Here is a 55,905-nt window from a genome sequence, read left to right as displayed (position 1 = left end):
GCGATCGCCTTGGCGGGGTCGTGCCAGAGCCCACCGTCCGAGAAGGAGTCGGGCGTGACGTTGACCACGCCCATCACGGCGCAGCGTTCGAGCCGCGGCAGACCGGCCGGAAGGGAGAAGGACGGCGAATCGCTCATGCCCCCATTATCGAACGAGGCCCCCGCCGGGGATTCCCGGCGGGGGCCTCGTTCACGGCCTCGGCGCCTCGAGCGGCGCCGTGGTGCCTCAGGCGGCCTCGGTGACCTCGCGGGTCGACGGGACCGGCATCAGGCCCTCCCGCTGGCGCTTGCGGCCGAAGCGCGGCATGCCGAGGGTGATGAAGGCCTCCGCCTGCATCGCGGCGAAGCCGATCCGCGGCAGGTCCCGGGTGTTCGGGAAGACCAGGAAGCGCGGCTCCCACTCGGGCTGGAACTTGGCGTTGAACTTGTACAGCGACTCGATCTGGAACCAGCGCGACAGGAACACCAGCAGTCCGCGCCAGGCGCGCAGCACCGGGCCGGCGCCGATCCGCTCGCCGCGGGCCAGCGCCGAGCGGAACATCGCGAAGTTGAGCGACACCCGGCGGACGCCCAGCGCGGGCACCGCCTGCAGGGCGGCGACGATCAGCAGCTCGTTGAGGCCGGGGTCGGCGGCGCGGTCGCGGCGCATCAGCTCCAGCGAGATGCCGTCCGGCCCCCAGGGCACGAAGTGCAGCACGGCCTTCAGGTCGTCGCCGCTCTCGCCCTCCTCGGGGGCCTTGTGGGCGGTGACCACCACGCAGTCGTCGTCCAGCGGGTCGCCGAAGCGGCCCAGGGCCATCGAGAAGCCGCGCTCGGTGTCCGTGCCGCGCCAGCGGGCGGCGGCGTCGGCGATCCGGTACTTCTCCTCCGCGGTGAGCTCGGAGACCCGGCGCACCTTGCAGGAGTAGCCGTTGCGCTCGATGCGCTTGACCATCTGGCGGACGTTGCGCATGGCCCGGCCGGCGAGCGAGAAGGCCGAGGTGTCGACGATCGCCTCGTCGCCCAGCTCCAGCGCGTCCAGGCCCGCCTCGCGGGTCCAGACCTCGCCGCCGACCTCGCTGCAGCCCATCACGGCCGGCACCCAGGCGTGCTCGCGGGCCTCGGCCATGAACACCTTGATCGCGCCCGGCCAGGCCTCGACGTCGCCGACCGGGTCGCCGGAGGCCAGCATCACGCCGGAGACCACCCGGTAGGAGATCGCGGCCTTGCCGGTGGGCGAGAACAGCACGCTCTTGTCGCGGCGCAGCGCGAAGTAGCCGAGCGAGTCGCGCTCGCCGTGCCGCGCGAGCAGCTCGCGGACCTTCTCCTCGTCCTCCGCGGTGAGCTCGGGCTTCGGCTTGCCCGGGCGCAGCGCCAGGTAGGCGGTGGTGAAGGCGGTCAGCAGCCCGAGCCCGCCGAGCAGGTAGGCGACCAGGTCGGACATCCGGATGTTGGTGTAGCGGATCGGGCCCTCGAAGCCGAACAGTCCGTACCCGACGTGCTCCAGGCGCTGGGTCAGGCCCGGGTGGCCGATCTCGTACTTGGCCCGGGTGCTCACGATCAGCAGGCCGAGCAGCACGCTGAGGACGCCCATGACGACCAGGTTGGCCAGCGCCCGCCAGCGGGTGCGCGGGTCGGCCTTGGCGTAGAACTCACGCCGGTGGAGCAGCATCACGGCGAGGACGACCAGCGAGACGACCGCCGGGCCGACCTGGTGCCAGCGCACGATGTGCAGCGCCGCGCTGAGCGGCAGCAGCACGCAGACCACCCGCCAGGCCCGCCGCTTGCGGCGGCGCAGCGCGTGGGCGAGCGGCACCAGCAGGATGCCGACCATCAGCGTCCCGACCGCGGCCAGGCTGGTGGTGCCGCCCGGCAGCTGCCCGGCGACGGTGTGCATCTTGGTGTGCCGGAGCTTGGGGAACACCGCGCTGGCGATGTCCACCAGCCCGATCAGCAGACAGGCGTAGCCGACCGCGCCCGGGAGCCAGGCCCTCGGAACAGCGGCTGCCTGGGTGCGCAGCGTCTGCAGGCCGCGGCGACGGCGCGGCGGCTGCTCGGGGCTCGGCTCAACGGACACGGGAACGCTCATGGAAGCTCAGCGTAGAGGCTGCGGTGCGGTGTCCCGTCACTCCGGGGGAGGACGCGTGATGGACCTTCATGCCTATTCCTTCATCAGGCAATGCGCATACCAAGGACCCGGAAACGGTCGGTAAACCGGGGCCGTGGACGCGCTGCGGGTTGAGCCGGCGGTGGGAGCGGGGGGATCGCCGCAGCGTGGCGCGACAGGACCCCCCTGGACGCGTTACGTACGGTGGACGCCGCATTCTAGGGCGCCGGTTGCCTCCGACTTCCCCCCGCCCTTCCGGCTCCCGCCCGGGCGCCCGGACAGCCTAGCTGCGGTGGCCCTACCTGACGGGCCGCCAGACGATGAAGCCTGCCCCGACAGTGTCCCACCGGAAGGCCGACCGCATGGAACTGACCAGCGACGCGCTGATGAACTCGCTGCTCGCACTCGGGACCGCGGCCCTGGTCACCACCCTGTGGGTCTGGCCCCGGCTGGCGAGGCAGCGCCCCCTGCCGGTGCTCGGCCGGATCGGCCTGCTGACGGTCGTTCAAGCCTCGATCGTGGCCGTGCTCGCGCTGTCGGTGAACAACTCGTTCGGGTTCTACACGTCCTGGGACGACCTGCTCGGCCACAGCGGCGCCAAGCTCGCCCTGACCAGCAACGAGAACCACAAGGGCGGCACCCCGGTCGCCGACGCGCTGATCCAGCCCACCGCCGAGGGCGGTCTGGAGACCGTCACCAACCTGCCGAAGGGCACCCCCGAGGAGGTCGGCAAGGTCGAGTCGGTCCAGGTCAGCGGCAAGGAGACGGGCTTCTCCGACCAGATGTTCGTCTACCTGCCGCCCGAGTACTTCGACCCCAAGTTCGCCCTGGTCCGCTTCCCCGTCCTGCTGGCCATCGCCGGCTACCCGGGCACGGCGCTGAACCTGGTCAAGGACCTCTCCCTCCCCCAGACGGCGTACGAGCTGGAGCGCTCCGGCAAGATGCCGCCGACCGTCCTGGTGATGGTCCGCCCCGGGGTGGTCCCGTCCCGGGACACCGAGTGCGTGGACGTCCCCGGCGGGCCGCGCACCGAGGCCTGGTTCGCCAAGGACGTGCCCGAGGCCGTCCTGAGCACCTACCGGGTCGGCCGCACCGCCGGCTCCTGGGCCACCTTCGGCTACTCCACCGGGGGCAGCTGCGCGCTGCGCCTGGCGATGCGCTTCCCGACCGTCTTCGGCAGCGCGGCCAGCCTGCACGGCGACTTCACCGTGCGCCAGGACGGCTACACCGGCGGCGACCTCTTCAACGGCGACAAGGCGCTGACCCAGCAGCACGACCTCGGCTGGCGGCTGCAGAACCTGCCGGTACCGACGCTCAACGTCCTGGTGGTCTCCACCCGCAAGGAGTCGGACTACCCGCAGACCGTCCAGTTCGTCGACCAGGCCACCCAGGTCGCGGCGGCCAACCCGCAGTTCAAGGTCGACTCGCTCTACCTGGAGGACGGCGGGCACAACATCGACAGCTGGACCAAGGAGCTGCCGGCCTCGCTCGAATGGCTGGGCACGCACCTCGGCTAGCGCGTGTGAGTGATTACCCGCCGGTCGGCCCGGTCGGCCGCCGGCCCGAGGGAACGTGTCGAGGCCGTCCGTCCGCCGCCCCGGCGGGCGCCCGCCCCGGATCCGCGCAGGAGGCGCAGTGCTGAGCACCCGATCGCTCTTCAACGAGATCTACCGGAACGACCAGGCGTACCAGCTGTTCTGCAGCATCGCGGCCGGCGGCGAGGACCAGGGCGGCTGGGAGAACGAACGGATCACCACGCTCACCCGGGACCCGGTCCTCGCCCCGAAGGTGGCCCGGCACGGCGCCGACGAGCGCAAGCACGGCCGGATCTTCACCCAGCTGCTCACCAAGCGCGGCCTGCCCAAGGTGCCGGTCCCGGACGAGGCCGACTACTGCATGCTGCTGGAGCGCCAGGGCGTCGGCCTCTCCCACGAGCGGCTGAACAGCGACATCCCGCTGACCGACCGCGAGATCATCACCTACCTGGCGCACAGCCGGGTCACCGAGCAGCGCGCCGCCGAGCAGATGCGCCAGTTGGTCAAGGTGTACGGGGACAACCCCGACCTCGGCCGGGCGATGAGGATGATCTCCGCCGACGAGGACAACCACCTGGCGTACTGCCACGAGGAGCTGCTGCGGCTCCGGGCCGAGGGCCACGGCCCGTACATCCGGCACACCCTGGAGACCAGCGCCCGCGGCGAGATCCGCACCCACCGGGACGTCGGCCTCGCGGTCACCTCCCGGATGGCCCGGATCCTGCGCTGGCCGCGCTGGCAGCTGGCCCTGGTCACCCTCGGGGTGCACGCGCTGTACCTGTACGACCGCGCCTACGGCTGGCGCCGGATGGTCACGCTGCGGATGCCCGAGCGCCGCAACGCACTGGGCACCCCGGCTCCGCCGCACGCGGAGCACGAGGTGCCCTGAGAACCGTTCCCGGCCGCTCGACCGGCCGTTCCGGCCTTACCGGCCGATGATGAGGCTCATCGCCTCGGCCCGGGTGGCCGGGTCGCGCAGCTGGCCGCGCACGCAGGAGGTGATGGTCTTGGCGCCGGGCTTGCGGATGCCGCGCATCGACATGCACATGTGCTCGCACTCGACCACGACGATCGCCCCGCGCGGCTCCAGGATCCGCATCAGCGCGTCGGCCACCTGACTGGTCAGCCGTTCCTGCACCTGCGGCCGGCGGGCGTAGACGTCGACCAGCCGGGCGAGCTTGGACAGCCCGGTGATCTTGCCGCTGGTGGACGGGATGTACCCGACGTGCGCCACACCGCGGAACGGCACCAGGTGGTGCTCGCAGACCGAGGTCAGCTCGATGTCCTTGACCAGCACCATCTCGTCGTGGCCGAGGTCGAAGGTGGTGGTCAGAACCTCCTCGGGCTCCTGCCACAGGCCCGCGAATATCTCCTTGTAGGCGCGCGCGACCCGGGCCGGGGTCTCCAGCAGGCCCTCGCGGTCCGGGTCCTCCCCCACGGCGAGCAGCAGCTCGCGGATGGCGTTCTCGGCCCGCTTCTGGTCGAAGGTCCCGACGGCGGGCGGACCGTCGAGCGTCACCGGGTCGATCATGCGGACCTCGCTTACATGTGGGGAGACTCTGGCTGAACAGCACGGATGCCGCGCCTCCAGGGTACAAACCCTGGTGACGCGGCAGCCATTCCCTACGGGACCGGGATCAGCCCTCGGTCGGCGGCTCGGCGGCCGGCAGCGGCGGGAGCTTCACGACGTCCACCGGAGCGGCGCCGGAGGAGGCGGCGGCGCCGTTGGTGAGCGCCAGCTCCTTCGGCGACTGCACCGGCGGCCGGGTGGACGGCGTGCGACGGGTGGAACCCGTCCAGGCCGGCCGGGTCGGGCGCTTGACGATCGGGGCGAAGATCTCGGCGATCTGCTCCTTGTTCAGGGTCTCCTTCTCCAGGAGCTCCAGAACCAGGTTGTCGAGCACGTCGCGGTTCTCGACCAGGATCTCCCAGGCCTCGTTGTGCGCGCTCTCGATGAGCTTCTTGACCTCTTCGTCGACCAGCGCGGCGACCTCTTCCGAGTAGTCGCGCTGGTGGCCCATCTCACGGCCCAGGAACGGCTCCGAGTTGTCGGAACCGAACTTGATCGCGCCCAGGCGCTCGGTCATGCCGTACTGGGTGACCATGGCCCGCGCCGTGGCGGTGGCCTTCTCGATGTCGTTCGAGGCGCCGGTGGTCGGGTCGTGGAAGACCAGCTCCTCCGCCGCGCGCCCGCCCAGCATGTAGGCCAGCTGGTCGAGCATCTCGTTGCGGGTGGTGGAGTACTTGTCCTCGTCCGGCAGCACCATGGTGTAGCCGAGCGCCCGACCGCGGGACAGGATGGTGATCTTGTGCACCGGGTCGCTGTACTGGCAGGCCGCCGCGACCAGGGCGTGACCGCCCTCGTGGTACGCGGTGATCTTCTTCTCCTTGTCGGACATGATCCGCGTGCGCTTCTGCGGACCGGCCACGACGCGGTCGATCGCCTCGTCCAGGATGCCGTTGTCGATCAGCTTCTTGTCCGAACGGGCGGTCAGCAGCGCCGCCTCGTTGAGGACGTTCGACAGATCGGCACCGGTGAAGCCGGGGGTGCGCTTGGCGACGGCCGACAGGTCGACGTCGGGCGCGATCGGCTTGCCCTTCTGGTGCACCTTGAGGATGTCCAGACGGCCCTGGAGGTCGGGGCGCTCCACCGCGATCTGGCGGTCGAAGCGACCCGGGCGCAGCAGCGCCGGGTCCAGGATGTCGGGGCGGTTGGTCGCGGCGATCAGGATCACGCCGCCCTTGACGTCGAAGCCGTCCATCTCGACCAGCAGCTGGTTGAGGGTCTGCTCGCGCTCGTCGTGGCCGCCGCCGAGGCCCGCACCGCGGTGTCGGCCGACGGCGTCGATCTCGTCGACGAAGACGATCGCCGGGGCGTTCGCCTTGGCCTGCTCGAAGAGGTCGCGGACGCGGCTGGCGCCGACACCGACGAACATCTCGACGAAGTCCGAGCCGGAGATGGAGTAGAACGGCACGCCGGCCTCGCCCGCGACGGCGCGCGCCAGCAGGGTCTTGCCGGTACCGGGCGGGCCGTAGAGCAGCACGCCCTTCGGGATCTTGGCGCCGACGGCCTGGAACTTGGCCGGCTCCTGCAGGAACTCCTTGATCTCGTGGAGCTCCTCGACCGCCTCGTCCGCGCCTGCGACGTCGGCGAAGGTGGTCTTCGGGGTGTCCTTGGTGAGCAGCTTGGCCTTGGACTTGCCGAACTGCATGACGCGGGAGCCGCCGCCCTGCATCTGGTTCATCAGGAACAGGAACACCAGGACGATGATCACGATCGGCAGCATCGACAGCAGCAGGCTGACGAAGGTGCTCTGCTTCTCGGGACTGACGGTGTAGCCCTCGGCGAGGGTGTTCGAGTCCTTGTCGTTGATCTGGGCCTGCAGCTTGTCGGCGATCGCGACACCCTGGTCGCCGATGTACGAGGCCTGGAACTTGCTGCCGGACGGGGTCTTGCCCGTACCGGCACTGGGCAGCGTTGCGCCGTCCTTCAGCTGGATCTTGATCGTGTTCGAGTCACCGGTGGTGATCTGCGCCGACTTGACGTTGTGCGCGTCGATCGCCGCCACGACCTGACCGGTGTCCACCGTCTTGTAGCCGTTCGAGTCCGAAACGACCTGCATCAGTACGATGACGGCGAGGACGGCCAGCACGATCCACATGATCGGCGCACGGAAGTATCGCTTGACGTCCATCCATGCGGGGCGTTGCCGCCCCGTCCCTCCTGCCACTCAACGGCGCCGTGTGGCTGTAGGGCCGCGGCGCGTCCGGTCGGTGCTCATGTGAAGAGCGGTTTATTGGACCGTACCGCAGTCGGACCCACCGATGGCGGGAGCACAGCGACACGGGTTGGTTCTTCGGTCCCCCGGTCCAACGGGCGGGAACGACCTACTGTTCCCGCCCATAGCCCGAACGGAGCCCTCAGCCGCCGTAGACGTGCGGGGCGAGGGTGCCGATGAAGGGGAGGTTACGCAGCTTCTCCGCGTAGTCCAGGCCGTAGCCGACCACGAACTCGTTCGGAATGTCGAAACCGACGTACTTCACGTCGATCTCGACCTTGGCCGCATCCGGCTTGCGCAGCAGGGTGCAGACCTCCAGCGAGGCCGGACCGCGCGAGCCGAGGTTGCCCAGCAGCCAGGACAGCGTCAGGCCGGAGTCGATGATGTCCTCGACGATCAGGACGTCACGGCCGGCGATGTCGGTGTCCAGGTCCTTCAGGATCCGCACCACCCCGGAGGACTTGGTACCCATCCCGTACGAGGAGACGGCCATCCAGTCCATGGTGACCTGCGAGTGCAGGGCCCGGGCGAGGTCGGCCATGACCATCACGGCACCCTTGAGGACGCCGACGATCAGCAGGTCCTTGCCCGCGTAGTCCCGGTCGATGCGCTCTGCCAGCTCAAGGAGCTTGGCGTCGATCTCGTCCTTGCTGATGAGCACCTTCGCGAGGTCAGCGCCCATGTCGTTCTGGTCCACCGGGGATACGTCCTCAAACGTTCGGGGTCTGTGTGGCCGGCGGCCGGCTCCCCCGGGGCATGCCTCGCCCGTCAGTCGCCCTGCCTCCGAAAGACCAGCGTGCCACACCTGCGGGTGGCCTCGACGCCCCCGGGTAGGTGCAGCGGCCCCTGGCCCCGCCATCCGGTGACCAGCAGGTCGATCGTCTCCAGGTGCCGGGCGAAGAGGTCCCCGGCCGGACACCCCGCGCGCAGGGCGGCCCGGCGCAGCACCCGGCGGCGCACGGCCGGCGGCAGTTCGGCCAGTTTGACGGCGTCCAGGGTGCCTTCGCCCGTACGGAGGTCGCGTTCGGCCAGGGAGGCCCACTGGTCGAGGGCGTCGGCGTCGTCGCGGAACAGCCGGGCGGTGCGGGCCAGCGCCTCGACCACGCCGCCGCCCAGGTGCTTCTCCAGCACCGGCAGCACCTCGTGGCGGACCCGGGAGCGGGTGTAGGCGGGATCACAGTTGTGCGGGTCGTCCCAGACCGGGATCGACTGGGCGGAGCAGGCCTGCCGGGTGGCGGCCCGGTCCAGCTCCAGCAGCGGGCGGCGGTAGCGACCCTTCTGGGCCGGCATCCCGGCCAGCGAACGGGCGCCCGAGCCGCGGGCCAGGCCCAGCAGCACGGTCTCGGCCTGGTCGTCCCGGGTGTGGCCGAGCAGCACCGCGACGGCGCCGTGACGCTCGGCGGCCCCGTCCAGGGCCGCGTAGCGGGCGTCCCGGGCGGCCGCCTCCGGGCCGCCGGCCCGGCCGACGCGCACCGGGATCGCCTCGACCGGGTCGAGGCCGAGCGAGCGCAGCCGCTCGGCCACCTGGTCGGCGCGCTCGGCGGAGCCGGGCTGCAGGCCGTGGTCGACGGTGACGGCGCCGACCCGCAGGCCGATCTTGGGGGCTTCGAAGGCGGCGGCGATGGCCAGCGCCATGGAGTCCGCGCCGCCGCTGACGGCGACCAGGACCAGCGGCGAGCCGGGCGCGGCCGGGGTGCGGGGCAGCCCGGACGGGTGGCGTGCGGCGTTGCCGATCAGCGTGGTGCCGACGGCGGCACCCACCAGCGGCGCCCCGGCCGGGCGCTCGCGGGGCTCGCGCACGGGCGCGGTGAAGGTGGTACCGACCTCGGCGGCGAGGTCGGTGAGCGTGCGGCGAACGGCCAGGCGTATCGCGGCGACGGCGGGGTGAGGGCCCACGGCGGACGACTCCTCGACGGAGGGGGACAGGACTGCGGCGGGCGGCGGGGACCGCACACTGCGTGCGCGCCCTGTTACCGGGCGCTCACAGATGGTGGCAGAAAGGAGCGACCCGCTACGCCACCCGCGCCACCGGTACGACCACCGTCCCACGTTCGGGTGAATGAAGAAACGCTTCTTCACTCGCCATCTGCACGATTGGACCACTCGTACGAGCGGGTTTGACCGCCGCGCGCCGCTTGCCGTCCGGCTCGCGGCGCGCCTGCGTCACGACGGGGCGCTCAGCGGGCCACCCGGGCCACCCAGGCGGCCGGGTCGTGGATCTCCTCCTTGGTCGGCAGGGTGTTCGGGGAGGTCCACACCCGGTTGAACCCCTCCATGCCGACCCGCTCCACCACCCCGCGCACGAACACCGCACCGTCCTGGTACTGACGCAGCTTGGCGTCCATGCCCAGCAGCCGGCGCAGCAGCAGGTCGAGCCGGTTCGCACCGCGGTCCCGGCGCTGCTGGAACTTCTCCCGGATCTCCGCCACCGTCGGCACCACGGCCGGGCCGACGCCGTCCATCACCACGTCCGCGTGGCCCTCCAGCAGCGACATCACGGCCGTCAGCCGGCCGAGGATCTCGCGCTGCGCGGGCGACTGGACGATCTCCATCAGGTTCGACGAGGAGGATCCCTCCCGGCCGCCGACACCCGGCAGCCCGCCGAGCGAACCCGCCGCGTCCCGCAGCCGGTCCAGCAGCGCACCCGGGTCGACGTCCGTCTCGGCGAGGAAGGACTGCACCTCGGACTGGATGTGGTCGCGCAGCCACGGCACCGCGGTGAACTGCGTCCGGTGCGTCTCCTCGTGCAGGCAGACCCAGAGCCGGAAGTCGGACGGGTCGACGTCCAGCTCCCGCTCGACGTGCACGATGTTCGGCGCCACCAGCAGCAGCCGACCCGGCCCGGGACCCTCCGGCCCCGTCCGCGGCTTGTCGAACAACGCCGCCGGGCTGTCCGGCGCCTCCAGCGAGGGCTCGGCCGGGGCGAAGGTCTCGTACTGGCCCAGCACCTTGGTCGCCAGGAACGCCAGCAGCGCCCCGACCTCGATGCCGGTCGCCTTCTCCCCCACGGTGCCGAACACCCCGGCCGTCGCGCTGTTCGCCCGGCGCGCCTGCAGCTTCTCCACCAGCGGCTGGACGACCGTACGGAAGCCCGCCACGTTGGCCCGCACCCACCCGGGGCGGTCCACCACCAGCACCGGCGTCGCCGCGGCCCGGGCCAGGCTCGACGACTGCATGCCGGTGAACGCCCGTACGTGCTCCTCCGCCTCCAGGGCGTGCCGGCGCAGCTCGGCGACCACCGCCGCCGCCTCCTCCCGGCTCACCTCCGGCCCCGGCCTCACCAGCCTGGTCGCAGTCGCGACCGCGAGGTTCCAGTCGACCATGTCAGCACCGCCACTCGCGCTCGTCATGCCCTCACCGTACGTGCTCGCCACCACCAACGGCAGCCACCCACCCGGAACACCTCGCCCCCGGCCCCCCTCGACGCGGCCTCCCGGTGACGGCACCGGCCCCGCCGGCACGCCAACTCCCCTACGGCCCGGGTGCCGTGACGCTCCGCGCCGGGCGGCCGGTGGGCGCGGTGGGGGCGCCCGACGCCGCACACGGGAGGGGTCGGCCTGGGGCTGATCGCCGCCCGCCCGGCAGGTGGTGGGCTGCCCGACGGCGCACCACCGCACAGCCGGCCCGGAGCGGGCGTGAGCGCGTAGTGGGCGGGGTGATCGTCGCGTCTTCGGGCCGTCGCCCTCGCGGGAGACCGCGACGGCCCGGGGGCCGGTGTCGGGCGTTGACGGCGGAAGCGGGGACGGGCGGGTCAGTGGCAGCCGCAGGCGGCGAGGCGGGCGGCGATGCGGTCCATCGCGGCGCGGGCGGTGTCGGCGGGGGCGGAGGTGCGGGTCATGACGGCGAAGGCGAGGAGGCGGCCGTCGGCATCGACGACGGTGCCGGCGAGGGTGTTGACGCCGCGGAGGGTGCCGGTCTTGGCGCGGATCAGGCCGGCCGCGTCGGCGGCGCCGGAGCCGGAGCCGTAGCGCTTGCCGAGGGTGCCGGTGAAGCCGGCGACCGGGAGGCCGGTGAGCACCGGGCGCAGGGCGGGGTGCTCCGCGGAGGCGGCCAGGGAGAGCAGCCGGACGAGGACGGCGGGCGGGATCGCGTTGCCCGTGTGCAGGCCGCTGCCGTCGTTGAGGACCACGTCGCCCATCGGCACGCCGAGCCGGGCGAGTTCCCGGGTGACGGCGGCGGCCGCCCCCTCGAAGCTCGCCGGCTGGTGGGCCGCGAGCGCGGCCTGACGCGCGATCGCCTCGGCCAGCTGGTTGTCGGAGGTGGTCAGCAGTCGCTCGACCAGCCGGTCGAGCGTGGGCGAGTCGACCCGGCCGAGGACGGGCGCGTCGGCGGCGGCCGGGGCCGCGGCGGGCTTGGCCCCGCCCTCCACCGTGATGCCCTGGGCCTTGAGCAGGGCGGCGAAGGCTTCGGCGGCCGCGGCGGCCGGGTTGGGGACGCGGTCCGGCGCGTCCTCGCGGCTCTTCGCGTCCACCTTGGCCTCGTCCACCATCAGCGGGACGACCAGGGCGATGTTCTGCCCGTCGTGGTTGTTGTGCTGCGCGCTGCCCGTGTACATCGACAGGTCGTAGTCCAGCTTGACCGTGGTGGTGCCGGCGGCGGCCAGGGCGGCGGCGGTCTGCCGGGCGAGGGCGTCCAGCGAGGCGGGGGCGGTGTCGGCGTCGACCGGCTGCCCGCCGATCTGCACCTGGTCGGCGGGCAGTGCGGTGAGCGTCGGGTCACCGCCGCCGACCAGGGTGATCGTGCCCGGGTCCGCGCCGCGGACCACCTTGGTGCTCAGCCGGGTGTCGCCGGGGAGCAGGGACAGGGCCGCGATCGAGGTGGCCAGCTTGGTGGTGGAGGCGGGGGTGGCGGGGGTGTTCTCACCCGATCCGTACAGGAGTTGGCCGGCGGCGGCGTCCGCGACGGCGAAGGTGACGTCACCGAGGTTCGGGTCGGCGACGGCGCCGGCGAGCGCCTGCCGGAGGCCCTGCGCGGTGGGGACGGCGGCCGCCGGACCGCCGTCGGCGGAGGCCAGGACGGCGCCCGGCGCCGGGGCCGGGCGTACGGCGGACGGGTCGCCGCCGGCGGCCGCGGGCGCGGAGGCCGCGGACGGCCCGGACCGGCGGACGGGTGTGGCACTCGGGCTGTCGCCCGGCCCCGGCTTGGCGCCGCCCTTCCCCTGGTCACCCTTCTTGCCGTCGTGGCCGTCCCGGCCGCCGTCGCGGTCGTCGTCCTCGCCGTGCCCGGTGCTGTGCCCGCCCGAGGGCGGTGAGGGCTGCGCGTACGCACCGCCCGAGGTCAGGACCGTTCCGGCGACCAGCAGGGCCGCTCCGAACAACCCCGCGGCCGTCCCCCTGCGGCGGCGAGCCGCCCCTCCCCCAGCGCCCACCGACCGGCCCCTTTCCCGAGCACCCACTCCCGTAGGAGACACTTGGATTCTGTCAGTCCCTACCTTGGAGGAACCGTTGGAGTTCGACGTCCTTATCGAAATCCCGAAGGGCTCTCGTAACAAGTACGAGGTCGACCACGAGACCGGCCGCCTGCGGCTCGACCGGATGCTCTTCACCTCGACCCGCTACCCGGCCGACTACGGCTACGTCGAGGGCACGCTCGGCGAGGACGGCGACCCGCTGGACGCCCTGGTCATCCTGGACGAGCCGACCTTCCCGGGCTGCCTCATCAAGTGCCGCGCCATCGGCATGTTCCACATGACCGACGAGGCCGGCGGCGACGACAAGCTGCTCTGCGTCCCGGCGACCGACCCGCGCTGGGAGCACCTGCGCGACATCCACCACGTGTCGGAGTTCGACCGCCTGGAGATCCAGCACTTCTTCGAGGTCTACAAGGACCTGGAGCCCGGCAAGTCCGTCGAGGGTGCCAACTGGGTCGGCCGCGCCGAGGCCGAGGCCGAGGTCACCGCTTCGATCAAGCGCCTGGCGGAGCAGGGCGGCCACTGAGCCGTCGTTCCGATCTCGATCGATCAGGACCGTTCGAGGCAGGTCGGGACAGCCTGGGGCCGGGGTTTCGCGGATTCGTCCGCGGGCCCCGGCCTCTGTCGTGTCCGGGGCCGGGCCCGTCCGGTCCGGGCCGTTCCGTTTCGTGGGGCGGTGGGCGGGCCGGCTTGCCAGACTGGTTGCCGACAGACTGTCGGCATGATGCAAAGTTAGGTTAGGCTAACCAAAATTGTCGGGGCCGGATCCGACCCGGCCGCATCCGATCCCTGGAGGCCGCATGCGCGCGCCCGAGCCCGTCCCGTTCTCCACCGTGCTCCGCACCGCCAGCAGCGAGGAGCACGAGGCCGCCGAACACTCCTCGTTCATGAGCCACCTGCTGCACGGGCGCCTCGGGATCGAGGCGTACGCCGACCTCACCGGCCAGCTCTGGCACGTCTACCGGGCGCTGGAGGGCCGGACCGGGCAACTCGCGGAGCACCCGCTGGCCGGCCCCTTCATCGACGGCGCGCTGCTGCGCACCACTGCCATCGAGCGCGACCTGGCGCACCTGCGCGGGCCCGACTGGCGGGACGGACTGGCGCCGATGCCGGCCACCGCCGCGTACGTCGCGCGCGTGGAGGAGCTGGCCGCCGAGTGGCCGGCCGGGTACATCGCGCACCACTACACCCGCTACCTGGGCGATCTGTCGGGCGGCCAGATCATCCGGGGCGTGGCGGAGCGGACCTGGGGCTTCGCGCGCAAGGGCGACGGCGTGCGGTTCTACGTCTTCGAGGAGGTCGACAACCCGGCCGCCTTCAAGCGCGCGTACCGGGCCAAGCTGGACGCGGCCGGGGCGGCGATGGACGAGGTCGAGCGGCGCCGGGTGGTCGAGGAGTGCAAGCGGGCCTTCGTGCTCAACGGGGCGGTCTTCCGCGACCTGGACTCGCGCTACCCGCTGAGCGCGTAGGCGCTGCCTTCCGGCGGCCCCGGAGACGGGCCGGCCCCGGGGAGCGGCTGCTCGCCGGGGCCTCCTGTCGATGCCGCCTCAGGGCGCCGCGACACCACGACGGTTGCGCACCGGCCGCGGCGCGGCTGAAACGGGTCAGTCCTCCAGCCGGAAGCCGACCTTGATGCAGACCTGGTAGTGCTTGATCCGGCCGTCCTCCAGATGCCCCCGGACCTGCGCAACCTCGAACCAGTCGAGGTTGCGCAGGGTCCGGGCGGCCCGCTCCACCCCGTTGCGGATCGCCGCGTCGATGCTCTCGGTCGAGGACCCGACGATCTCGGTCACCCGGTACACGTGGTCGGTCATGGCGGACTCCCTCAGCTGTGCGACGGTCCCCCGGTCCACCGTGCACCGCCCCCGCGCCGCCCGCACCCCGACGGGCCGCCACCGCCCCGGGCACGGGGGCCGAGGGGCTCCGGAGCGGGCCCAGGGGAGGCCGGGCCCGAGGGAGACCGGGCCCAGGGGAGGCCGGGGCCTAGAAGGCCGCCCGTACCTGTCCGACCGGCGCGCCGCCGCCGAAGAGCGGGGCCGCGCCGATCCGCTCGACGGTCTCGTCCGCCCCGGTCACCCCGAGCCGGCGCAGCGCGGCCGCCAGCACCGGGCCGCGGGCGCGCTCGCCGCCGTCGTCGATCTTGAAGGCCAGTGCCCGCCCGTCCGGCAGCGCCACCACCTGGACGGCCTCGGCGCCCATCTTGGACAGCGCGCCCGGGATCGCCCGCATCAGCCAGGTGTCGGCCCGGCGGGTGCCCGCCACGTACTCGGGGTGGGCACGCATCGCGTCGGCCACCCGGCGCGGCGCGGTCGCCGTGGCGGCCAGCACCAGGCCGCGGTAGCCGCGGGCCAGGCCGGTCAGCGTGACGGCCAGCAGCGGGGCGCCGCAGCCGTCCACCCCGGCGTGCGCGGGGGTCTCGCCGGTGCCCTCCTCCAGGGCCTCGCGGGCCAGCAGCTGGATCGGGTGGGCCGGGTCGAGGTAGCTCCCGGTGTCCCAGCCGTTGGCCACGCAGGCGGCCAGCCAGCCGGCGTGCTTGCCCGAGCAGTCCATCAGGATCGGGGCCCGGCGACCGCCTGCGGCGAGGTGCAGCTCCGCCTCGGTCTCGTCCAGCGGCAGGTCGGCCGGGGTCCGCAGGGCCGACTCGTCCAGTCCGGCGGAGCCGAGGATGGCCCGCACGCCGGCAAGGTGAAACGATTCTGCAGAGTGACTGGAGGCCGCCAGCGCCAGCAGCTCGGCGTCGATCGTCAGCCCGGCCCGCAGGGTGGCCACCGCCTGGAACGGCTTGGCGGTCGACCGCGGGAAGACCGGTGCGTCCGGGTCGCCCAGCGCGAACTCGACCGAGCCGTCGGCGGCGAGCAGCACCAGGGAACCGTGGTGGTGGCCCTCGACGAAGCCCGATCGTATGACCTCGGCGAGAACGGGCGCGGTGGCGAGCTGGGACATGGGGGTTGAGCCTTCCGGGGCGATGGTGAGCCGGGAGCGAGCCGGGCCCCACCCGCCCGCAGCGACTCACCCGGTCAGAGCGGCCCCCCTGCGAGCAGGTCGTCGACCCGTGCTTCCCCATCACGGTACCTGCGGGTGATCTCGGCATTGCAACCGTCGGCCGTGCGCAGCAGCCGCTGGCGCCGTCCGGACACCTCCCGCTCGTGCGCGCGCAGCCGCTCCAGGGCGGCCAGCAGCTCCTCGACCGGGTGCGCCGCCAGGTCGGCCAGCTGGACGTCGCCCATGAGCGCGTCCGCCTCCAGCCGGGACTCCCGGGTGCGCGGCGGGCCGAGGGTGACGTGCCGGGCCGAGCGCCGCACCGTGGAGGGCGCGTCGGTCAGGATGGCCGGCAGCCGGTCCAGCAGGTCGCCGGGGGCCGGATCGGGGCCGGGCGCACCGGCCGCCCGGACCGGGCCGACGCCGGGGCGCCGGTCGAGCTCGGCGCGCAGGATGTCCATCCGCCCGTGCAGCAGCCGCCGCAGGTAGGACAGATCGGCCTCCTGCTCCAGGGTCTCCCGGCGCAGGACCCGCAGCTGGTCCAGGCCCAACCCCTCCAGATCGGGCCCGTCCTCCGCGCCCGCCACCGGACCGCACGGGCCCCCGGGAGCCGGTGCCACCTGCCCGGACCGGTCCCACGCCGCGCTGCTCGCGTCCATCACCCAACCCACCTGCCGTCGTCCGATCCCGCCCGCTCGCGGCAACCCCGTCCTGCCGCCGATCCGGCCCGTCCCCCGACGGGCTCGGCGTTCCGTCCGTCGGCACGCCCGGGAGCCCCCGGAGGTTCCGCTCCCCGGCCGCGACCACCCGTCGGGGCGACACCACCAGAACGCCTGACCTACCGACCCGACCGCCCGGCCGAACCCGGGCCCGACGCGGCGGACCTCCAGGCGCCCCGGACCCTTCGTACGGTCCACCAGCGTGCCACCCCACCCGGCGCGCGCGCACCGCCCGTGCACCCGAACGGCCCCCTGGCGAACGGGGGTGGCTGATATGACCGGCCCTTTCCGCAGGAAGAGCGGCGCCCGGGCCGGCGCAGGCGCTCACCTCACGGCGTGCACAACCATGGCGCACGCCCCTCGTCTGCGCCCTGGGATGACCCCTGTGACGCACGTGGGGGACGCGACGCGACGGACGGAGGGCGCGCGGGCGCCGAGGCGCGGAGACGGGGACGGGAGGCCGAGCGGACCGCCCCCGCAGCGCACGTGGGGGCGCGGGACGGCGAGCGGAGCGCGGGACGGTGAGCGGGAGCCGTACCCGCCGTCCCGGCCGGGCCCGTCGTCCACCGCCGGGAGCGGCCGGGTGCCGCGCCGGGGGCCCTCCGGCGGCCGCAGCGGGCTCCGGCACAATGGCGGCATGCGAGCAGTGGTGCAGCGAGTGACCGAGGCCCGGGTGACCGTGGCCGGTGAGACCGTCGGCGCGATCGAGGGGCCCGGGCTCTGCGTCCTGGTCGGCGTCACCCACGACGACACCCCCGCCAAGGCCGCCCAACTGGCCCGCAAGCTCTGGACGCTGCGGCTGCTGCCCGCCGACGAGGAGGGCGTGGAGCAGAGTTGCTCCGACCTCGGCGCCCCGCTGCTGGTGATCAGCCAGTTCACGCTCTACGGCGACGCCCGCAAGGGCCGGCGCCCCACCTGGAACGCCGCCGCCCCCGGCCCGGTCGCCGAGCCGCTGGTGGACGAGGTGGTCGGCGCGCTGCGGGCGCTGGGCGCCAAGGTGGAGACGGGCCGGTTCGGCGCCGACATGCAGGTGGCGCTGGTGAACGACGGCCCGTTCACCGTCCTCGTCGAGGTCTGAGGTCCGAGGCGCCGGGGGTACCTGGGATCCGGGGGTACCGGGGGTCCGGGGGTCCCGGGCCGGAGCCCCCGGCACGGGTCCCCTCAGCCCCGGCTACTGCGGGACGATCACGTCCTGGGTGCCCGGCACCGTCCCGGCCAGCAGCACCGCGTCCACCGGGACGTTCCGCTTGACGATCGCCAGCGCGATCGGCCCCAGCTCGTGGTGGCGGGCCGAGGAGGTCACGAAGCCCAGCGACCGCCCGTCCGGGTCGGTGGCCAGCCGGACCTCGGTGCCGTGCGGGGGCAGCGACTCCTCGGTGCCGTCCAGGTGCAGGAAGACCAGTCGGCGCGGCGGCCGGCCGAGGTTGTGCACCCGGGCGACGGTCTCCTGGCCGCGGTAGCAGCCCTTCTGCAGGTGGACGGCGGTGCGCAGCCAGTCCACCTCGTGCGGGATGGTCCGGTGGTCGGTCTCGAAGCCGAGCCGGGGCCGGTGGCCCTCGATGCGCAGCGCCTCGTACGCCCAGATCCCGGCCGCCGGACCGTACCCGGCGGTGAGCTTCTCCAGGTCGGCGCGCGGCACGAACAGGTCGCGCCCGTACGGGAGTTCGCGGACGGCTGCGGCGCCGTCGACGGAGGTGGTGGAGCCGGCCGGCAGGTGGACCACCGCGTACTCGGCGGTCGCGTCGGCGACCTCCACCCGGTAGAAGAACTTCATGCTCTCCAGGTAGGCGACCAGCGCGCCCTGGGTGCCCGGCTCGACGTGCGCCCAGGTTGTGGTGCCGTCGTCCACCAGGTAGAGCGCGTGCTCGACGTGCCCGTTCGGGGAGAGCACCAGCGCCTCGGCGGCCTGCTGCGGGGGCAGCTCGCTGACGTGCTGGGTGAGCAGCAGGTGCAGCCAGGTGAGGCGGTCGGCACCGGTGACCGTGACGACCCCGCGGTGCGAGAGGTCGACGAAGCCGGTGCCCTGCGAGAGGTGGCGTTGCTCGCGGAAGATGTCGCCGTAGTGGGCGGCGACGCCCTCGTCGGCCCCCTCGGCGGGGACGGCTCCGGGCAGGGCAAGCAGCGGACTCTTCACACCGGTCATACCGGCCAGCTTACGACCGGCCGTCGGCGAGCTTGGCGGTGCAGTCGGCGCAGCGGCCGAAGATGGCGAAATGCTTGAGGTCGGTGTCGAAGCCGTGCTGCGCGCGCAGGCTGTCGATCAGCGGCTGGGCGATCTCGGTGCCGGTCTCGGTGACCTTCTCGCAGTCCCGGCAGACCAGGTGCAGGTGGTGGTGGCGGCCGGCCAGGTGGTAGGTCGGGGCACCGTGGCCGAGGTGGGCGTGCGAGACCAGGCCCAGCTCCTCCAGCAGCTCCAGGGTCCGGTAGACGGTGGAGATGTTGATGCCGCTGGCGGTCCGCCGGACGTGGCAGAGGATGTCGTCGGGGGTGGCGTGGTCGAGGGCGTCGACGGCCTCCAGCACGAGCTGCCGCTGCGGGGTGAGGCGGTAACCGCGCTCGCGCAGGTCGGTCTTCCAGTCGCCGGAGAGCTGCCAGTCGGTGGTGCCGGTGTCCGCCACGGTGCTGTCCCTGCCAAGGAAAGATGGAAAGTAGGGGGTCCTGATGCAAGTGTAGGGACCGGCCCGGGGCCGGTCCCTACACTTGCACGGACTGCGTTGCCGCCGGAGCCGTGCCTACTTGAAGAAGGCGATGCCGTCGTCCGGCAGGTCGTTGATGTCCTTGATCAGCTGAGCCGGGCTGAGCACCTTCTTCAGCTGCGCGGACATGTACGGGCGCAGCGGCACGTTCGGGGCGGCCTTCTCGCCGACCCAGAGCAGCTCGCCGTTGACGAAGCCGTACAGGCGCTTGCCGCCCGAGTACTCCGGCGAGCCCTCGATCCGGGCCACCGCGTCGGTGGAGACGTCGACCTGGGGCTTGCCGTCGGCCAGCTCGCCGTACCAGATCTCGACCGTGCCGTCGTCACGGACGGAGGAGATCTCGATCCCCCGGGCGCCGCTGGTGCCGTCGTGGTTGCTCGTGATGCGCCAGAACGCGTGCTCGTTCTCCAGCGGGCGGACCTTCTCGCCCTCGTTGTCCAGCACCCAGGTGCGGGAGCGGAACTCCAGGAAGGGCCGGCCGTCGTGGCGGATCACGATCTCCTGGCCGAAGTTGCACTTCTCCGCGCCCGGGCCCCCTTCGCCGGGCAGCGGGGCGTAGACGCCCGCGCCCTCCCAGGTGCCGAGGAGGAAGGCGAGCGGCACGACGTCCTTGTGGAGGTCAGAGGGGATCTCGATCATGTTCCTGGTCGCTGTCGTCGTCGGTGTGGGGCTGCCTCAACCGTACGGCAGGCTCAGCGCTGACCCTGGTACAGCTTCATCACCGAGAAGATGGCGAACCAGGTGATCAGCACGGCCATGAGGGCCAGCAGACCGTCGAAGAACATTTCCAGACCGGACACGGGGGGCTCCCAGGCGGCGACAGTGTGGTGGATTTTGCTCCGCTCACTCTATCCGTCGGACTCCGGCCGGTCGCGGTGAGCCCCACCACGTCGCCGTTCGCGCCGGGGTTACCACGCCGCTCAAGCTTTCCCCACGGGTTCCCGGGATGACGGCCGGCGGGGGTGGCGGGACCTCTAAGGTGGCGCCATGTCGAAGAAACTGGTCATCAAGGTCACCGCAGGGGCGGACGCGCCGGAGCGGTGCTCGCAGGCGTTCACGGTGGCGGCGGTGGCCGTCGCCAGCGGGATCGACGTCTCGCTCTGGCTGACCGGGGAGTCCTCCTGGTTCGCGCTGCCGGGCCGCGCCGCGGAGTTCGAACTGCCGCACGCGGCGCCGCTGCCGGACCTGCTGGAGTCGATCCTGGCGGTCGGTTCGGTGACCCTCTGCACCCAGTGCGCGGCCCGGCGCGGGATCGAGCAGAAGGACACCGTCAAGGGTGTCCGGATCGCGGGCGCGCAGGTCTTCGTCAGCGAGATCATGGCGGACGGTGTCCAGGCGCTCGTCTACTGAGCGTTCCCGCACCCGGGGTCACGGACGCTGTTCGTGGTCGGGGCGGTCCCGGTCGTGGCCGGGTTCGTCCCACTTCGGGTCGTCCCAGCGCGGGTCGTTCCACCAGTCGTCGTCCGGGTCGCGCTTGTTGGCGAACACCGCGGCGGCCGGCGGGATCACCATCGCGACCAGGCACATGCCGATCGCCGCGCCGACCGAGAAGAACCGCACCACGCCCCAGGCCATGACGAACAGGCCCAGGCACACGCCCATCATGGCGAAGTAGTAGCGACGCCGCCGTCTTGCCTGCACCCCTCCACGGTACGGCCGAGGGCCCCTGCTCGGCAGGGGCCCTCGGGGTGTCGTCCGTACTCCGGTCGACGCGCTCGCTCCGGTCGACCGGAGCGGGCGGTCAGACCGCGATCGCGACCTCGACGGCGGTGCCCTGGGAGGCCACCACCTGACGGTCCACGGTCTGGCCCGGCACCAGCGCGCGCAGGGTCCACTTGCCCGGACGGGCGAAGAACCGGAACTGGCCGGTCGCCGAGGTGGGCACCTCGGCCGTGAACTCGTTGTTCTCGTCCAGCAGCCGGACGTAGCCGTTGACCGGCTCACCGTCGCGGGTCACCGAACCCTGGATGATCGTCTCGTTCGCCACGTCAACTCCTGCCAGGTCCGGGCCGCCGGCCTTCGCACCGCACATGTCTGTCTTCCCTTCTGACTTACGGGTCGAGCCGGGGGCTCAGTTGTTGCCGAGCTCGATCGGCACGCCGACCAGGCTGCCGTACTCGGTCCACGAACCGTCGTAGTTCTTGACGTTCTCCTGGCCGAGCAGCTCGTGCAGCACGAACCAGGTGAGCGCCGAGCGCTCGCCGATGCGGCAGTAGGCGATGGTGTCCTTCGCCAGGTCGATGCCCTCGGCCTCGTACAGCGCCTTGAGCTCGTCGTCGCTCTTGAAGGTGCCGTCGTCGTTGGCGTTCTTGGCCCACGGGATGTTGCGGGCGCTCGGCACGTGGCCGGGGCGCTGCGACTGCTCCTGCGGGAGGTGGGCCGGGGCCAGCAGCTTGCCGGAGAACTCGTCGGGCGAGCGGACGTCGACCAGGTTGAGGTTGCCGATGGCGGCGATCACGTCGTCGCGGAAGGCGCGGATCGACGAGTCGGCGGCCTGCGCCGTGTACTCGGTCGCGGGGCGGGCCGGCACCTCGGAGACCAGGTCGCGGGAGTCCAGCTCCCACTTCTTGCGGCCGCCGTCCAGCAGGCGGACGTCGCCGTGGCCGTACAGCTTGAAGTACCAGTAGGCGTACGAGGCGAACCAGTTGTTGTTGCCGCCGTACAGGACGACGGTGTCGTCGTTGGCGATCCCCTTGGCGCTGAGCAGCGCCTCGAAGCCGGCCTGGTCGATGAAGTCGCGGCGGACCGGGTCCTGGAGGTCCTTCTTCCAGTCGATCCGGACGGCGTTGCGGATGTGGTTCTTGTCGTACGCGGAGGTGTCCTCGTCGACCTCGACGATGACGACCTTCGGGTCGTCCAGGCGGGCCTGGACCCAGTCGGCGTCGACCAGGACGTCGCTGCGGCTCATGGTGGTGTTCTCCATCCGAGGGCGGTTGGCGGAAGGTGCTGCTCAGGAGGTGCTGCAGGGGTACCCGGGCGGATGCGGTCCGAATCGATGTCCGAATACTGGGACAGGACGGGTGGGCCGGTGCGGCCGGGCAGGAGACTGCGGAGTACATCGGCGCCGGCCCGCGAGTACGGCCGGGTACGGTCACCGGAGAGATCGGCGGCGGGCGTCAACTGCCCTGCCGGGATGCCGAGTCAGCGCATTCGACACAGACAGGCGGCCACGCGGCACAGGTCTACCGCCCGCCGCTTCGTGAGGTCCGTCTGTCGCTTCATGCCGACGATGCTAGGGACACCGACGGCCCGCTGTCATCAGCGTATCGAATAATGAGACCAAAACAGCCGCATTGCGAGATTTGGCCTCTTCCCGGTCGGTCCGCCCCGGCCGGGCCGCCCCTCGGTGGCGCACAACGGGCGGAAACGACACCGCTCCGCGGTCCGCGCTGGACAGCGCGTCTCGCGGAGCGGAACGCTTCGGCAATCCGACGGGTCGGCCCGGGACGGTGGGCGGGCGCGGCCGGTGCGGGCGGTCGCGGGCGGGCGCGGGCCGCCGGAGGGCCACTCGGGCCGGTGCGGCAGGGGCTCAGCCGAGGAGCTTGACGCCCTTGCCGTCGAAGGTCAGCTGGAGGCCCTCCGGCAGCGGCATCACGCCGTCCTTGTCCCCATCCTTGGCGGCCAGCTTCAGCCCGGCCGGCAGCGTGTCCAGGGTGAAGCTCATCGGTTCGATCTGCTGGTTGGTGATCCCGGCGAACATCCCCGCCAGGGAGCTCAGCCGGAAGCCGTCCACCGTGACGGTGTTCCCGTCGTTGTGCACGGTGCCCTCGCCGATCGCGAACGGCCCCAGCGAGGCCTTGACCTTGCCCGGCCCGCCGTACGACAGGCTCAGCCGGGTACTGCTGCCCACCGGCAGTTTGGTGCCGTGCAGCAGCTGGGAGGCCGGGGGCAGCAGCTGCGCGAGGTCCGGGTACGAGATCACCCCGCTGCCGGTGCCGCTGTCCACCGTGGCGCTGTTCATGCTGTCGCTCACCTTGACGCCGGCGAGCTTGGCCTTGAACGAGTGCAGCGCGACCTGGTGGCTGCCGTCGCCGACGGTCAGGCCGTCGGCGGAGATCCGGACGTCGTCCAGCTTCATCGACAGCACCTGGGTGAGGAACGGGAAGCCGTCGATCGAGACGTCCGGCCGCTGGCTCATCCGCCCGCTCTTCACGATCCGGTCGGCGGCCTCGTCCTCGGCCACGCCGACCGCGATCCGGTCGGCGCCCACCAGGAGGCCGGAGAGCACCACCAGGCCGATCGTGGCCTTCAGCCATCCGCGCATCGTGTCCCCCGTCGTCGCCGGTCGCTGTGGGTCGTTCGCTGTGGGTCGTTCGGTGTTGTCCGCTGTCGGTCGTTCGCTGTCGTTCGCCGTTCCGTGGCGGCCGCCGAACGCGCCCGCTCCCGCACGACGGTACGACGTCCCGCCCCGGAGCATGGTTCCGGGGCGGGACGTCGACGGGAAGGGGCGCCTCGGCGCGAGGAGCGTCAGGCCAACAGGTCGGTGGCGATCCAGATCAGCGGTGCGGCCACCGCCAGCGGCAGCGCCACGCCCGCCGTCATGTGCACGAAGCGGGACGGGAAGTCGTACGCCGCGACCCGGCGGCCGACCAGCGCCCCCAGCCCGGCGAGCGCACCGAGCGCCACCGGCGCACCCACCAGCAGGCCCAGCGCCACGGCCGCGACCAGGCCCAGGACCGGGCCCAGCTGCTTCGGGCCGGGCAGCGGCGCCGCCGCCAGCAGGGTGGCCAGCGCGACCGCGCCCACCCCGGCCGGCACCCAGTCGGCCAGCAGCAGCATGGTGCACAGCGCCGTCACCACGGTGGCCGAACCCAGCACGGTCAGCGCGTAGAACCGCTCCTTCGGGTCCGACGGGCGGAACGTCTGCAGCACCAGGACCAGCAGGAAGAACCCTCCCAGGGTGCCCACCACCGCCGCCACGCCACCGTCGGAGTCCGCCAGCAGCACCGCCGCGTCCGCGGTGAACCCGGACAGCGCGGCGAGCAGGATGCCCTGCCGGGCCGGCCACATACCGTTCAGCCGGAACCAGCCGGCCGCCGTCAGCAGCTGCAGCAGCGCGACCACCAGGGCCAGCGCCACCTGCCCGAGCGCGGCGCCGCCGGCCAGCAGTGCGGCCGCGCCGGCGGTGATCAGGGCCGGCTGCAGACCCGGGTCGATGATCGGCGAACCGGTCCGGCGGACGGGGCCCGCGGGCGGCACGGGCTGCGCCGGAACGGCCGCGAACGGCGGCGGGACGGGGGCACCCACCGGGCCGGCCTGGCCTGCCGGACCCACCGGGCCGGGGGCAGGCGGTCGCTTGAGCGTCATGGTCGGCGGGTCGAAGGCCTCCGCCGACTGCTGCGCGGCGGGGGGCTGCGGCGCCGGGGCCGCGTGCCGGGCCCGGGCCCGGGCCGGCTGCTGCTGCTGCTGCTGCTGCTGAGCGTGCGGGGGCTGCGGCTGCTGCTGCGCGTGCTGCGGGGCCGGGGGCTGGTACTGCGGAACCGGAGCCTGGTGCCGCCCAGGAGTCTGCCCCGGGTGGAGCGGCGGCCCGGCGGGCGGCGCGGCCGGCATCGCGCCGGAGGCCGTCACCGGCGGCAGCAGCGTGGTGGCCGCGGCGTCGTCCATCGGCGGCACGGGCGGCAGCAGCGTCGTCGCCGCGGCGTCGTCCATCGCGGGAACGGGCGGCAACAGGCTGGTCGCGGCCGCGTCGTCGAACGCCGGCACGGGCGGCAGGATCGTGGTCGCGGTGGCGTCGTCCACCGGGTAGCCGTACGGCGACTGCTGCGCGTGCTGCGGCTGCCCGTGCTGCGCCTGCGGCGGGAAGGGCTGCTGCCCGTGCTGCGGGTACCCCTGGGGAGCCTGGGGGTGCCGGGGCTGCTGCGGCCACTCGCCGTAGGGGCCGCGGTTCGGGTCGTTCATGTCGGTCACGCCGCTCACCCTCCCGCGAACGGCGGGAGGACCTCGACCGTCCCGCCCTCGGTCAGGGCGACGGTCGCGTGGTCCCGGCCGCCCACCTGGGCACCGTCGACCAGGTACGAACTGTGCCCGAACAGCCGGACGAGCTTCGGCTTGTCGGCGTGCCGCTCCTTGGCCGCCGCCAGCGCCTCCGCCAGGGTCGCCGCCTCGTACGGCTCCTCGGCCAGCCCGGCCTCGGACTTCGCAGCCGCCCAGTAGCGGATCGTCCCGCGCACCCGGGCGCCGCTCGCGGGCTCGGTGGTAGCGCCCATCGGGCCACCCCTTCTCGTCGTCCTCGCCCGGCCCCGGTGCCCCGGTCCGGCTCGCCACCGGGGCGGCCGCCCGACCACCCGAACGATGGACCCGCGCTGCGCCGCCGATGTGCGTCCCATGATGGCGTGTCCGTCGCCACGAGCGGCAATCGCCCTGGCCCCGCCGGTGGGGAGCGGCGCTCGAAGCTGTGTCCAGGCTCACCCGGCGCACGCCCGAAAAGCGTGAACCGCCGGATTCGAACACTCCCGGCGCGGCGGGAGGTCGGCTATCCTCGACCACCAAGAGGGATCCGGGCAGAGTCGCCCCCGGGTCCTTTTGTGCTTTCAGGACGCCAGTACGGACGTTCTTGCGATTCGTCGGCCCACCCCCGGCGCAGCGCGGGAACCGCCCCGTCCGTCGCGGCACAACGACGTGCCGCGCTCGGCCGGGACGTCGCCACCGGGCACCGGGCCGCCGCCCGGGACCGGAATCAGACCGGAGGGTTCACGGTGATGGACAGGGCAGGAACGGTACGCCAGGGGTTGCGGGACCCCCGGCGGATCCGCCACTCCTCTCCGTCCTTCGCCCTGCGCGCCGTCCGCTCCCCCGGTACGCCCCAGGCGCCCGTCCTCCTCTCCTCCCCCTCAGCACGTGCGCCATCCGGCTGTGGCGGCAGCCGTAACGCGACCGCGACGACCCGGAAAGGGGACCACCGGGTATGAGTTCTCTCCTCCTCCTCACCAACGCACTGCAACCGTCGGCCGAGGTACTGCCCGCCCTCGGCTTGCTGCTGCACAACGTCCGGGTGGCCCCCGCCGAGGGCTCGGCCCTGGTGGACACCCCCAGCGCGGACGTCATCCTGGTCGACGGCCGGCGTGACCTGCCGCAGATCCGCAGCCTGTGCCAGCTGCTGCGCTCCACCGGCATCGGCTGCCCGCTGATCCTGGTGGTCACCGAGGGCGGCCTGGCCGCCGTCACCGCCGAATGGGGCATCGACGACGTCCTTCTGGACACCGCCGGCCCGGCCGAGGTCGAGGCCCGGCTGCGGCTGGCCCTCGGCCGCCTCCAGGTCGTCACCGACGACAGCCCGATGGAGATCCGCAACGGCGACCTCTCGGTCGACGAGGCCACCTACTCCGCGAAGCTCAAGGGCCGGGCGCTCGACCTCACCTTCAAGGAGTTCGAGCTGCTCAAGTACCTCGCCCAGCACCCCGGCCGGGTCTTCACCCGGGCCCAGCTGCTGCAGGAGGTCTGGGGCTACGACTACTTCGGCGGCACCCGGACGGTGGACGTCCACGTCCGTCGTCTGCGCGCCAAGCTCGGCGTGGAGCACGAGCAGCTGATCGGCACCGTACGCAACGTCGGCTACCGCTTCGTCGTCCCGGAGAAGCCCGAGAAGGGCGAGCGCCCGGAGCCGGCCCAGCGGCCCGCCGCCTCCCTGGAGACGTGACCGGCGAGCCGGGCGGGCCGTCACCCGCCCGGCTTGTCCGGTTCATCCCGGAGCCGCCCGCCGTCCACCGGCGGCGTCCCCAGGTCCCACTGCCGCCCCGGTGACCACACGCGTAGACTCCACTCGTGGCCAAAGTGACGCGCGACGATGTAGCCCGACTGGCTGGTACCTCGACCGCGGTCGTCAGCTACGTCATCAACAACGGACCGCGCCCGGTCGCGCCCGCGACCCGGGAGAAGGTCCTCGCGGCGATCGAGCAGCTCGGCTACCGGCCGAACAGCGTCGCCCAGGCGATGGCCTCCCGCCGGACCAACCTGATCGGCATGGTCGTCCCGGACGCCCGCCAGCCCTTCTTCGCCGAGATGGCGCACGCCGTGGAACGCGCCGCCTCCGAGCGCGGCAAGCTCGTGCTGATCGGCAACTCCGACTACGTGGACGACCGCGAGGTCCACTACGTCCGCGCCTTCCTGGGCATGCGCGTATCCGGCCTGATCCTGGTCAGCCAGGGCCCCTCCCAGCGCGCCGCGGAGGAGTTCGCCGCGATGGAGGGCGCCAAGGTGGTGCTGCTGCACCGCCGCCCCGAGGCGATCGACGACGTCGCGGTGGTCACCGACGACGTGGGCGGCGCCGAGGCCGTCGTCCGCCACCTGCTGGAAGTGCACGGACACCCGTACGTCGCCTGCTTCGGCGGCCCGGTCGAGTCCCCCGCCCCCGGCGACCCGGTCATCGACCACGTCGAGGGCTGGCAGCGCGCCATGGACGCGCACGGCGTCCCCACCGAGCCGCACCTGATCGACGCGCCCTTCCACCGCTACGGCGCCTACGAGGTCGCCCTCTCCGTGCTGAGCTCGCCGGACCGGCCGCGGGCGATCTTCTGCTCCACCGACGACCAGGCCATCGGCGTGCTGCGGGCCGCCCGCGAGGTCGGCCTGCGCGTCCCGGAGGACCTCGCGGTGGCCGGCTTCGACGACGTGCCGGAGGCCGCGCTCGCCGACCCGCCGCTGACCACCGTCGCCTCCGACCGCGACGCGATGGCCCGGGCCGCCGTGGACCTGGTGCTGGACGACTCGCTGATGGTGCCCGGCTCGGACACCGAGCGGGTCCGCAAGTTCCCCTCCCGCCTGGTCATCCGCCGCTCCTGCGGCTGCGACGGAGCCGCGCCCGGCCGGGGCACCGTCGCGCAGTAGCAGGCGGAGCGGAGCGGCAGGTAGCACGCGGACCTGAGCGGCAGGCCGGTCCCGAATGGAACCGGAGTCGCCCATTCCGCTCCACAGGCCACCTGACCAGGCTTTATGAGAATCCAACGGGCTTCTCTCCCCGTTCTGAGTCGGTTCTCATCCAGTCCTCATCCACCAGGCGGAGCTTGGTCGGCATGAGCGAACAGCAGCAGCACCCCGACGACCGGTACCGCGACCAGTACGGCCCGTACGAGCCCCGGGTGATCGAGGGCACCGTGCTCGGCAGCAGCACCACGGGCAGCAGCGGCACCACGGGAAGCGCCGGCTCCACGGGCAGCACCCACCCGGCCGGGTACGCGTACCGCGAGGACCACTCCGGCGGCAGCTTCGACGGACCGCCGCCTCCCCCGCCCATCCCGCCCGAGCCGCCGACCATCCTCGGCCCCGGCTCCCCCGACGGCCCCGACGGCCCCGGCCGCCGCGGCAACCGGGCCCGGCGCGGCATGCTGCGCGGCCGACTCGCCCTGGTGACCGCCGTCGCCGCGGTCGCCGCCGTCCTCGGCGGGGTCACCGGCGGGGTGGTCGCCGCCGACCGGCAGTCCGCCGACACCCGGGTCGCCACCGTCGCCAGCCCGGTCTCCGCCCGCAGCGACGGCAGCGCCGACGTGCCGGCCATCGCCGCCGCCGTCTCGCCCAGCGTCGTCCAGATCACCGTGAAGAGCGGCAACGGCACCGCCACCGGCACCGGCGTCGTCCTGGACAAGGACGGCCGGATCCTCACCAACTACCACGTGATCGACACCGCCGGTGCGGGCGGCCGGATCACCGTGACCTTCAAGGACGGCTCCACCGCCCAGGCCACCGTCACCGGCACCGACAAGGCCATCGACGTCGCCGTCATCACCGCCACCGGCGCCGGCAACCTCACCCCCGCCGTCCTCGGCGACTCCTCCACCGTGGCCGTCGGCGACCCGGTCGTCGCCATCGGCAACCCCGACGGCCTCACCGGCACCGTCACCTCCGGCATCATCAGCGCCGAGAACCGCGACGTCACCGTCCAGCTCGACGAAGGCAGCACCAGCACCAACGGCGGCTTCGGCCTCCCCTTCCTGCCCGGCACCCGCGGCACCGCCCCGCAGTCCAACGGCAGCAGCACCACCTACAAGGCCTTCCAGACCGACGCCGCCCTCAACCCCGGCAACTCCGGCGGCCCGCTGATCAACGCCAACGGCCAGGTCATCGCCATCAACTCGGCGATGTACGCACCCAGCGGCAACAGCTCCGCCGGCAGCAGCTCGGCCGGCAGCGTCGGCCTCGGCTTCGCCATCCCGATGAACGACATCAAGCAGGTCCTGCCGAAGCTCGAAGCCGGCCAGAACCTGTAAGCCACAATCCCCACGACGGACAATTGGCCCCAGCAGGCCCCTCCACCCGACGAGAAAGGGCACCCGCCCATGACCCCGTCCGCCGACGACCGCACCCCCGCCGAGCCCGGCCACCCCTCCGCCCGGCTCCTCGTGGTCGACGACGAACCCGCCCTCCGGGACGCCCTGGAGAGCAGCCTCGCCTTCGAGGGCTACGAGGTCTCCACCGCCACCGACGGCTACGAAGCCCTGGAATCCGTCGAACGCGACCGGCCCGACCTCGTCCTGCTGGACATCATGATGCCCCGGATGGACGGCCTCACCGCCGTCCGCCGGATGCGCTCGCGCGGCGACACCGTCCCGGTGCTGATGCTCACCGCCCGCGACGCCGTCGGCGACCGCGTCACCGGCCTCGACGTCGGCGCCGACGACTACCTCGCCAAACCCTTCGAACTCGACGAACTCCTCGCCCGCGTCCGCGCCCTGCTGCGCCGCAACGCCCTCGCCGCCGAGGCCGCCGCTCGCGCCGCCGCCGAGGACGAGAGCGAGGTGCTCGCCTTCGCCGACCTGCGGATGAACACCGCCACCCGCGAGGTCACCCGGGCCGGCAAGCCGATCGAACTCACCCGCACCGAGTTCATGCTGCTGGAGATGTTCCTCTCCCACCCCCGCCAGGTCCTCACCCGCGAGCAGATCCTCAAGGCGGTCTGGGGCTTCGACTTCGAGCCCTCTTCCAACTCCCTGGACGTGTACGTGATGTACCTGCGCCGCAAGACCGAGCAGGGCGGCATGCCCCGCCTGATCCAGACCGTACGCGGCGTCGGCTACGCCCTGCGCGCGGCCGCCGGCGTCGGCGCGTGAGCGAGCACGCCGAGCGGGGCGTGCGGAGCGGCACCGTGCCGCCCCCGCCCCTGGCCCCGCCCCGCACCCCCGGCCGCCGGCGGCGCCTGGTCCACTGGCTCCGCTCCCGCTCGCTGCGCAGCCGCCTCACCTTCCTGAGCGCGGCGGCGGTGGCGGTGGCCATCGCCCTGTCGGCGCTGGCGTGCTGGTTCATCGTGGAGAAGCAGCTCTACAACCAGGTCCGGGCGGATCTGGCCAGCGCGCCGCTGCCCATGCCTCCCCGGGGAGCCGGTCTCGTCTGCTACAGCACCCCGGAACAGGCACTGGATCACCAACCCGTCGGCAGTCTCCAGGAGATCAGCGGAGCGGCCCCCCGGGACACCCAGTTCCTCGCGGAGGGGAAAGGGGTCTGCCTGCCCCCTGGCGCGACCAAGGCGATCGCCACCGAGCCGGGGGACTCCGCCGTGTTCCGCCTCAAACCCGGCCAGTCGATCATCCGGGAGGGCCGGTTCACCAATGGGGATCCCGCACTGGTCCGGCTCACCAACGACCCCAGGTACCTGGTGCCGGTCGTCGTCATGGTGGCCACCCCCACCCAGTCCGTCGAGGAGTCCCTCCAGGGCCTCGCCATCCTCCTCGGCTCCGTCTCCGTCGGCGGCATCCTCCTCGCCGCCGTAGCCGGCCGGCTGGTCGCCAGGTCCGCCCTCAAGCCGGTCGACCAGCTCACCGACGCCGTCGAGCACATCGCCCGGACCGAGGAGGTCGGCACCACCATCCCCGTCCACGGGCACGACGAGATCGCGCGGCTCTCCACCTCGTTCAACTCCATGAGCACCTCGCTCGCCAACTCCCGCGAGCGGCAGACCCGGCTGATCGCCGACGCCGGCCACGAGCTCCGGACGCCGCTCACCTCCCTGCGCACCAACGTCGACCTGCTGATCCGCAGCAACGACACCGGCCGCCCGCTGCCCCCGGCGACCAAGACCAAGCTGCTCGGCAACATGAAGGCGCAGATGCAGGAACTCACCGTCCTGATCGGCGACCTGCTGCAGCTCTCCCGCCCCGACTCCCCCAAGGCGGGCCCGAACCTCGCCGTCGTCGCCCTGCACGAGATCGCCGGGCGGGCCGTGGAGCGGGCGAAGCTGCGCGGCCCGGGGCTGGTCTTCGAGACCGGCACCGAGCCCTGGTACGTGCACGGCGACGCGGCCGGGCTGGAGCGGGCCGTGATCAACCTGCTGGACAACGCGGTCAAGTACAGCCCGCCCGGTGGGACCATCGAAGTCCGGCTCCAGCAGGGCGTGTTGACCGTCCGGGACCACGGCCCCGGCATCCCGCCGGACGAGCTCCAGTACGTCTTCGACCGGTTCTGGCGTTCGCCGTCCTCGCGGCAGCTTCCGGGCTCAGGTCTCGGGCTGTCGATCGTCGCGCAGAGCGTCCGGGAGGCGGGCGGCGAGGTCACCCTCGGCCCGGCCTCGGACGGCGGTCCGGGCGCGCTGGCCACCGTCCGGCTGCCCGGCGGTCACGGCCCGGAATAGGAGCCGGCGGAACAGGAGCGCCCCGCACAGGCGCGCCCGGGAACACGGAAAGGGGCGGGTGGGGCGCCCCGACAGCGCCCCACCCGCCCCTCAGGGCCGGCTCACGGTCAGTCGATGTCGCTGCCCGGGCCGATGACCTTGATCCGGTCCTGCGCCGGGGCCTGCAGCGGCGCGCTCGCCGAGCTGTGGCTGCCCAGGTAGGCCGTGAAGAGGTCCAGGTCGGAGGCGCCGACGAGCTTGTCGGTGCCGGCCGCGAAGGCCGGGAAGCCGTCGCCGCCGCCGGCCAGGAACTCGTTGGCCGCGACGCGGTACTTGGCGGCCGGGTCGATCGCCGCGCCGTTCAGCCGGATCGAGTCCACGAGCACCCGGTCCGCGCCGGTCTTGCGCATGTCCAGGGTGTAGTGCAGGTTCGACGACACCTGGAGGACCTTCGGCGCGGCGTCGTTGGAGCCGCTCACCTGCTGCTGGAGCAGCTGGACCAGCTGTGCCCCGGTCAGCGTCTTGACCTGCATCATGTTGGTGAACGGCTGGACGGTGAACGCCTCGCCGTAGGTCACCACGCCGTCGCCCTCGCTGCCCGAGGCCTTGTAGACCAGGTCGGAGCGGATGCCGCCCGGGTTCATGAAGGCGACCTGAGCGCCACCCTTGTCCGCGGGGGCCAGCCCGGCGAGCTGCGCGTCGGCGATCACGTCACCGAGCGGCTTCTCCAGGTCGCTGCTGCCGCGGCCGTTGACGTCCGAAGCGATGTAGCCGATCGGACGGTTGGCGATCGGGGCGGCCAGCTTCTGGTAGTGGTCGACCAGCGCCGTCATGTCGGGCGCCTTCTCGACCGTGCGGCGCACCACGTGGTTCTCGGCCTTCACCGAGGGGCGCACGATCTCGCCGGTGGTCTTGTCCAGCTTCATGTCGATCTGGGTGAAGAGCCGGCCGAAGGAGGCGGCACTGGTCACCGAGCGCGGAACGCCGTTGGGGTCGGGGATGGTGCAGGCGTACGCGTTGTGGGTGTGGCCGGTGACGATGGCGCCGACCGCCGGGTCGATCTTCTTCGCGATGTCGACGATCGGGCCGGAGATGCCCTGCCCGGCCGCGCCGCAGTCGTAGTTGTAGACCGCGCTGGCCGGGTAGCCGCCCTCGTGGATCAGCGCGACGATCGAGTTGACGCCCTTGGCCTTGAGCTCGGCGGCGTACTTGTTGATCGTGGTGACCTCGTTGGCGAACTTCAGCCCCTTGACGCCCTCGGCGGTCACGATGTTCGGCGTGCCCTCCAGGGTGACGCCGATGAAGCCGACCTTCACGCCCTGGGACTTGGTGATCCAGTACGGGGCCAGCAGCGGCTTGCCGGTCTTCTCGTCGGTGACGTTCGCCGACAGGTAGTTGAAGTTGGCGCCCTTGAAGGTGCGGCCGGGCTCGTAGCAGCCGTCGGTCGGGTGGCAGCCGCCCTCCTGCATGCGCAGCAGCTCCTGCGCGCCCTCGTCGAACTCGTGGTTGCCCACGGAGGTGACGTCCAGGCCGAGCTTGTCCATCGCCTCGATGGTCGGCTCGTCGTGGAAGAGGGCCGAGGTGAGCGGGCTGGCACCGACGATGTCGCCGGCCGCGACGGTGATCGAGTCGTCGGCCGGGATCCGGGCCTTGCGCAGCTCGGTGGCCAGGTACTCGATGCCGCCGGCCGGGGTCGCGACCTCCTTGCCGGTGGCCGGGTCGATCTCCTTGATCGTGCCGGACGAGCCGGCCGGGGGCTCCAGGTTGCCGTGGAAGTCGTTGATCGCCAGCAGCTGGAGGTTGACGGTCTTGTGACGCTTGGCGTTGGCGTCGGCGGCCTGGGCGGCCGTCGGCACGAGCACCGTGCCGAGCAGACCTGCGGCGGCGACTACGGCGAGCGCCGTCCGTCGGGATCTGACGGTGAGCATGAGAGGGGTCCCCTGCACCTCGGAGGAGCACCGGCTGTGGGACAGCATCGGCGTCTGGGCATGTGTTGCGCGTGTGAAGCCTAGGGTCAACGCGCGTAGCTGTCAGGACGTCGAACGTAACGAGAGGATTACCTACTGACGAACCATCGCCGTCCGCGGGGTGCGGGGACTGCGCAGGAGCCGCCCTCAGACCCCGGGCTCGGCGGCCAACTGCCGCTCCGCGCGCACCCGTTCGGCCACCGCGTCCTCGGTCATCGCGCGGTCGGTGTACACCAGCGGCCGCTCGGTCTCGGTGATGATGTGTTTGACCACCTGGACGTTCCCGTTGACGTCCCAGACCGCGATGCCCGGCGAAAGTGTGGGAATGATCTCCACCGCCCACCGCGGCAGGCCCAGCACCCGGCCGGTGGCCCGCGCCTCCTCGGCCTTCTGCATGTAGATCGTCCGGGTGGAGGCCATCTTCAGGATCGCCGACGCCTCCTTGGCCGCCGCCCCGTCCACCACGTCCGACAGGTGGTGCACCACCGCGACGAAGGAGAGCCCGAGCCGACGGCCGAACTTCAGCAGCCGCTGGAACAGCTGGGCCACGAAGGGGCTGTTGATGATGTGCCAGGCCTCCTCGACCAGGAAGATGCGCTTCTTCCGGTCCGGCCGGATCCAGGTGTGCTCCAGCCACACCCCGACGATCGCCATCAGGATCGGCATCGCGATCGAGTTGCGGTCGATGTGCGAGAGGTCGAAGACGATCAGCGGCGCGTCCAGGTCGATGCCCTCGGTGGTCGACCCGTCGAACATGCCGCGCAGGTCACCGTCCACCAGCCGGTCCAGCACCAGGGCCACGTCCAGGCCCCAGGACTGCACCTCCTCCACCGCCACACCCAGCGACTCCACCGAGGACAGGTCGGGGTTGCGCAGGATGTCGATGATGTCGTCCAGCACCGGCTGCCGGTCCGTCACCGAGGCCACCACGTGGGCGTGCGCGGCCTTCAGCGCGAAGCCGGCCCGCTCCTCCAGCCCCCGCCCCATCGCGACCTCGATGATGGTGCGCAGCAGCGACAGCTGACCGGTCTGGGTGATCGCCGGGTCCAGCGGGTTGAGCTTCACCCCGCCGTCCCGGGCGGCCATCGGGTCCAGCCGGATCGACTTTATGCCCAGCGCCTCGGCGATCAGGTTCCACTCGCCGACGCCGTCCTCGCCCTGCGCGTCGAGCACCACGACCTGGCGGTCACGGAACCTCAACTGCCGCAGCACGTACGTCTTCTCCAGCGCCGACTTGCCGTTGCCGGACTCACCGAGCACCAGCCAGTGCGGGGCCGGCAGCTGCTGCCCGTACAGCTGGAAGGGGTCGTACACGTACCCCTTGCCGCTGTACACCTCACGGCCGATGATCACGCCCGAGTCGCCCAGCCCCGGCGCGGCGGTGGGCAGGTAGACCGCCTGCGCCTGGCCGGTGGAGGTGCGCACCGGCAGGCGGGTGGTCTCCACCTTGCCGAACATCAGGCTGGTGAACGCGTCGGTGAGGTTGCCGAGCGCCATGTGCGGCCTCCCTGAGTCGGCGGAACGGTCGGACGGGTGCGGAGGTCCGCGACGGTGTCAGCGGCGGATGCCGGTGGCGAACGGAAGGGTGTTGACGAAGGCCCGGTGGTGCTCGCGGTCGCACCACTCCAGCTTGAGGTAGCTCTTGCCGGCCGAGGCCCGGATGGTCCGCTTGTCGCGGGCCAGCGCGTCGGGGTTGCGCGAGGAGACCGTGATGTAGCCGACCAGGTTCACCCCGGCCGCGCCGGAGGCCAGGTCGTCACCGCGCTGGTCCACCCGGCCGGTGTGGGCCAGGTCGCGCGGGTCGACCGTCCGGTTCATCTTGGCGGCCCGGCTGGCCTCCGCCTCGTCGTTGGTCTTCTCGGTCAGCATCCGCTCGATCGCGACGTCGGTGGGCTCCAGGTCCATCGTCACCGCGACCGTCCGGATCACGTCCGGGGTGTGCACCAGCAGCGGCGCCAGGAAGTTGACGCCCACCGGGGTGAGCGGCCACTCCTTGACCCACGCGGTGGCGTGGCACCACGGCTCCCGCGTCACCGACTCGCGGGTCTTCGCCTGCAGGTACTGCGGGTGGGTCGCGTCCAGCTCGGCCGGCCAGGCGTTGCGCCGGGACATCGCCTGGATGTGGTCGATCGGGTGGTCCGGGTCGTACATCGAGTGCAGCAGCGAGGACAGCCGGGCCTGGCCCAGCGGCTGGCGCACCCGGATGTCCGCCTCGGCCAGCCGGGCGCAGATGTCGGTCAGCTCGCGCGCCATCACGGCCGCCAGCCCCTCGTCGTCCCTGGCCCGCCGGCCGTTCGCCGTGCGGCCCATCGCGTGCGCCTCGGCGGCGAGGTCACGGGTGTAGTGCATGCAGGCCACCAGGTACGCCCGGTGCTGCTCGGACGACGTCGACACCATCGACTGCAGCTGGTCGTAGGAGTCCTGCAGCCAGCGCGGCGAGGACGGGTCGCCCCGGCGCTCGACGTCCTTGGCGTGCGCGTCCGGGTCGGCCGGCAGGGTCCGGGCCAGGATCTGCAGCCGGGTCACGAAGCCGTCCCCGTTGGCGACGTGCTTCAGCAGCGTGCCGAACCGGTCGACCAGCGCCTCCTGGTCCTCCGAGTCGCGCAGCCCGACGCCCGGGCCCTCGATCTCGATCGCGGCCGTCACCGTCCGCCGCTCCAAGTGCATCAGCACCCCGACCTCGTCCGGCCCGAACGGCGCGGTCAGCCAGCGCAGCCGCCCGACCCCGGGCGGCGGGCCGACCTCCACCTCCCGGCCGTCCATCCGGGTACCCGCGTCCATCACGTCCGAGCGCCACAGCGCCCGCCCGCTGCGGACCGTCCGGCGGTAGGTGCGGTTGATCTCCACCCACTTGTAGAACGTCCGCTTGCGGTACGGCACGTACACCGCCGCGATGGCGAGCGCCGGCAGGCCGACCAGACCGCCGATCCGCAACGGGAGGATCGGCATCAACAGGCCCCAGAGCATCCCGAGGAACGCCCCGAAGATGATCAGCAGGATCTCGCCGGACTCCCGGTTCCGGCCGATCGGCGCGTTCGGGCGGGCCTTGCCGATCAGGTAGGTGCGGCGCTGGTGCACGTACGGCTGGGCGTACTGGGCGCCGTACTGGCCGAGCGGTTCGCTGCTCACTTACCCGTCACCCTCCCTTCGCTGGATTGCTGTCGCGGATCGGGACCGGAGCGGCCTGCGGCGGCCCGGCCTGCGGCGGTGGGGCCGGCGTCCGGCCGGCGTGGGCGGCGATGCCCGGCGCGACCGAACCGCCGCCCGCACCACCGCCGCCACCGCCCGCGCCCGCCTGCCCGCCGCGGTCGCCGTGGGTGGTGATGCCCTGCTTCATCAGGTTCGCGGTGCCGTTGATCATCGCCGAACCCGCCTGCACCGCATTGGCCCGGGCCTGGCGCATGTTCAGGATCTCGTCGCCGAAGCCCGGCACGAAACGGTAGATCGCGGCACTGGCGAAGATCGACAGGAACAGGATCGCCAGCCCCGACAACACCCGGGCGAAGTCGTCACTGGCCCCGGCCCCGGTCGCCACCGCGCCCGCCAGGCCCAGGATTATCACGATGATCGGCTTCGCCAGGTCCACCGCCAGCATCACCCCGGCCCACCGGCGCACGTGCTTCCACAGCTGCTTGTCGACCAGCCCCGCGTACACCGCCGTCCCCAGCAGCGCGCCCACGTACAGCATCGCCGCCCGGATCAGCAGCTCGATCCAGAGCACCGCCGCAGCCAGCACCGCGACCAGTGACACCAGCACCAGGATCAGCGGACCGCCACCGACGTTCCCCTTCTCCAACGTGTCCGCGAACCCGCCCAGGTACGACCCGGTGTCCGTCTTCGTCCCGACCGCGATCGCCTTGGTCAGCCCGTCCGTCACGCTCACCACGGTGTACAGGATCAACGGCGTGAACGCGGACGCCACCACCGTCAGCCACAGGAAGCCGATCGCCTCCGAGAACGCCGTCGTCAGCGACGCACCCCGCACCGCCCGCTTCGACACCGCCAGCAGCCACAGCACCAGCGTGATCACCGTCGACACGGCGAACACCACGGCGTACTGCTGCAGGAACGACGCATTGGTGAAGTCCACCTGCGTCGTCCCGTCGATCGCCCCCGACAGGTTCCGCACCACCCACGCCGCCGCCTGCGCACAACTCTTCGCCAACGCCCCGAGCGGATCGGCCACGGCCCCGACGCCGCTTCCACCAGGAATCGACCCGCCGGGCTTGGACGCGCAGTAGACGTCGCTGCCGGGCAGCGGCAGGACATCGCAGTTATTGCTGGCCGACGGGCTGGGAGTCGGGTCCGCGAAGGCCCGGGACGCCATGCCGATGACTGTGGCCTGTACGAGAGCAAAGGCCGTGACGACCCGGCCGAATCGAGGGAGTCGTCGCCCGACCGCACCGTCAACGCGCATAGCGGAACCCTCCGAACTGCTCTGCTGTTCCGGCGATCTCATCCGCTGTGGCCGCCTGCTGGTCGCCCGGCATGGGAGCCGGGCCCGACTTCCGAGTGAAGTCGGTGAGCTTCCAGTCGCCGCCCGTCCAGTGCAGCGAGAGCGTGAGGGTGAACCAGTTCGTGGTCACCGGCTGGACGGAGCGCTCGCCGGCGAGGCCGGTGAGGCCGGTGCACCACACTTCGACCTTGGCGTCGCTGTCGGTGTAGCCCGTCGACTTGGTGCCGACCGGGACGGTGCGGCTGACGAAGGTGAGGCCCTTGGGGGCGCGGCCCTGGGCGTCGAGGCCGTAGCGGGCGACGGTGTCGCCGCCGAAGCCCTGGTCCAGTCGGCTCTGCAGGGTCGGCGCCGCGCCCGGGTCGGCGATGGTGGCGACGATGGTGTGGCGGCTGTCGGTGCGGAACATGTCCGCGGACCCGATCGCCACCGCGTAGTTGGCCGCGGCGGACTGGGCGCCCTGGTCGCTGTGCGGGAAGCCGGAGGCGATGCCGTTGGCGGTGGTGCCGACGGGCTGGTCGCCGCTGGGGCCGGGGCCGGCGCCGGAGGGCGCGCTGGGGGCGGCGTGGTCGGCGGAGCGGCCACCGTCGCTGCCGGTGGCGGGCTTGCCCCGGTTGGCGATGGCGATGGCCACGACGAGCAGGGTGACGACGACGAGGACGGTCAGCAGGGTTCGCAGCGGCCGTGACTGACGGAGGCTCGGCTGTGGGGAGGGCTGTTCGCCGACCGGTAGCCGCGTTCGGGTGTGCGGCTGGTCGTCGGACAACGGCACGGCGGCCCTCCTGGTGCGGGGAGCCGTGGGGCGGCTCCGGGGGCCTCCACCCGGGGCGGGCGCGGACGGAGGGTGGGAACGGGGGTGAAGTCCTGGCAGCGGCCGCTGGAGGGGGTCCGGACGGGGAACCCGACCTCGGACGGGCCGGACTACTGCTGTCCGATCGTCAGACCGCCATGCCGTAGACAATGGTGAACAGAGTGCCGAGTGATCCGATGATGAACACGCCGGTCAGTCCGGCCACGATCAGCCCCTTGCCCTGTTCGGCTCCGAAGCTGTCGCGCATCGCGGTCGCACCGATCCGCTGCTTGGCGGCGCCCCAGACGGCGATGCCGAGGCAGACGAGGATGGCGACGGCCATGATGACCTCGACCATCACCCGGGCCTCCGACCCGAGGCTCGCGAACGGGCCCCAGTCCGGGGCGATCCCGCCGATGATGGTGTCGATATTCGGCTTCTTGGGAGGGTCATCGGCCAGGTGGCCGACCGCATAGGTGTGCACGCTGCTCAGGTTCATTTCCATCTCACCGCCCGATCAGGCAAATTCAAGGGCCCGGACCCCGCCCGCGCGAAGGGTCGGTGCCTATTCTTGGCCAGATCTGATGTCGACTTGGCTACTTCTCGCGGATTGGTCGTGAGGCATCGGACACGTACGCGAGGATGTCCACCGTACGAAGGATAGCGCTCACTCCTTGTATCTCTGATGATTGCGGTGAGCAACGCCTTCCGGGACACTTCGACTGACGAATCGTCGGGATGGTGCTGATGGTACTCCGGAAGGCCGGTGCGGCCGCCGTCGCTGCGGGAGTTGTTTCGTTCGGGCTCATCGGGCTGGTGACGATGGGGACTTATGCGGCGAGTGGGACGGCGCAGCAGTCGGCGAATCGTTCCGTCCTCTCACCCGGAACGGTCCCCGCGGCCTACCAGGACGCGATCCAGAAGTGGGGCGCGCTGTGTCCGGAGATCTCTCCGCCGATGCTCGCGGCGCAGCTGTACCAGGAAAGCGGATTCGACCCCAGGGCCCGCTCCGGCGTCGGGGCGCAGGGAATGGCGCAGTTCATGCCGGGCACCTGGGCGACGTACGGAACGGATGCGAACGGTGACGGCCGGAAGGACGTCTGGGACCCGTACGACGCGATCGCCTCGGCGGCGGTCTACGACTGCGCGCTCGCCAAGGACGTCTCGAGCGTCCCGGGCGACCCGCAGGCCAACATGCTGGCCGCCTACAACGCCGGTCCGTACGCGGTGACGAGCAACCGGGGCATCCCGCCGTACAAGGAGACCCAGGGCTACGTGCGGAGCATCCAGGCGATGGCGCGCAGCTTCACCGCGCCGACCGCGCCGTTGGAGGTGTCCGCGCAGTCGGCGGCGGCGATCTACTTCGCGCAGACCAAGCTCGGCACCCCCTACCTGTGGGGCGGCGAGGGCCTGCCGTCGCAGAACGGGCGGTTCGACTGCTCGGGCCTGACCCAGGCCGCGTACGCCAGTGTGGGCATCACCCTGCCCCGGGTGGCCAACGACCAGTGGTACGCGGGGCCGCACCCGTCACGCGATCAGTTGCGCCCGGGCGACCTGGTGTTCTTCGCGACGGACCTGGGCGATCCGCGGAGCATCCACCACGTCGGGATCTACGTCGGCGGCGGGTACATGATCAACGCGCCGCACACCGGTGCGGTGATCCGCTACGACAAGATCGACACCAAGGAGTACATCGGCGCGACCCGGGTCACCTCGGACGGCGCCCAGGCGCTGCCGAGTCGGAACAACGACGGTTCGGTCAACGCCCCGAGCCGGCCCGGCTCGACGGCGACGGCGCCGGCGGCGGCGAGCCCCGCCGGGAACCAGGGCGCCGCCCAGGGCGGCGCCCAGGCGGCGTCCGCCCGGCCGGCGATGGCGGCCCCGCCCGCGCCGACCGGGCCGGCCCCCGCCGGGGCGGGCCGGTAGGCCGGGGTGCGGCCGGGCCGGCCGGGACCTGTGTGCGCGCTGTGGACGCTGAGTCAAGTTTCGATAACCGCGCGTTTCCGTGGAACGCTGTATCCCGGAAATGACGTTTCTTCCGGTGGCCCCTCGTCAGCACTCCGCGCCGGGCGGGCCCCGGCGGGAACCTACAGGTGCAGCGGACCAGAAGGAGGTGCGGCGTGTCGACGCCGCTTGCCGACACGACCAACCCCGACCTCGGCCTGCTCTACGCCGTCAACGGTCTGGCCAAACGCTCCCCGCAGTGGCTGGACCACCTGGTCTCGTGGATCGGCGAGTACGGCATCCTGATCGGCCTGGGCATGCTCGGTCTGGTGGCCTGGCTGCAGGCCAGACGCCGCCCGGACGCGCCGGTGGCGATCGCCGGGCTGCTCTGGGTGCCGCTCTCGGTCGCGATCGCCGAGCTGGCCAACCTGCCGATCGCCGCGATCGTGGACCGTCCGCGCCCGTTCGTCGACCATCCCGGGCTGCTGGTGCTGGTGGACGGGAAGGCCGGCACGCACTCCTTCGTCAGTGACCACTCGACGATGACGATGGGCGTCGCGGTGGCGCTGTTCCTGGTGAACCGCAGGCTCGGCTGGATCGCCGGCGGCCTGGCCCTGTTGCAGGGCTTCTGCCGGATGTTCATGGGTGTCCACTACCCGACCGACGTGATCGGCGGCTTCGCGCTGGCCGTCGCCGTGGTGCTGCTGTTGGCACCGATCGCGATGGCGGTGCTGGTCCCGTTCTGCCACGCGCTGAGCCGGACGGCCGTCGCCCCGCTGATCCGGGCGCCGGAGCGCGGCGGCGCGGGCCGTGCCGGTGCCGCCCCGCGCGGCCGTCGGCGCGGGCGCGGGGCGGTGCGGGCCGAGGAGCAGCCGCCGGAGTCCGACCTCGCGGCCTGACCCGCCGCGCCGGTGTCCGACCCGGACGCGGTCCGAAGGCGGCGGCGTTCCGGCCCGGCGGCGGCCACACCGCACGGGCGGTCCGACGCTGAACAGTCCGGGCCTCGTCCGGTCAGTCCGACGTCACGCCGTTCTCGGCCAGGTGACCGGCCCCCTCGCGGCGGGCGAGGTCGCGGGAGCGGCGGGCCGGGGCGTACCACCCGCAGCTGCAGGTCGCGAAGGCGAAGGAGCCGCGCTCACTGATCGCGACGCGGTGCTCGGGCATCCGGGTGCCGGGCGCGGCCGGCAGCTCACTGTGCACGTGGTTCACCGTAACGCGCCGGACGCCGGGTGCGCGACGCCCTCCGGGGGCGGGCACCCGTAACCCTTCGCCGCCCAACTCGTTTGCCCGGAAAGAGCTCTGCCCACCCGGTGGTGTCCGGGGGCAGTCGGGCCCGAGGGGGTTGTCGCGAGGATGAAGATGACCGACCAGCAGCGCACCGGGCGGCCAGCGCGCCGTCCGGGTCCGCACCTGCGCTCGGCGGCCGGGGCCGCCCTGCTCGCCGCCGCGCTGGCGGCCGGCGCAGCCGGCTGCACGGGCTCCGGCGGCGGCTCCTCCGACCAGCAGTCGGCCGCCCCCGACCAGCTCGCCGCGGACCCGCTGACGGCGGTGCGCAACGCCGCCGACATCACCGGCCGCACCGGCTCCGCGCGCACCGCCACCGAGCTGGTCACCGAGTCCGCCGAGAAGAAGGCCTCGTTCAGCGGCACGGGCGGCTACGACTACGTGAAGCGGATCGGCCGGCTGGAGGTCCAGGTCCCGCCGGGCGCCGCCACCACCGGGAAGATCGTCGAGGTGGTCCTGCCGGGCACCGTGTACCTGCAGAACAGCGGCGCCAAGGTGCCCGAGGGCAAGTGGGTCAAGCTGGACGTGCGCCAGCTGCCGGACGGCAACCTGGTCAGCAGCGGCGCGACCGACCCGGCCTCGGCGGCGGGGGCGCTGCGCGGGGCGCAGAAGGCGGACGCGGTCGGCACCGAGACCGTCGACGGGGTCGCGCTGCACCACTACCGCGGCACCCTGGACCTGGCCAAGGCCGCCGACGCGACCGGTGGCCGGGGCGGGGACGGCCTGCGGATGGGGGCGCAGACCTTCACCGCCAAGGAGGTTCCGTACGACGCCTGGCTGGACGACCAGGGCCGGCTGCACAAGGTGGTCGAGGTGTTCACCTTCGCCGGGGTGGCCGGGTCGAAGGAGCCCAAGGACCAGGTGAAGGTGACCTCGACGACCGCGCTGGCGGACTTCGGCAAGCCGGTCCAGGCGGCCGAGCCGTCGGCCTCGGACATCTACCAGATGAAGCCCACGGAGAGCCCCAAGTAGGCCGCCGGGGCAGCGCTCCGGCGCCGGGGCGTGACGGGGTGCCGCCGCAGCGGGTGGCCGTCCGGGGAGCGGCGGCCACCCGTTTCGGCGGCGCCGAGATGGCCCGTCCGTGCCATGTGGACGGGCCCCGGAGTGCCTAGGCTGGACGTCGGGTGGCTGCCGCCCGGGCTGGCGAGGCACTGAAGGGGTGGTGCAGGTGGTGTCGTCCACGGGCGGCCGCAGCGGCGGCCACGACGACGCGGCCCTCGACGAGATCGAGCTGGCCGGCGAGCTGATGATCGCCGCGACGGCCAGCTCCGGCGACCGGCTGCCGACCGAACGGATCGACGAGGTGCTGCTCGACCGGGCCGACCCCCGGCCGGCCGACCGGGAGGCCGACGGCTAGCGGGGTGGCCCGGGCCACCCCGCGGGGCCGTGGGGCCGTGGGCTCAGCTGCGCAGCAGCCGGCCGATCGCGGCGGTGGCCTCCGCCACCTTGGCGTCCAGCTCGGCCCCGCCCTCCTCGGCGGCCGCGGCGACGCAGTGCCGCAGGTGCTCCTCCAGCAGGGAGAGCGCGAACGACTGCAGCGCCTTGGTGCCGGCCGAGACCTGGGTGAGCACGTCGATGCAGTACACGTCCTCGTCGACCATCCGCTGGAGGCCGCGGATCTGGCCCTCGATCCGGCGCAGCCGCTTGAGGTGCGCGTCCTTCTGGGCGCTGTAGCCGTGCGGGCCCTGGTGTCCGGCGGCGGCCGCGGGTGCGGCGTGGCCGGCGTGCGGGTCGGCCCCGTGCGCGTGATCCGGCTCGGTGCGCGCTTGCGTCGTGGTCATCGGCCCCGCCTTCGTCTGAGTGCCTGGTGGCTGCGTCGGCCACCAGTGTCCAACACCGGGGCCTCCGGTGGTGTTCCGGCGGCCGACACGGCATGTGCCGCCGGGCCCGGGCGGGCCGTCCGGCGGGTTCGTCCTTCTGAGCGGCGCCCCGGCCCTCCGTACGCACGACGGGGACAATCCGGGCGAGGTTCCGTCAGACTGGGGGCCCGCGTCCGTACGTGGCGGTGCGGCCGGACCGGCTGACGCAGCAGCCGAACGGAAGGGGAGGCTCCGGCTCCGACCTCGGCACCCCGTTTGCGTGATTGCGCTCGGTTGCACCTAGCATCGTTCAGTCCCTACCCCGCACATCGGAGATTTCCGTGCGTTTTAGCCTGACCCCGAAGGAGACGAGCTTCTACGACATGTTCGCCGCTGCGGCGGAGAACCTCGTCGTCGGATCGAAGCTCCTGCTGGAGCTGCTGGGATCGGACGTGTCGGCCCGCACGGAGATCGTCGAGCGCATGCGCGCCGCCGAGCACGCCGGCGACGACACCACCCATGCCGTCTTCCACCAGCTGAACTCGTCCTTCATCACGCCCTTCGACCGCGAGGACATCTACAGCCTCGCCTCGTCGCTGGACGACATCATGGACTTCATGGAGGAGGCCGTCGACCTGGTCGTCCTCTACGACATCCAGACCCTGCCGAAGGGGATCGAGCAGCAGATCGAGGTGCTGGCCCGGGCCGCCGAGCTCACCGCGGCGGCGATGCCGAACCTGCGGAGCATGTCGAACCTCACCGAGTACTGGATCGAGGTCAACCGGCTGGAGAACCAGGCCGACCAGATCCACCGCAAGCTGCTCGCCCACCTGTTCTCCGGTCAGTACGACGCCATCGAGGTGCTCAAGCTCAAGCAGATCGTGGACGTTCTTGAGGAGGCGGCGGACGCGTTCGAGCACGTCGCCAACACGGTGGAGACCATCGCCGTCAAGGAGTCCTGACCCTCGTGGACATGGCAGCACTCATCGTCGTCATCGGCGTTGCGTTCTTCTTCACCTACACCAACGGCTTCCACGACTCGGCGAACGCGATCGCCACGTCGGTGTCCACCCGGGCGCTCACCCCCCGGGCCGCGCTCGCGATGGCCGCGGTGATGAACCTGGCCGGCGCCTTCCTCGGCAGCGGCGTGGCGCACACCGTCTCGCAGGGGATCATCGAGACCCCCAAGGGCAACCAGGGGATGGCGATCCTGTTCGCCGCCCTGATCGGTGCGATCGCCTGGAACCTGGTCACCTGGTACTTCGGCCTGCCGTCCTCCTCCTCGCACGCCCTGTTCGGCGGCCTGGTGGGCGCCGCACTGGCCGGCGGCACCGAGGTGATCTGGAACGGCGTGATCGACAAGATCATCATCCCGATGGTCGTCTCGCCGGTGGTCGGCCTGATCGGCGGCTACCTGGTGATGCTGGCGATCCTGTGGATCTTCCGCCGGGCCAACCCGCACCGGGCCAAGCGCAACTTCCGGGTCGCCCAGACCGCCTCCGCCGCCGCGATGGCACTGGCTCACGGTCTGCAGGACGCCCAGAAGACCATGGGCATCGTGGTGATGGCGCTGGTCATCTCCGGCCAGCAGGCCACCTACGACATCCCGGTCTGGGTGAAGATCTCCTGCGCGACGATGCTCTCGCTGGGCACCTACGCGGGCGGCTGGCGGATCATGCGGACGCTCGGCCGCAAGATCATCGAGCTGGACCCGCCGCAGGGCTTCGCGGCCGAGACCACCGCGTCGGTGGTCATGTACATCACGTCGTTCGTCTACAAGGCGCCGATCTCCACCACCCACGTGATCACCTCGGCGATCATGGGCGTGGGGGCCACCAAGCGGATCCGCGCGGTGCGCTGGGGCGTCGCCAAGAACATCGTGCTCGGCTGGTTCATCACGATGCCGGCGGCCGCCATCGTCGCAGCGCTGGTGTACTGGTTCGTCCACCTGTTCTGGGGCTGATCCCGGAGGGACCCGCCGGACGTCGATCCGGGAGGGTCCCCCCGGACGGCACCGGGGACATGACAGGGCCCGCCCCCACATCTCGGGGGCGGGCCCTTCTTCATGTCCCGCGGCGGCACCGCCATGCAGCACCACGGGACAGCTCGCGTTCCGCCGTTCTCCGCGCTTCCGCGCGTGGCGGGGTCCGGTCTAGCCGAAGCGGCCGGAGATGTAGTCCTCGGTCGCCTGGACCGACGGGTTGGAGAAGATCCGCTGGGTGTCGTCCAGCTCGACCAGCTTGCCCGGCTGGCCGACGCCCGCCAGGTTGAAGAAGGCGGTGCGGTCGCTGACGCGGGCCGCCTGCTGCATGTTGTGGGTCACGATGACGATCGTGAACTGCGACTTCAGCTCGCCGATCAGGTCCTCGATGGCGAGGGTGGAGATCGGGTCGAGCGCGGAGCAGGGCTCGTCCATCAGCAGGACCTGCGGCTCGACCGCGATGGCGCGGGCGATGCACAGGCGCTGCTGCTGACCGCCGGAGAGGCCGGCACCGGGCTTGTTCAGCCGGGTGTGGACCTCCTTCCAGAGGTTGGCGCCCTTCAGCGAGCGCTCCACCACCTCGTCCAGGACGGACTTCTTCTTCACGCCCGCGAGCCGGAGGCCGGCGACCACGTTGTCGTAGATCGACATGGTCGGGAACGGGTTCGGACGCTGGAAGACCATGCCGATCGAGCGGCGCACGGCGACCGGGTCGACGTTGGAGGCGTACAGGTTCTCGTCGTCCAGGAGGACCTTGCCCTCGACGCGGGCGCCGGGGATCACCTCGTGCATCCGGTTGAGGGTGCGCAGGAAGGTGGACTTGCCGCAGCCGGAGGGGCCGATGAAGGCGGTCACCGAGCGGGGTTCGATGCTCATCGAGATGTCCTCGATGGCCTTGGTGGTGCCGTAGTAGGCCGACAGTCCGCTGACGTCGATGCGCTTGGCCATGATCGTTGCTTCTCTCGTCTGTCTCGTACGTCAGTCTGGTCAGTGGCCGGTCTTGGGCGAGCGCCAGCGGGCGATACCCCGGGCGATGAGGTTGAGCCCCATCACGAAGGCGATCAGTACCAGTGCCGCACCCCAGGCTCGGGCGTAGCCGTACTGGTTGTTCACCTGGGAGTACTGCGTCCAGATGTACATCGGCAGGGACTGCTGCGGACCGTCGAACGGGTTGTTGTTGATGTAGTCGGCGCCGAACACCAGCATCATCACCGGGGCGGTCTCGCCCGTGATGCGGGCGACCGCGAGCATCACACCGGTCGTGATGCCGCCGATCGCGGTGGGGAGGACGATCCGCAGGATGGTCTTCCACTTCGGCACGCCGAGCGCGTACGAGGCTTCGCGCAGTTCGTTCGGGACGAGCTTGAGCATCTCCTCGGTGGACCGGACCACGACCGGCATCATCAGGATGGCCAGCGCGAGGCTGCCCGAGAAGCCGGAGTAGCTGAAGCCCAGGGCGAGGTTCCAGAGCGAGAGGATGAACAGACCGGCGACGATCGACGGGATGCCCGTCATGACGTCGACGAAGAAGGTGACCGCCTTGGCGAGCTTGCCGCGGCCGTACTCGACCAGGTAGACGGCGGTCAGCAGCCCGATCGGGGCGGCGATCGCGGTGGCCAGGGCGACCTGCTGCAGGGTGCCGATCAGCGCGTGGTAGATGCCACCGCCGGGGCCGGACTGGAGCACGCCCTTCATCGAGTGGGTCAGGAAGTTCCCGTCGACCACCTCGATGCCCTGCTGGACGGTGTACACGGTCAGGGCGACCAGCGGGACGACGGCCATGATGAAGGCGACCCAGACCACCGAGGTGGCGAGCCGGTCCTTCGCCTGTCGGCGGCCCTCGACCGAGGCCGAGGCGATGTAGCCGATCAGGAGGAACAGCGCGCCCGAGATCAGGCCCCACTGCAGGTGGCTGGCGAGGCCGGCGGCAGCGCCGATCCCGCAGCCGAGGGCGATCGAGCCGACCGCCACGGCAGCCGGGGCCCACTTGGGCAACCGGTTGGCGGTCAGCGGACGGCCGGCGGGCCGGGCGTCCTCGACGACGGCGGTGACGGTCATGCGTTGGCCCCCGAGTACTCCTTGCGGCGGGCGATGATCAGTCGCGCGGCACCGTTCACCAGGAGGGTGATGACGAACAGGACGAGGCCGGAGGCCATGAGCGCGTTGCGCCCGTTGTCGCCGGCCTCGGCGAACTTCAGCGCGATGTTCTGCGCGAAGGTTCCGCCGCCCGCGTCGAGGATGTGCAGCGACAGGACGTTGCTGGAGGAGAGCACCACCGCGACCGCGATGGTCTCGCCCAGCGCACGGCCGAGGCCGAGCATCGAGGCCGAGATGATGCCGGGGCGGCCGAACGGCAGCACCGCGGTGCGGATCATCTCCCAGCGGGTCGCGCCGAGCGCGAGCGCCGCCTCCTCGTGCATCCGCGGCACCTGGCGGAACACCTCGCGGGAGACCGCGGTGATGATCGGCAGGACCATGATCGCCAGCAGGATGCCGACGGTGAAGAGGTTGCGCGGGGTACCGGACTTGGTCTGGTCGAAGATGTACGTCCAGCCCAGGTACTCGTTGAGCCAGCTGGTGAGGCCGTCCATGTGCGGGACCAGGAAGAGCGCGCCCCACAGGCCGTAGACGATGCTGGGGACGGCGGCGAGCAGGTCGACCAGGTAGGCGAACGGCTGGGCGATCCGGCGCGGCGCGTAGTGCGAGATGAACAGCGCGATCCCGATGGCCACCGGGACGGCGATCGCCATCGCGATGACGGCGCTCACGATGGTGCCGACGACGAGGACCGCGATGCCGAAGACCGGCTTCGGGGCGTCCGGCGCCCACTCGAAGGACGTCAGGAAGTTGCCCTCGTTCTTGCTGAGGGCCAGGCCCGAGCGCCAGGCCAGGAAGCCGGCGATCGCGGCCATGATGACCAGCAGCAGAATGCCCGAGCCCCGGGCGAGGTTCATGAAGATCTTGTCGCCGACCCGGCTGTCGCGCGGTCGGCGTTCCCTGCCTCGCGGGGCGGCAGGGGAGGATGAAGTCATTGGTCTACTCCGGTCTGGTGATGCCGCCCCGGAAGGGGGACGGCACCATGGCGGCGGTGCCCCGGACGTGGTGCTGGGTTTGGTGCGTTCCGGTGGGGCGGCCCCGGCCCCCCTCGCTCACGGGGCCGCCCCATCGGTGGTCCTGTCGGATCAGGCCAGGGTCGGGATGACGGTGTTGACCTTGTCGGTCAGCTCCTTCGGCAGCGGGACGTAGCCCTTCTCGCCGGCCGCCTTCTGGCCCGCCTCGCTGGCGGTGTAGGTCAGGAAGGACTTCAGGGTGTCGACGGTGTCGGCCTTGTTGCCCTTGTCGCAGACGATCTCGTAGGTGACCAGGACCAGCGGGTAGGAGCCCTCGTCCTTGGTCGCGTAGTCGAGCTTCAGCGCCAGGTCGCTGCCGGTGCCGGCGACCTGGGCCTTGGCGAAGGTGTTCGCGGCGTTGGCGGCGGTGGCCTCGACCGGCTTGGAGGCGCCGGTGTTGATGGCGGCGCTCTTCAGGCTGTTGGTCTGGGCGTAGGCCAGCTCGACGTAGCTGATCGAGTTCTTGACCTGCTTCACCTGGGCCGCGACACCGGCGCTGCCGTTGGCCGACTGGCCGCCCTTGGCCGCCCAGGTCTTGCTGGACGGGTAGGCCCAGGCGCCGTTGCCGGCGGCGGCGAAGTACTTGGTCAGGTTGTCGGTGGTGCCGGAGTCGTCCGAGCGGTGGAACGACTGGATCTCGGCGTCCGGCAGCTTGGCGCCCGGGTTCAGGGCCGCGATCGCCGGGTCGTTCCACTTGGTGATCTGCGAGTCGAAGATCTTGGCGGCGGTCGGACCGTCCAGGACCAGGTTGTCGACGTTGTCCACGTTGAAGACCAGCGAGATCAGACCGCCGGCCATCGGCAGGTCGATGCCCTGGCCGCCGGTGCAGACCGCCTTGGTGGCCTCGACCTCGGCCGGCTTCAGGGCCGAGTCGGAACCGGCGAACTGGACCTTGCCCTGGGTGAACTGCTGGATGCCCGCGCCGGAGCCCACGCCCTGGTAGTTGATGGTGGTGCCGGAGCACGAACCGCTGAAGTTGGTCTTCCAGACGTCGACCGCCGTGCCCTGCGCGGTCGAACCGGCGGCGATCAGCGAACCCGGCTTGCCACAGTTGATCGAGGCAGCGGGCGCGGCGGAGCCGCTGGAGCCGCCGGAGGCGGTCGTGTTGTTGTTGTCCGAGCCGCAGGCGGCGAGCGACAGCGAGCTGACGAGCGCCACGGCACCGATCGCGAGGGCCTTGGAGCGGCCGTTCCGCTGGAGCTTCACAGGGGTGTCCCTTTCTGAGGCATTGCCCGCTGCGGGTGCCGTACGCGTACGGCGCAGCACGGGTTTCTGCTGTGGTCCGGGGCCCGTTCGGCCCTCCGGTGGTCCCGAAGTTAGGCCGGGTAAGTGACACGACAGCCGGTCGCAAGTGAACGGGGAGTGAACCTCGAAGGGATGGCAGGAAACTACGTCAGGTAGTAACGGTTGCGTCACGGCAAGGGCGCGGGAAGATCACTTCCGCTGTTCCTTCACCGCGGCGCGCCGGCCGTGCGCACCGGCTTCGCCCCCAGGATCACCAGCAGTGCATCGATCAGCAACCGGTCGTGGTCGTAGGTGAGCCGGGCGCGGGCCTTCCCGGCCGGCAGCCACTCCAACCGGTCCACCTCGCGGTTGGGCCGGAAGGCGCCGCTCGACGGCACCGCGGCCCAGTAGCGGACCTCCTTCGGGCGGCCCTGCACGTGGTAGTGCTGGGCGGGCAGCTCAGGGCCGAGCAGGCACCGGAAGCCGGTCTCCTCCCACACCTCGCGCAGCGCCGCGTCGACCACGCCCTCGCCGGGGTCGAGCTTGCCCTTCGGCAGGCTCCAGTCGTCGTACTTGGGCCGGTGGATCACCGCGATCCGCGGCCGCCCGAGCCGGCCGCTCTTCTTCGGCCGGCCCGGCAGCCACAGCACCGCGCCCGCCGCCATGACCACCGGAGCGCGCACCGCCCCGGTCGCGCTCCCCGCCGCCGCCCGCCCGGCTCCCGGACGCCCGCCCAACTCAGACCGTCCTCGGTGCGGTGGGGTGGCCCCAGCCCTCGGTCGGGAACTCCAGCCAGCCCTCCGGGCCGGGCACCAGCTCGGGCCACCGGCGGCCGAAGGCGTACCGCGCCGACTCCACCTCCAGCCGCTGGTCGGCGTGCACCACGCCCAGCACGTACGCGGTCGCGGGGGTGATCCTCGGGGTGCGCGCCGCGGTGGCGGCGGTGACCGCGGCGTCCGCGGCCTCCTGCTGCCGGGCCAGCACGGCGTCCAGCTCGTCCAGCTCGGAGGACGGACGGCCGCACACCTCCAGCGCGTACCGGCTGCGCTTCACCAGGATCCGCAGCCGGGCCCAGGGCGCGTCGTCGGCCGCCAGCGCCGTGTCCGCGTCCACCGCGCCACGGGCGGCCGGGACGGCGCCCAGCCGGCGCAGCCCGTCCCCGCCGTACGGCGTCGCGGCCCGCTGCAGCGGCAGCTGCTGGGCGGTCGCGGACAGCGCGGCGAAGGCCGCGGCCGCGTGCGGCAGCAGCACCGCCGACGCCCGGCCGCCCGCCGAGTCCAGCAGCGGCGCCTCGCCGACCAGCAGCGTCATCCGGTCCGCCAGCGCGTGCAGCCGGGCCGAGCGGAGCTCCTGGAGGACCGTGGAGTGCGCCCGGGTCCTGGCCAGGGTCAGCTGCCGGTCCAGCAGCGCCCGCGCCTTGGGGGCGCCCGCGTGGCCGGCCAGCATGCCCGTCCCTCCCGGGTCGCTGCCGCTCAGCGAGTCCAGCGCACCCAGCAGCCGGGCCGAACGGCGGACGTACCCGGGTTCGAGCGCCAGCAGGTTGAGCAGCCAGCGCAGCTCGGTGCGCGACTCCTGTGCCCAGCTCTGCTCGAAGACCGAGCCGAAGGTGTGCAGCAGCCCGCCTGTCCGCCGAACGGCCCGCAGCAGGTCGGCGGTACCCGCCGCCGGGACGGCCGAGGCGGTCCCGGGTCTTGCGCCGACCTCGCCCACCGCCAGCGGCAGGGCGCGCAGGAAGGCGCCGGCCTGGGCGGTGAGGTGGCGGGAAAGAATGTCCCCGGCGGTCGCGGTGGAGGCCGCCTGGGCCGTCATCGGCGCATCGGTCATGGCGTGGTAGATCCCCGTTCCTCCGGAGTAGTTCCCCGGAGCTGGTGGCCGACCGCCGGACCGGCTGCCCTCGGGAGTCTCCGGGGCCCGCCGTTCCGGCAGCTCCGCATCAGTGGTCGCGTCAGCGCGAGGTGGCGGCCCGGCGGCGCTGGCGCGAGTCGATCAGCAGGTCCTGGAGGTGCCGCAGCTGTCGGCCCTCGGCGTCCTGCGAGTGGCGGGTCCAGGTGCCGTCCGGTCCCAGGTGCCAGGACTCGGTCTCGTCCGACACCCCGAGGTCGATCAGCCCGGACAGCTCGGCGCGGTGCGCCGGATCGGTGATCCGCAGCAGCGCCTCGATCCGGCGGTCCAGGTTGCGGTGCATCATGTCGGCGCTGCCGATCCAGACCTCCGGATCGCCGTTGTTGCCGAACACGAAGATCCGGGAGTGCTCCAGGAAGCGCCCCAGGATGCTGCGGACCCGGATGTTCTCGCTCAGCCCCGGCACGCCCGGGCGGATCGCGCAGATGCCGCGCACCCAGACGTCCACCGGCACGCCGGCCTGCGAGGCCCGGTACAGCGCGTCGATCAGGGCCTCGTCGACGATCGAGTTGACCTTGAGCTTCACGTACGCCGGGCGGCCCGCCTTGTGGTGGGCGATCTCGTTGTGGATCCGCGCGACCAGGCCGTCGCGCAGGCCGCGCGGGGCGGTGAGCAGGCGGCGGTAGGACTCGCGGCGCGAGTATCCGGAGAGCCGGTTGAAGAGGTCCGACAGGTCGGCACCGACCTGCGGGTCGGAGGTGAGCAGGCCCAGGTCCTCGTAGAGCCGGGCCGTCTTCGGGTGGTAGTTGCCGGTGCCGACGTGCGAGTAGCGGCGCAGGGTGTCGCCCTCCTGGCGGACCACCAGCGACAGCTTGCAGTGCGTCTTCAGCCCGACCAGGCCGTAGACCACGTGGCAGCCGGCCTCCTCCAGCTTGCGGGCCCACTTGATGTTGGCCTGCTCGTCGAAGCGCGCCTTGATCTCGACCAGGACCAGCACCTGCTTGCCGGACTCGGCCGCGTCGATCAGCGCGTCCACGATCGGCGAGTCGCCGGAGGTCCGGTACAGGGTCTGCTTGATCGCCAGGACGTCCGGGTCGCCGGCGGCCTGCTCCAGGAAGGCCTGCACCGAGGTGGAGAAGCTGTCGTACGGGTGGTGCAGCAGGACGTCGCGCTCGCGCATCGCGGCGAAGATGTCCGGCTGGGAGGCCGACTCGACGTCGGTCAGGCCGCGGGCCGTGCCCGCCACGAACTTCGGGTACTTGAGCTCCGGGCGGTCCAGCTCGGCGATCCCGAACAGCCCGGTCAGGTCCAGCGGCCCGGGCAGCGGGAAGACCTCCGCCTCGGTGATGTTCAGCTCCCGCACCAGCAGGTCCAGGATGTAGGGGTCGATCGACTCCTCGACCTCCAGCCGGACCGGCGGGCCGAAGCGCCGCCGCATCAGCTCCTTCTCCAGGGCCTTGAGGATGTTCTCGGTGTCGTCCTCCTCCACCTCCAGGTCCTCGTTGCGAGTGACGCGGAAGGCGTGGTGGGCCAGCACCTCCATCCCGGGGAAGAGCTCCTCCAGGTGCGCGCCCATCACGTCCTCCAGCGGAACGTACCGCTGGGGCGAGGCCTCCAGGAAGCGCGCCAGCGACTGCGGCACCTTCACCCGGGCGAAGTGCTTGTGCCCGGAGACCGGGTTGCGCACCACGACGGCCAGGTTGAGCGAGAGCCCCGATATGTACGGGAAGGGGTGCGCCGGGTCGACGGCCAAGGGGGTCAGGACGGGGAAGATCTTCTGCCGGAACAGCGTGTGGAGCCGGGCCTGCTCCTTCTCGGCCAGCTCCGACCAGCGGACCACCTCGATGCCCTCGGTGGCGAGGTCCGGCAGGACGTCCTGCTGGAAGGCCGCGGCGTGCCGGGCCATCAGCTCGCGCGAGCGGGTCCAGATCAGGTCCAGCACCTCGCGCGGCTGGAGCCCGGACGCACTGCGCTGGGCGACGCCGGTGGCGATGCGGCGCTTGAGGCCGGCCACCCGGACCATGAAGAACTCGTCCAGGTTGCTGGCGAAGATCGCCAGGAACTTGGCTCGCTCCAGCAACGGGATCCCCGGGTCCTCGGCGAGTTCGAGGACGCGCTCGTTGAACGCGAGCCAGCTCCGCTCACGGTCGAGGAAGCGGCCCTGCGGCAACGCTTCGAACTCCTGCTCGTCCGTGGCCGGCAGCTCCGGCGGGATGCCCAGCGCACTGGACATCCGGGCCGTCGGCGACAGCGCGGCAGAGACGGGGCGGGGGATGCTCATGGGCTCCAGCTCCTCCAGCAGCAGGACGGCGTCCGGACACGAATGGCTCTGCGGGCCGTCGCCCTCGCCCCGGGCCGATCCCGGGAACAGCGCCCATCCGCCGGGCGCGGTCCGTACAGGACCGGCCGCCGTGGGGCGGTCGACTCTGCACGAGCGAGACACTACGGACTTCATCCTGTGATCTTCGCGGCAGCAATTGAATCCACGGTAAACACCGCATGGCCAGGAGGAAAGCTGAGTCGGTCGGGGCAAGGGCCGTTGCCGTTCCGGTCTTCGCCCGCGACCGCTCCTGGCCGACTTCACCACCTCCGGGAGGCGGCCGGACCGTGGGGGGAGGCGGTCAGGCCGACCGGTTCTGCTCCTGGTACCGGGCTCGGTACATGAGGTCCACCTCGTGAATGGTGAATCCCAGTCGTTCATATACCCGCACGGCGGCCGGATTGTCGGCATCGACGTAGAGGAGCACGGTTTCCAGACCTCGCTCGCCCGGGCCGGAGCCGGTCAAGTGACGCAGGCCCGCCGCCGTGAGCGCGCGGCCGAGACCGCTGCCCTGCTCCGCCGGGTCCACCCCGACCACGTACACCTCGCCGCGCTCCGGCTCGGTGACGGTGGCCGGGTGCACCTTGGTCCAGTGGAAGCCGACCACCTTGCCGTCGCGGGTGGCCAGGAAGAAGCCGGCCGGGTCGAACCAGGGCTCGGCGATCCGCTCCGCCAGGTCCCGCTCGGTCCAGGCGCCCTGCTCCGGGTGGTGGGAGAAGGCCAGGGCGTTCAGCCGCAGCCACTCGGCGTCGTCCTCCCCCGGACGGAAGGTGCGGAGCTCGACGCCCTCGGGGAGCGCCACCTGCTCGGTCTGCCGACCGGTGCGGCGCATCTGCCGCAGTTCGCGGACGAGCTCGGCGCCGTACGACCCGGCCAGGTGCCGGGCCGCCGGGTGCCCGCCGTGCACCCAGAAGTCCACCGCGTCGCGCCCCGCCCGGTGGGCCTCCGCCAGTACGGCGTCCACCAGCGGGCGGGCCAGGCCGCGGCCGCGGGCAGCCGGGTCGACGACCAGCTCGGCGGCGGGGCTGGCGGCGGGGTCCTGTGGGACCTCCAGCTGGCCGTAGCCGAGGACGACCTCGGATGCGGATCCGGCCTCGGATCCGGTCTCGGATCCGCTCTCGACGAGGTGGGTGACCCCCGGACGCGGGCTCTCCGCGGCACGCAGCCGGAGCCGGCCCTGCTCGGACACGGCGGCCCGGCCGTCCACCGCCTGGGCCTCCGCCAGAACACGCAGGGCGCCGTCCCGCTGCCCGGGGTGGAGCACGTTGTTCGCAGTGACTGCCGTCTGATCGTCCATGTACTGACGATACGTCACCGGAAATGCGAAGAACCCCTGATCCGAGTGGATCAGGGGTTCTTCTGAATGATTGTTCGGCGGCGTCCTACTCTCCCACAGGGTCCCCCCTGCAGTACCATCGGCGCTGTGAGGCTTAGCTTCCGGGTTCGGAATGTAACC

General features: G+C 72.1%; 53 protein-coding genes, 1 rRNA gene and 1 pseudogene (1 of these 55 only partly in view). 17 read left to right on the top strand and 38 right to left on the bottom strand.

From position 1 onward, the window contains the following. Together folP and ABTY56_RS28965 are read right to left on the bottom strand one after the other, a co-directional pair. A protein-coding gene (gene folP, locus ABTY56_RS28970) for a dihydropteroate synthase (RefSeq protein ID WP_350632183.1) crosses the window boundary here: on the bottom strand, nt 1-137 show its start. It extends 736 nt beyond the left edge of the window; the window shows 137 of its 873 coding nt (coding positions 1-137); the start codon lies at nt 135-137; the stop codon falls past the left edge of the window. Nucleotides 138-225: 88 nt separating this feature from the next. After that, a complete protein-coding gene (locus tag ABTY56_RS28965; RefSeq protein ID WP_350632181.1) occupies nt 226-2,067 on the bottom strand; it encodes a phosphatidylglycerol lysyltransferase domain-containing protein in 1,842 nt (613 codons plus the stop codon). 380 nt (nt 2,068-2,447) lie between these two features. Between ABTY56_RS28965 and ABTY56_RS28960 the strand changes: the two genes are divergently transcribed. Continuing rightward, a complete protein-coding gene (locus ABTY56_RS28960; protein ID WP_350632180.1) occupies nt 2,448-3,602 on the top strand; it encodes an alpha/beta hydrolase in 1,155 nt (384 codons plus the stop codon). A 118-nt stretch (nt 3,603-3,720) separates the two neighbouring features. After that, nucleotides 3,721-4,509: a ferritin-like domain-containing protein gene (locus tag ABTY56_RS28955; protein WP_350632178.1), complete on the top strand. Its 789-nt coding sequence runs from the start codon at nt 3,721-3,723 to the stop codon at nt 4,507-4,509. Between the two features lie 36 nt (nt 4,510-4,545). Here the strand turns inward: ABTY56_RS28955 and folE are convergent, their stop codons facing one another. From folE to dacB, 6 genes are all read right to left on the bottom strand, one after another. Beyond that, nucleotides 4,546-5,151 carry a GTP cyclohydrolase I FolE gene (folE, locus tag ABTY56_RS28950; RefSeq protein WP_329883966.1) on the bottom strand — a complete coding sequence of 202 codons (606 nt, stop codon included), beginning with the start codon at nt 5,149-5,151 and terminating at the stop codon, nt 4,546-4,548. A gap of 106 nt (nt 5,152-5,257) precedes the next feature. Then, nucleotides 5,258-7,315, bottom strand: a complete 2,058-nt coding sequence (gene ftsH, locus ABTY56_RS28945) for an ATP-dependent zinc metalloprotease FtsH (protein ID WP_350632176.1) — start codon at nt 7,313-7,315, stop codon at nt 5,258-5,260. 226 nt (nt 7,316-7,541) lie between these two features. Further along, complete coding sequence (hpt, locus tag ABTY56_RS28940; RefSeq protein WP_030059589.1) at nt 7,542-8,096, bottom strand: hypoxanthine phosphoribosyltransferase; 555 nt, start codon at nt 8,094-8,096, stop codon at nt 7,542-7,544. A gap of 71 nt (nt 8,097-8,167) precedes the next feature. Then, nucleotides 8,168-9,295, bottom strand: coding sequence for a tRNA lysidine(34) synthetase TilS (gene tilS, locus ABTY56_RS28935; protein ID WP_350632175.1), 1,128 nt, complete (start codon nt 9,293-9,295; stop codon nt 8,168-8,170). Nucleotides 9,296-9,576: 281 nt separating this feature from the next. Continuing rightward, complete coding sequence (locus tag ABTY56_RS28930; RefSeq protein ID WP_350632173.1) at nt 9,577-10,749, bottom strand: Rv3626c family coenzyme F420 biosynthesis-associated protein; 1,173 nt, start codon at nt 10,747-10,749, stop codon at nt 9,577-9,579. A 401-nt stretch (nt 10,750-11,150) separates the two neighbouring features. Beyond that, a complete protein-coding gene (gene dacB / locus ABTY56_RS28925) occupies nt 11,151-12,716 on the bottom strand; it encodes a D-alanyl-D-alanine carboxypeptidase/D-alanyl-D-alanine endopeptidase (protein WP_350632172.1) in 1,566 nt (521 codons plus the stop codon). 127 nt (nt 12,717-12,843) lie between these two features. Between dacB and ABTY56_RS28920 the strand changes: the two genes are divergently transcribed. Together ABTY56_RS28920 and ABTY56_RS28915 are read left to right on the top strand one after the other, a co-directional pair. After that, nucleotides 12,844-13,335, top strand: coding sequence for an inorganic diphosphatase (locus ABTY56_RS28920; RefSeq protein ID WP_030059594.1), 492 nt, complete (start codon nt 12,844-12,846; stop codon nt 13,333-13,335). A 274-nt stretch (nt 13,336-13,609) separates the two neighbouring features. Further along, a complete protein-coding gene (locus ABTY56_RS28915) occupies nt 13,610-14,278 on the top strand; it encodes a biliverdin-producing heme oxygenase (RefSeq protein ID WP_350632170.1) in 669 nt (222 codons plus the stop codon). 135 nt (nt 14,279-14,413) lie between these two features. Here ABTY56_RS28915 and ABTY56_RS28910 read toward each other — a convergent pair whose 3' ends face one another. From ABTY56_RS28910 to ABTY56_RS28900, 3 genes are all read right to left on the bottom strand, one after another. Beyond that, nucleotides 14,414-14,623, bottom strand: coding sequence for a dodecin (locus ABTY56_RS28910; RefSeq protein ID WP_350632168.1), 210 nt, complete (start codon nt 14,621-14,623; stop codon nt 14,414-14,416). A 169-nt stretch (nt 14,624-14,792) separates the two neighbouring features. Then, the gene (locus ABTY56_RS28905) at nt 14,793-15,752 is read right to left on the bottom strand and encodes an asparaginase (protein WP_350632167.1); all 960 of its coding nucleotides are present in this window, start codon (nt 15,750-15,752) and stop codon (nt 14,793-14,795) included. 74 nt (nt 15,753-15,826) lie between these two features. After that, on the bottom strand, nt 15,827-16,447 hold the full coding sequence (locus ABTY56_RS28900) for an RsiG family protein (protein ID WP_350632165.1): 621 nt from the start codon (nt 16,445-16,447) through the stop codon (nt 15,827-15,829). Between the two features lie 697 nt (nt 16,448-17,144). Between ABTY56_RS28900 and dtd the strand changes: the two genes are divergently transcribed. Continuing rightward, nucleotides 17,145-17,585: a D-aminoacyl-tRNA deacylase gene (gene dtd / locus ABTY56_RS28895; protein WP_350525684.1), complete on the top strand. Its 441-nt coding sequence runs from the start codon at nt 17,145-17,147 to the stop codon at nt 17,583-17,585. Nucleotides 17,586-17,678: 93 nt separating this feature from the next. On the opposite strand, the gene ygfZ is transcribed toward dtd, so the two are convergent. From ygfZ to ABTY56_RS28880, 3 genes are all read right to left on the bottom strand, one after another. Beyond that, a complete protein-coding gene (gene ygfZ / locus ABTY56_RS28890; RefSeq protein WP_350632202.1) occupies nt 17,679-18,641 on the bottom strand; it encodes a CAF17-like 4Fe-4S cluster assembly/insertion protein YgfZ in 963 nt (320 codons plus the stop codon). Between the two features lie 19 nt (nt 18,642-18,660). Further along, nucleotides 18,661-19,125 (bottom strand): Fur family transcriptional regulator, encoded by a 465-nt coding sequence (locus tag ABTY56_RS28885; protein ID WP_350632163.1) that lies wholly within the window; start codon nt 19,123-19,125, stop codon nt 18,661-18,663. Between the two features lie 114 nt (nt 19,126-19,239). Then, complete coding sequence (locus tag ABTY56_RS28880; protein ID WP_350632162.1) at nt 19,240-19,842, bottom strand: heme-binding beta-barrel domain-containing protein; 603 nt, start codon at nt 19,840-19,842, stop codon at nt 19,240-19,242. 348 nt (nt 19,843-20,190) lie between these two features. On the opposite strand from ABTY56_RS28880, the gene ABTY56_RS28875 reads away from it, so the two are divergent. Continuing rightward, the gene (locus ABTY56_RS28875) at nt 20,191-20,553 is read left to right on the top strand and encodes a DsrE family protein (RefSeq protein WP_350632160.1); all 363 of its coding nucleotides are present in this window, start codon (nt 20,191-20,193) and stop codon (nt 20,551-20,553) included. An 18-nt stretch (nt 20,554-20,571) separates the two neighbouring features. Here the strand turns inward: ABTY56_RS28875 and ABTY56_RS28870 are convergent, their stop codons facing one another. From ABTY56_RS28870 to ABTY56_RS28840, 7 genes are all read right to left on the bottom strand, one after another. Next, on the bottom strand, nt 20,572-20,844 hold the full coding sequence (locus tag ABTY56_RS28870) for a DUF3099 domain-containing protein (protein WP_350632158.1): 273 nt from the start codon (nt 20,842-20,844) through the stop codon (nt 20,572-20,574). Between the two features lie 100 nt (nt 20,845-20,944). Next, the gene (locus tag ABTY56_RS28865; protein WP_030288989.1) at nt 20,945-21,235 is read right to left on the bottom strand and encodes a DUF1416 domain-containing protein; all 291 of its coding nucleotides are present in this window, start codon (nt 21,233-21,235) and stop codon (nt 20,945-20,947) included. A 39-nt stretch (nt 21,236-21,274) separates the two neighbouring features. After that, on the bottom strand, nt 21,275-22,111 hold the full coding sequence (locus ABTY56_RS28860) for a sulfurtransferase (protein WP_350632157.1): 837 nt from the start codon (nt 22,109-22,111) through the stop codon (nt 21,275-21,277). A 233-nt stretch (nt 22,112-22,344) separates the two neighbouring features. Continuing rightward, nucleotides 22,345-22,425 (bottom strand): Ms5788A family Cys-rich leader peptide, encoded by an 81-nt coding sequence (locus ABTY56_RS28855; protein WP_350517234.1) that lies wholly within the window; start codon nt 22,423-22,425, stop codon nt 22,345-22,347. Between the two features lie 307 nt (nt 22,426-22,732). After that, nucleotides 22,733-23,467 carry an LmeA family phospholipid-binding protein gene (locus ABTY56_RS28850; protein WP_350632155.1) on the bottom strand — a complete coding sequence of 245 codons (735 nt, stop codon included), beginning with the start codon at nt 23,465-23,467 and terminating at the stop codon, nt 22,733-22,735. A 203-nt stretch (nt 23,468-23,670) separates the two neighbouring features. Further along, nucleotides 23,671-25,110, bottom strand: coding sequence for a hypothetical protein (locus tag ABTY56_RS28845; RefSeq protein WP_350632154.1), 1,440 nt, complete (start codon nt 25,108-25,110; stop codon nt 23,671-23,673). Between the two features lie 5 nt (nt 25,111-25,115). Continuing rightward, nucleotides 25,116-25,409: a MoaD/ThiS family protein gene (locus tag ABTY56_RS28840; RefSeq protein WP_350525692.1), complete on the bottom strand. Its 294-nt coding sequence runs from the start codon at nt 25,407-25,409 to the stop codon at nt 25,116-25,118. 698 nt (nt 25,410-26,107) lie between these two features. On the opposite strand from ABTY56_RS28840, the gene ABTY56_RS28835 reads away from it, so the two are divergent. The 5 genes from ABTY56_RS28835 to ABTY56_RS28815 all read left to right on the top strand — a co-directional run bounded on the left by ABTY56_RS28835 (nt 26,108) and on the right by ABTY56_RS28815 (nt 31,756). After that, complete coding sequence (locus ABTY56_RS28835; RefSeq protein WP_350632152.1) at nt 26,108-26,839, top strand: response regulator transcription factor; 732 nt, start codon at nt 26,108-26,110, stop codon at nt 26,837-26,839. 125 nt (nt 26,840-26,964) lie between these two features. Beyond that, nucleotides 26,965-28,026, top strand: a complete 1,062-nt coding sequence (locus ABTY56_RS28830) for a LacI family DNA-binding transcriptional regulator (RefSeq protein WP_350632151.1) — start codon at nt 26,965-26,967, stop codon at nt 28,024-28,026. A 185-nt stretch (nt 28,027-28,211) separates the two neighbouring features. Then, nucleotides 28,212-29,402, top strand: a complete 1,191-nt coding sequence (locus ABTY56_RS28825; protein WP_350632149.1) for a S1C family serine protease — start codon at nt 28,212-28,214, stop codon at nt 29,400-29,402. A gap of 69 nt (nt 29,403-29,471) precedes the next feature. Continuing rightward, nucleotides 29,472-30,242 carry a response regulator transcription factor gene (locus ABTY56_RS28820; RefSeq protein ID WP_350632147.1) on the top strand — a complete coding sequence of 257 codons (771 nt, stop codon included), beginning with the start codon at nt 29,472-29,474 and terminating at the stop codon, nt 30,240-30,242. Continuing rightward, nucleotides 30,239-31,756, top strand: coding sequence for a sensor histidine kinase (locus tag ABTY56_RS28815; RefSeq protein ID WP_350632145.1), 1,518 nt, complete (start codon nt 30,239-30,241; stop codon nt 31,754-31,756). The genes ABTY56_RS28820 and ABTY56_RS28815 overlap by 4 nt, the downstream gene beginning before the upstream one ends. Before the next feature lie 107 nt (nt 31,757-31,863). On the opposite strand, the gene ABTY56_RS28810 is transcribed toward ABTY56_RS28815, so the two are convergent. The 6 genes from ABTY56_RS28810 to ABTY56_RS28785 form a co-directional block, all read right to left on the bottom strand. Then, the gene (locus ABTY56_RS28810; RefSeq protein ID WP_350632144.1) at nt 31,864-33,663 is read right to left on the bottom strand and encodes a bifunctional metallophosphatase/5'-nucleotidase; all 1,800 of its coding nucleotides are present in this window, start codon (nt 33,661-33,663) and stop codon (nt 31,864-31,866) included. Nucleotides 33,664-33,849: 186 nt separating this feature from the next. Next, a complete protein-coding gene (locus tag ABTY56_RS28805; protein ID WP_350632143.1) occupies nt 33,850-35,199 on the bottom strand; it encodes an ATP-binding protein in 1,350 nt (449 codons plus the stop codon). A gap of 57 nt (nt 35,200-35,256) precedes the next feature. Then, a complete protein-coding gene (locus ABTY56_RS28800; RefSeq protein ID WP_350632141.1) occupies nt 35,257-36,831 on the bottom strand; it encodes an SCO6880 family protein in 1,575 nt (524 codons plus the stop codon). Nucleotides 36,832-36,838: 7 nt separating this feature from the next. After that, nucleotides 36,839-38,119, bottom strand: coding sequence for a hypothetical protein (locus ABTY56_RS28795; protein ID WP_502893206.1), 1,281 nt, complete (start codon nt 38,117-38,119; stop codon nt 36,839-36,841). After that, nucleotides 38,109-38,927, bottom strand: a complete 819-nt coding sequence (locus ABTY56_RS28790) for a DUF8175 domain-containg protein (protein ID WP_350632140.1) — start codon at nt 38,925-38,927, stop codon at nt 38,109-38,111. Before ABTY56_RS28790 ends, ABTY56_RS28795 begins: the two co-directional genes overlap by 11 nt. A 166-nt stretch (nt 38,928-39,093) precedes the next feature. Further along, nucleotides 39,094-39,444 (bottom strand): DUF8827 family protein, encoded by a 351-nt coding sequence (locus ABTY56_RS28785; RefSeq protein ID WP_350632138.1) that lies wholly within the window; start codon nt 39,442-39,444, stop codon nt 39,094-39,096. Nucleotides 39,445-39,692: 248 nt separating this feature from the next. On the opposite strand from ABTY56_RS28785, the gene ABTY56_RS28780 reads away from it, so the two are divergent. Further along, nucleotides 39,693-40,871 (top strand): C40 family peptidase, encoded by a 1,179-nt coding sequence (locus ABTY56_RS28780; RefSeq protein WP_350632136.1) that lies wholly within the window; start codon nt 39,693-39,695, stop codon nt 40,869-40,871. A gap of 194 nt (nt 40,872-41,065) precedes the next feature. Then, the gene (locus ABTY56_RS28775; protein WP_350632135.1) at nt 41,066-41,788 is read left to right on the top strand and encodes a phosphatase PAP2 family protein; all 723 of its coding nucleotides are present in this window, start codon (nt 41,066-41,068) and stop codon (nt 41,786-41,788) included. Between the two features lie 112 nt (nt 41,789-41,900). Here ABTY56_RS28775 and ABTY56_RS28770 read toward each other — a convergent pair whose 3' ends face one another. After that, the gene (locus tag ABTY56_RS28770; RefSeq protein ID WP_350632134.1) at nt 41,901-42,089 is read right to left on the bottom strand and encodes a hypothetical protein; all 189 of its coding nucleotides are present in this window, start codon (nt 42,087-42,089) and stop codon (nt 41,901-41,903) included. Between the two features lie 159 nt (nt 42,090-42,248). Between ABTY56_RS28770 and ABTY56_RS28765 the strand changes: the two genes are divergently transcribed. Both ABTY56_RS28765 and ABTY56_RS28760 read left to right on the top strand, forming a co-directional pair. Continuing rightward, nucleotides 42,249-43,145 carry an SCO4651 family lipoprotein gene (locus tag ABTY56_RS28765; protein ID WP_350632132.1) on the top strand — a complete coding sequence of 299 codons (897 nt, stop codon included), beginning with the start codon at nt 42,249-42,251 and terminating at the stop codon, nt 43,143-43,145. Nucleotides 43,146-43,341: 196 nt separating this feature from the next. Continuing rightward, nucleotides 43,342-43,530, top strand: coding sequence for a hypothetical protein (locus ABTY56_RS28760; protein ID WP_350632131.1), 189 nt, complete (start codon nt 43,342-43,344; stop codon nt 43,528-43,530). Between the two features lie 43 nt (nt 43,531-43,573). On the opposite strand, the gene ABTY56_RS28755 is transcribed toward ABTY56_RS28760, so the two are convergent. Next, nucleotides 43,574-43,954 carry a metal-sensitive transcriptional regulator gene (locus ABTY56_RS28755; protein WP_350632129.1) on the bottom strand — a complete coding sequence of 127 codons (381 nt, stop codon included), beginning with the start codon at nt 43,952-43,954 and terminating at the stop codon, nt 43,574-43,576. A 359-nt stretch (nt 43,955-44,313) separates the two neighbouring features. Here ABTY56_RS28755 and ABTY56_RS28750 point away from each other — a divergent pair, with 359 nt between their 5' ends. Beyond that, the gene (locus ABTY56_RS28750) at nt 44,314-44,934 is read left to right on the top strand and encodes a DUF47 domain-containing protein (protein ID WP_350525709.1); all 621 of its coding nucleotides are present in this window, start codon (nt 44,314-44,316) and stop codon (nt 44,932-44,934) included. Between the two features lie 5 nt (nt 44,935-44,939). Next, nucleotides 44,940-45,935 (top strand): inorganic phosphate transporter, encoded by a 996-nt coding sequence (locus ABTY56_RS28745; protein WP_350632127.1) that lies wholly within the window; start codon nt 44,940-44,942, stop codon nt 45,933-45,935. 189 nt (nt 45,936-46,124) lie between these two features. Here ABTY56_RS28745 and pstB read toward each other — a convergent pair whose 3' ends face one another. The 9 genes and pseudogenes from pstB to rrf form a co-directional block, all read right to left on the bottom strand. Then, nucleotides 46,125-46,901: a phosphate ABC transporter ATP-binding protein PstB gene (gene pstB / locus ABTY56_RS28740; protein ID WP_350632126.1), complete on the bottom strand. Its 777-nt coding sequence runs from the start codon at nt 46,899-46,901 to the stop codon at nt 46,125-46,127. A 39-nt stretch (nt 46,902-46,940) separates the two neighbouring features. Next, entirely contained in the window at nt 46,941-48,011 is a 1,071-nt protein-coding gene (pstA, locus tag ABTY56_RS28735; protein ID WP_350632124.1) for a phosphate ABC transporter permease PstA, read from the bottom strand. Then, on the bottom strand, nt 48,008-48,985 hold the full coding sequence (pstC, locus tag ABTY56_RS28730; RefSeq protein WP_350632122.1) for a phosphate ABC transporter permease subunit PstC: 978 nt from the start codon (nt 48,983-48,985) through the stop codon (nt 48,008-48,010). The genes pstA and pstC overlap by 4 nt, the downstream gene beginning before the upstream one ends. Nucleotides 48,986-49,135: 150 nt before the next feature. Next, the gene (pstS, locus tag ABTY56_RS28725) at nt 49,136-50,269 is read right to left on the bottom strand and encodes a phosphate ABC transporter substrate-binding protein PstS (protein WP_350632120.1); all 1,134 of its coding nucleotides are present in this window, start codon (nt 50,267-50,269) and stop codon (nt 49,136-49,138) included. A gap of 245 nt (nt 50,270-50,514) precedes the next feature. Further along, a complete protein-coding gene (locus ABTY56_RS28720; RefSeq protein WP_502893208.1) occupies nt 50,515-50,952 on the bottom strand; it encodes an NUDIX hydrolase in 438 nt (145 codons plus the stop codon). A gap of 73 nt (nt 50,953-51,025) precedes the next feature. Next, entirely contained in the window at nt 51,026-52,111 is a 1,086-nt protein-coding gene (locus tag ABTY56_RS28715) for a CHAD domain-containing protein (protein WP_350632117.1), read from the bottom strand. Nucleotides 52,112-52,232: 121 nt separating this feature from the next. Continuing rightward, nucleotides 52,233-54,302, bottom strand: a pseudogene (locus ABTY56_RS28710) (RNA degradosome polyphosphate kinase); the annotation flags it as partial. A gap of 448 nt (nt 54,303-54,750) precedes the next feature. Beyond that, entirely contained in the window at nt 54,751-55,746 is a 996-nt protein-coding gene (gene mshD, locus ABTY56_RS28705; RefSeq protein WP_350632114.1) for a mycothiol synthase, read from the bottom strand. A 72-nt stretch (nt 55,747-55,818) separates the two neighbouring features. Next, a 5S ribosomal RNA gene (gene rrf / locus ABTY56_RS28700) occupies nt 55,819-55,905 on the bottom strand; the annotation flags it as partial.

This window comes from Kitasatospora sp. NPDC097691 (genome assembly GCF_040302665.1).
Lineage (GTDB): Bacteria > Actinomycetota > Actinomycetes > Streptomycetales > Streptomycetaceae > Kitasatospora.
The sequence above is the reverse complement of the archived record's forward strand: the minus strand, read 5'-3'. Positions and strand labels throughout refer to the sequence as shown.

Excerpts from the sequence above, each read along its gene's own strand:
- ABTY56_RS28965 (WP_350632181.1), bottom strand. The coding sequence starts at position 2,067 with ATGAGCGTTCCCGTGTCCGTTGAGCCGAGCCCCGAGCAGCCGCCGCGC.
- ABTY56_RS28960 (WP_350632180.1), top strand. The coding sequence starts at position 2,448 with ATGGAACTGACCAGCGACGCGCTGATGAACTCGCTGCTCGCACTCGGG.
- folE (WP_329883966.1), bottom strand. The coding sequence starts at position 5,151 with ATGATCGACCCGGTGACGCTCGACGGTCCGCCCGCCGTCGGGACCTTC.
- ftsH (WP_350632176.1), bottom strand. The coding sequence starts at position 7,315 with ATGGACGTCAAGCGATACTTCCGTGCGCCGATCATGTGGATCGTGCTG.
- ABTY56_RS28930 (WP_350632173.1), bottom strand. The coding sequence starts at position 10,749 with ATGACGAGCGCGAGTGGCGGTGCTGACATGGTCGACTGGAACCTCGCG.
- ABTY56_RS28915 (WP_350632170.1), top strand. The coding sequence starts at position 13,610 with ATGCGCGCGCCCGAGCCCGTCCCGTTCTCCACCGTGCTCCGCACCGCC.
- ABTY56_RS28910 (WP_350632168.1), bottom strand. The coding sequence starts at position 14,623 with ATGACCGACCACGTGTACCGGGTGACCGAGATCGTCGGGTCCTCGACC.
- ABTY56_RS28905 (WP_350632167.1), bottom strand. The coding sequence starts at position 15,752 with ATGTCCCAGCTCGCCACCGCGCCCGTTCTCGCCGAGGTCATACGATCG.
- ABTY56_RS28900 (WP_350632165.1), bottom strand. The coding sequence starts at position 16,447 with ATGGACGCGAGCAGCGCGGCGTGGGACCGGTCCGGGCAGGTGGCACCG.
- dtd (WP_350525684.1), top strand. The coding sequence starts at position 17,145 with ATGCGAGCAGTGGTGCAGCGAGTGACCGAGGCCCGGGTGACCGTGGCC.
- ABTY56_RS28880 (WP_350632162.1), bottom strand. The coding sequence starts at position 19,842 with ATGATCGAGATCCCCTCTGACCTCCACAAGGACGTCGTGCCGCTCGCC.
- ABTY56_RS28875 (WP_350632160.1), top strand. The coding sequence starts at position 20,191 with ATGTCGAAGAAACTGGTCATCAAGGTCACCGCAGGGGCGGACGCGCCG.
- ABTY56_RS28865 (WP_030288989.1), bottom strand. The coding sequence starts at position 21,235 with ATGTGCGGTGCGAAGGCCGGCGGCCCGGACCTGGCAGGAGTTGACGTG.
- ABTY56_RS28860 (WP_350632157.1), bottom strand. The coding sequence starts at position 22,111 with ATGAGCCGCAGCGACGTCCTGGTCGACGCCGACTGGGTCCAGGCCCGC.
- ABTY56_RS28855 (WP_350517234.1), bottom strand. The coding sequence starts at position 22,425 with ATGAAGCGACAGACGGACCTCACGAAGCGGCGGGCGGTAGACCTGTGC.
- ABTY56_RS28850 (WP_350632155.1), bottom strand. The coding sequence starts at position 23,467 with ATGCGCGGATGGCTGAAGGCCACGATCGGCCTGGTGGTGCTCTCCGGC.
- ABTY56_RS28840 (WP_350525692.1), bottom strand. The coding sequence starts at position 25,409 with ATGGGCGCTACCACCGAGCCCGCGAGCGGCGCCCGGGTGCGCGGGACG.
- ABTY56_RS28835 (WP_350632152.1), top strand. The coding sequence starts at position 26,108 with ATGAGTTCTCTCCTCCTCCTCACCAACGCACTGCAACCGTCGGCCGAG.
- ABTY56_RS28825 (WP_350632149.1), top strand. The coding sequence starts at position 28,212 with ATGAGCGAACAGCAGCAGCACCCCGACGACCGGTACCGCGACCAGTAC.
- ABTY56_RS28820 (WP_350632147.1), top strand. The coding sequence starts at position 29,472 with ATGACCCCGTCCGCCGACGACCGCACCCCCGCCGAGCCCGGCCACCCC.
- ABTY56_RS28810 (WP_350632144.1), bottom strand. The coding sequence starts at position 33,663 with ATGCTCACCGTCAGATCCCGACGGACGGCGCTCGCCGTAGTCGCCGCC.
- ABTY56_RS28805 (WP_350632143.1), bottom strand. The coding sequence starts at position 35,199 with ATGGCGCTCGGCAACCTCACCGACGCGTTCACCAGCCTGATGTTCGGC.
- ABTY56_RS28795 (WP_502893206.1), bottom strand. The coding sequence starts at position 38,119 with ATGCGCGTTGACGGTGCGGTCGGGCGACGACTCCCTCGATTCGGCCGG.
- ABTY56_RS28785 (WP_350632138.1), bottom strand. The coding sequence starts at position 39,444 with ATGAACCTGAGCAGCGTGCACACCTATGCGGTCGGCCACCTGGCCGAT.
- ABTY56_RS28780 (WP_350632136.1), top strand. The coding sequence starts at position 39,693 with ATGGTACTCCGGAAGGCCGGTGCGGCCGCCGTCGCTGCGGGAGTTGTT.
- ABTY56_RS28765 (WP_350632132.1), top strand. The coding sequence starts at position 42,249 with ATGACCGACCAGCAGCGCACCGGGCGGCCAGCGCGCCGTCCGGGTCCG.
- ABTY56_RS28755 (WP_350632129.1), bottom strand. The coding sequence starts at position 43,954 with ATGACCACGACGCAAGCGCGCACCGAGCCGGATCACGCGCACGGGGCC.
- pstB (WP_350632126.1), bottom strand. The coding sequence starts at position 46,901 with ATGGCCAAGCGCATCGACGTCAGCGGACTGTCGGCCTACTACGGCACC.
- pstA (WP_350632124.1), bottom strand. The coding sequence starts at position 48,011 with ATGACCGTCACCGCCGTCGTCGAGGACGCCCGGCCCGCCGGCCGTCCG.
- pstC (WP_350632122.1), bottom strand. The coding sequence starts at position 48,985 with ATGACTTCATCCTCCCCTGCCGCCCCGCGAGGCAGGGAACGCCGACCG.
- ABTY56_RS28720 (WP_502893208.1), bottom strand. The coding sequence starts at position 50,952 with ATGGCGGCGGGCGCGGTGCTGTGGCTGCCGGGCCGGCCGAAGAAGAGC.
- ABTY56_RS28715 (WP_350632117.1), bottom strand. The coding sequence starts at position 52,111 with ATGACCGATGCGCCGATGACGGCCCAGGCGGCCTCCACCGCGACCGCC.
- mshD (WP_350632114.1), bottom strand. The coding sequence starts at position 55,746 with ATGGACGATCAGACGGCAGTCACTGCGAACAACGTGCTCCACCCCGGG.